The 57,671-nt window shown below is 67.8% G+C and carries 38 protein-coding genes, 6 rRNA genes and 12 pseudogenes (2 of these 56 only partly in view); 16 read left to right on the forward strand and 40 right to left on the reverse strand.

Features of this window, described 5'->3' with window-relative positions; all coding sequences use genetic code 11:
* On the reverse strand, positions 1–694 hold the 5' portion of the coding sequence (locus DEJ15_RS16340) for a sporulation delaying protein family toxin (RefSeq protein WP_146232893.1). It extends 14 nt beyond the left edge of the window; the window shows 694 of its 708 coding nt (coding positions 1–694); it begins with the start codon at positions 692–694; its stop codon lies off the left edge, out of view.
* Between the two features lie 124 nt (positions 695–818).
* On the opposite strand from DEJ15_RS16340, the gene DEJ15_RS16345 reads away from it, so the two are divergent.
* Positions 819–1,190 (forward strand): hypothetical protein, encoded by a 372-nt coding sequence (locus DEJ15_RS16345; protein WP_110825860.1) that lies wholly within the window; start codon positions 819–821, stop codon positions 1,188–1,190.
* A gap of 741 nt (positions 1,191–1,931) precedes the next feature.
* Positions 1,932–2,675 carry a DUF4166 domain-containing protein gene (locus DEJ15_RS16350; RefSeq protein ID WP_284175291.1) on the forward strand — a complete coding sequence of 248 codons (744 nt, stop codon included), beginning with the start codon at positions 1,932–1,934 and terminating at the stop codon, positions 2,673–2,675.
* On the opposite strand, the gene DEJ15_RS16355 is transcribed toward DEJ15_RS16350, so the two are convergent.
* A complete protein-coding gene (locus DEJ15_RS16355; protein WP_110825858.1) occupies positions 2,651–3,592 on the reverse strand; it encodes a LysR family transcriptional regulator in 942 nt (313 codons plus the stop codon). The genes DEJ15_RS16350 and DEJ15_RS16355 overlap by 25 nt on opposite strands.
* A gap of 119 nt (positions 3,593–3,711) precedes the next feature.
* Here DEJ15_RS16355 and DEJ15_RS16360 point away from each other — a divergent pair.
* A pseudogene (locus tag DEJ15_RS16360) lies at positions 3,712–4,699 on the forward strand (putative oxygenase MesX).
* A gap of 67 nt (positions 4,700–4,766) precedes the next feature.
* Positions 4,767–5,817 (forward strand): annotated as a pseudogene (locus tag DEJ15_RS16365) (methionine synthase).
* Positions 5,818–5,973: 156 nt separating this feature from the next.
* On the opposite strand, the gene DEJ15_RS16370 reads toward DEJ15_RS16365, so the two are convergent.
* The 5 genes from DEJ15_RS16370 to DEJ15_RS16385 form a co-directional block, all read right to left on the reverse strand.
* The gene (locus DEJ15_RS16370) at positions 5,974–6,876 is read right to left on the reverse strand and encodes a CPBP family intramembrane glutamic endopeptidase (RefSeq protein ID WP_284175292.1); all 903 of its coding nucleotides are present in this window, start codon (positions 6,874–6,876) and stop codon (positions 5,974–5,976) included.
* 22 nt (positions 6,877–6,898) lie between these two features.
* On the reverse strand, positions 6,899–7,234 hold the full coding sequence (locus tag DEJ15_RS16375) for an SdpI family protein (protein WP_110825854.1): 336 nt from the start codon (positions 7,232–7,234) through the stop codon (positions 6,899–6,901).
* 3 nt (positions 7,235–7,237) lie between these two features.
* Positions 7,238–7,660 carry an HTTM domain-containing protein gene (locus tag DEJ15_RS16380; protein ID WP_284175293.1) on the reverse strand — a complete coding sequence of 141 codons (423 nt, stop codon included), beginning with the start codon at positions 7,658–7,660 and terminating at the stop codon, positions 7,238–7,240.
* Between the two features lie 477 nt (positions 7,661–8,137).
* Positions 8,138–8,659 (reverse strand): hypothetical protein, encoded by a 522-nt coding sequence (locus DEJ15_RS19090; protein ID WP_181419613.1) that lies wholly within the window; start codon positions 8,657–8,659, stop codon positions 8,138–8,140.
* On the reverse strand, positions 8,656–9,249 hold the full coding sequence (locus DEJ15_RS16385; protein ID WP_110825852.1) for a sporulation delaying protein family toxin: 594 nt from the start codon (positions 9,247–9,249) through the stop codon (positions 8,656–8,658). The genes DEJ15_RS19090 and DEJ15_RS16385 overlap by 4 nt, the downstream gene beginning before the upstream one ends.
* 92 nt (positions 9,250–9,341) lie before the next feature.
* On the opposite strand from DEJ15_RS16385, the gene DEJ15_RS16390 reads away from it, so the two are divergent.
* A complete protein-coding gene (locus DEJ15_RS16390) occupies positions 9,342–9,638 on the forward strand; it encodes a hypothetical protein (protein WP_146232891.1) in 297 nt (98 codons plus the stop codon).
* A gap of 1,618 nt (positions 9,639–11,256) precedes the next feature.
* Here the strand turns inward: DEJ15_RS16390 and nrdF are convergent.
* From nrdF to nrdH, 4 genes are all read right to left on the reverse strand, one after another.
* Positions 11,257–12,231 carry a class 1b ribonucleoside-diphosphate reductase subunit beta gene (gene nrdF / locus DEJ15_RS16395; RefSeq protein ID WP_110825849.1) on the reverse strand — a complete coding sequence of 325 codons (975 nt, stop codon included), beginning with the start codon at positions 12,229–12,231 and terminating at the stop codon, positions 11,257–11,259.
* A 111-nt stretch (positions 12,232–12,342) separates the two neighbouring features.
* Positions 12,343–14,448: a class 1b ribonucleoside-diphosphate reductase subunit alpha gene (gene nrdE, locus DEJ15_RS16400; protein ID WP_110825848.1), complete on the reverse strand. Its 2,106-nt coding sequence runs from the start codon at positions 14,446–14,448 to the stop codon at positions 12,343–12,345.
* Positions 14,449–14,465: 17 nt separating this feature from the next.
* Positions 14,466–14,882 carry a class Ib ribonucleoside-diphosphate reductase assembly flavoprotein NrdI gene (gene nrdI, locus DEJ15_RS16405; RefSeq protein WP_110825847.1) on the reverse strand — a complete coding sequence of 139 codons (417 nt, stop codon included), beginning with the start codon at positions 14,880–14,882 and terminating at the stop codon, positions 14,466–14,468.
* A gap of 117 nt (positions 14,883–14,999) precedes the next feature.
* Complete coding sequence (gene nrdH / locus DEJ15_RS16410) at positions 15,000–15,233, reverse strand: glutaredoxin-like protein NrdH (RefSeq protein WP_058769310.1); 234 nt, start codon at positions 15,231–15,233, stop codon at positions 15,000–15,002.
* 379 nt (positions 15,234–15,612) lie between these two features.
* On the opposite strand from nrdH, the pseudogene DEJ15_RS16415 reads away from it, so the two are divergent.
* A pseudogene (locus DEJ15_RS16415) lies at positions 15,613–16,820 on the forward strand (MFS transporter).
* 66 nt (positions 16,821–16,886) lie between these two features.
* Positions 16,887–17,716 (forward strand): annotated as a pseudogene (locus DEJ15_RS19790) (aldo/keto reductase).
* Between the two features lie 55 nt (positions 17,717–17,771).
* Here the strand turns inward: DEJ15_RS19790 and DEJ15_RS16425 are convergent.
* The gene (locus tag DEJ15_RS16425) at positions 17,772–18,101 is read right to left on the reverse strand and encodes a hypothetical protein (RefSeq protein WP_110825844.1); all 330 of its coding nucleotides are present in this window, start codon (positions 18,099–18,101) and stop codon (positions 17,772–17,774) included.
* Positions 18,102–18,212: 111 nt separating this feature from the next.
* Between DEJ15_RS16425 and DEJ15_RS16430 the strand changes: the two genes are divergently transcribed.
* Positions 18,213–18,776 carry a hypothetical protein gene (locus tag DEJ15_RS16430; RefSeq protein WP_146232890.1) on the forward strand — a complete coding sequence of 188 codons (564 nt, stop codon included), beginning with the start codon at positions 18,213–18,215 and terminating at the stop codon, positions 18,774–18,776.
* A 225-nt stretch (positions 18,777–19,001) separates the two neighbouring features.
* Entirely contained in the window at positions 19,002–19,523 is a 522-nt protein-coding gene (locus DEJ15_RS16435; RefSeq protein WP_110825842.1) for a ribonuclease H family protein, read from the forward strand.
* An 86-nt stretch (positions 19,524–19,609) separates the two neighbouring features.
* Here the strand turns inward: DEJ15_RS16435 and DEJ15_RS16440 are convergent, their stop codons facing one another.
* A complete protein-coding gene (locus DEJ15_RS16440; RefSeq protein ID WP_110825841.1) occupies positions 19,610–19,861 on the reverse strand; it encodes a DUF6458 family protein in 252 nt (83 codons plus the stop codon).
* A 104-nt stretch (positions 19,862–19,965) separates the two neighbouring features.
* A pseudogene (locus DEJ15_RS16445) lies at positions 19,966–22,524 on the reverse strand (DEAD/DEAH box helicase).
* A 144-nt stretch (positions 22,525–22,668) separates the two neighbouring features.
* Between DEJ15_RS16445 and DEJ15_RS16450 the strand changes: the two are divergent.
* Complete coding sequence (locus DEJ15_RS16450) at positions 22,669–23,643, forward strand: LLM class flavin-dependent oxidoreductase (protein WP_284175294.1); 975 nt, start codon at positions 22,669–22,671, stop codon at positions 23,641–23,643.
* 361 nt (positions 23,644–24,004) lie between these two features.
* Here the strand turns inward: DEJ15_RS16450 and DEJ15_RS16455 are convergent, their stop codons facing one another.
* The 3 genes and pseudogenes from DEJ15_RS16455 to DEJ15_RS16465 all read right to left on the reverse strand — a co-directional run.
* On the reverse strand, positions 24,005–25,060 hold the full coding sequence (locus DEJ15_RS16455) for a glycoside hydrolase family 3 C-terminal domain-containing protein (protein ID WP_284176246.1): 1,056 nt from the start codon (positions 25,058–25,060) through the stop codon (positions 24,005–24,007).
* Positions 25,061–25,223: 163 nt separating this feature from the next.
* Positions 25,224–25,748, reverse strand: coding sequence for a glycoside hydrolase family 3 C-terminal domain-containing protein (locus DEJ15_RS19105; RefSeq protein WP_349814908.1), 525 nt, complete (start codon positions 25,746–25,748; stop codon positions 25,224–25,226).
* Positions 25,673–26,473, reverse strand: a pseudogene (locus DEJ15_RS16465) (glycoside hydrolase family 3 protein); the annotation flags it as partial. The gene DEJ15_RS19105 and the pseudogene DEJ15_RS16465, both read right to left, overlap by 76 nt.
* A 183-nt stretch (positions 26,474–26,656) precedes the next feature.
* Between DEJ15_RS16465 and DEJ15_RS16470 the strand changes: the two are divergent.
* Together DEJ15_RS16470 and DEJ15_RS16475 are read left to right on the forward strand one after the other, a co-directional pair.
* Positions 26,657–27,247 carry a TetR/AcrR family transcriptional regulator gene (locus DEJ15_RS16470; protein WP_110825838.1) on the forward strand — a complete coding sequence of 197 codons (591 nt, stop codon included), beginning with the start codon at positions 26,657–26,659 and terminating at the stop codon, positions 27,245–27,247.
* 127 nt (positions 27,248–27,374) lie between these two features.
* A complete protein-coding gene (locus tag DEJ15_RS16475) occupies positions 27,375–28,229 on the forward strand; it encodes an NAD-dependent epimerase/dehydratase family protein (RefSeq protein WP_181419612.1) in 855 nt (284 codons plus the stop codon).
* Positions 28,230–28,238: 9 nt separating this feature from the next.
* Here DEJ15_RS16475 and DEJ15_RS16480 read toward each other — a convergent pair whose 3' ends face one another.
* Both DEJ15_RS16480 and DEJ15_RS16485 read right to left on the reverse strand, forming a co-directional pair.
* Positions 28,239–28,622: a DUF7782 domain-containing protein gene (locus DEJ15_RS16480; protein ID WP_284175295.1), complete on the reverse strand. Its 384-nt coding sequence runs from the start codon at positions 28,620–28,622 to the stop codon at positions 28,239–28,241.
* A gap of 383 nt (positions 28,623–29,005) precedes the next feature.
* Entirely contained in the window at positions 29,006–29,752 is a 747-nt protein-coding gene (locus tag DEJ15_RS16485) for a DUF7059 domain-containing protein (RefSeq protein WP_284175296.1), read from the reverse strand.
* Between the two features lie 674 nt (positions 29,753–30,426).
* On the opposite strand from DEJ15_RS16485, the gene DEJ15_RS16490 reads away from it, so the two are divergent.
* On the forward strand, positions 30,427–31,542 hold the full coding sequence (locus DEJ15_RS16490) for an MFS transporter (RefSeq protein ID WP_284175297.1): 1,116 nt from the start codon (positions 30,427–30,429) through the stop codon (positions 31,540–31,542).
* A 27-nt stretch (positions 31,543–31,569) separates the two neighbouring features.
* Here DEJ15_RS16490 and DEJ15_RS16495 read toward each other — a convergent pair whose 3' ends face one another.
* From DEJ15_RS16495 to DEJ15_RS16505, 3 genes are all read right to left on the reverse strand, one after another.
* The gene (locus tag DEJ15_RS16495) at positions 31,570–32,022 is read right to left on the reverse strand and encodes a TIGR02611 family protein (RefSeq protein ID WP_284175298.1); all 453 of its coding nucleotides are present in this window, start codon (positions 32,020–32,022) and stop codon (positions 31,570–31,572) included.
* A 163-nt stretch (positions 32,023–32,185) separates the two neighbouring features.
* A complete protein-coding gene (locus tag DEJ15_RS16500) occupies positions 32,186–32,344 on the reverse strand; it encodes a TraR/DksA family transcriptional regulator (RefSeq protein WP_284175299.1) in 159 nt (52 codons plus the stop codon).
* Positions 32,337–32,522: a hypothetical protein gene (locus DEJ15_RS16505; protein ID WP_284175300.1), complete on the reverse strand. Its 186-nt coding sequence runs from the start codon at positions 32,520–32,522 to the stop codon at positions 32,337–32,339. Before DEJ15_RS16505 ends, DEJ15_RS16500 begins: the two co-directional genes overlap by 8 nt.
* A 49-nt stretch (positions 32,523–32,571) precedes the next feature.
* On the opposite strand from DEJ15_RS16505, the pseudogene DEJ15_RS16510 reads away from it, so the two are divergent.
* The 3 genes and pseudogenes from DEJ15_RS16510 to DEJ15_RS16515 all read left to right on the forward strand — a co-directional run bounded on the left by DEJ15_RS16510 (position 32,572) and on the right by DEJ15_RS16515 (position 34,173).
* Positions 32,572–33,610, forward strand: a pseudogene (locus DEJ15_RS16510) (LLM class flavin-dependent oxidoreductase).
* 109 nt (positions 33,611–33,719) lie between these two features.
* A pseudogene (locus tag DEJ15_RS19110) lies at positions 33,720–33,818 on the forward strand (DUF2510 domain-containing protein); the annotation flags it as partial.
* Between the two features lie 40 nt (positions 33,819–33,858).
* Entirely contained in the window at positions 33,859–34,173 is a 315-nt protein-coding gene (locus tag DEJ15_RS16515) for a hypothetical protein (RefSeq protein WP_284175301.1), read from the forward strand.
* 25 nt (positions 34,174–34,198) lie between these two features.
* On the opposite strand, the gene arfB is transcribed toward DEJ15_RS16515, so the two are convergent.
* The 18 genes and pseudogenes from arfB to DEJ15_RS16600 all read right to left on the reverse strand — a co-directional run.
* A complete protein-coding gene (arfB, locus tag DEJ15_RS16520; RefSeq protein ID WP_110825830.1) occupies positions 34,199–34,621 on the reverse strand; it encodes an alternative ribosome rescue aminoacyl-tRNA hydrolase ArfB in 423 nt (140 codons plus the stop codon).
* Positions 34,622–34,664: 43 nt separating this feature from the next.
* Positions 34,665–35,658 (reverse strand): annotated as a pseudogene (locus tag DEJ15_RS16525) (site-specific tyrosine recombinase XerD).
* A gap of 43 nt (positions 35,659–35,701) precedes the next feature.
* On the reverse strand, positions 35,702–36,301 hold the full coding sequence (locus DEJ15_RS16530) for a DoxX family protein (protein ID WP_110825828.1): 600 nt from the start codon (positions 36,299–36,301) through the stop codon (positions 35,702–35,704).
* Positions 36,302–36,377: 76 nt separating this feature from the next.
* Complete coding sequence (locus DEJ15_RS16535) at positions 36,378–36,956, reverse strand: NUDIX domain-containing protein (RefSeq protein WP_110825827.1); 579 nt, start codon at positions 36,954–36,956, stop codon at positions 36,378–36,380.
* 185 nt (positions 36,957–37,141) lie between these two features.
* A complete protein-coding gene (gene pyrG / locus DEJ15_RS16540) occupies positions 37,142–38,869 on the reverse strand; it encodes a CTP synthase (RefSeq protein ID WP_375232127.1) in 1,728 nt (575 codons plus the stop codon).
* Positions 38,870–38,972: 103 nt separating this feature from the next.
* Positions 38,973–40,665, reverse strand: a pseudogene (recN, locus tag DEJ15_RS16545) (DNA repair protein RecN).
* A gap of 124 nt (positions 40,666–40,789) precedes the next feature.
* Positions 40,790–41,717: pseudogene (locus tag DEJ15_RS16550) on the reverse strand (NAD kinase).
* A 129-nt stretch (positions 41,718–41,846) separates the two neighbouring features.
* A pseudogene (locus tag DEJ15_RS19795) lies at positions 41,847–42,149 on the reverse strand (SAM-dependent methyltransferase); the annotation flags it as partial.
* Positions 42,049–42,660 carry an SAM-dependent methyltransferase gene (locus DEJ15_RS19800; protein WP_502866127.1) on the reverse strand — a complete coding sequence of 204 codons (612 nt, stop codon included), beginning with the start codon at positions 42,658–42,660 and terminating at the stop codon, positions 42,049–42,051. The gene DEJ15_RS19800 and the pseudogene DEJ15_RS19795, both read right to left, overlap by 101 nt.
* A gap of 74 nt (positions 42,661–42,734) precedes the next feature.
* Positions 42,735–42,974 (reverse strand): hypothetical protein, encoded by a 240-nt coding sequence (locus DEJ15_RS16560; protein WP_146232889.1) that lies wholly within the window; start codon positions 42,972–42,974, stop codon positions 42,735–42,737.
* A gap of 221 nt (positions 42,975–43,195) precedes the next feature.
* Positions 43,196–44,170 carry an HAD-IIA family hydrolase gene (locus DEJ15_RS16565; protein ID WP_258368279.1) on the reverse strand — a complete coding sequence of 325 codons (975 nt, stop codon included), beginning with the start codon at positions 44,168–44,170 and terminating at the stop codon, positions 43,196–43,198.
* Between the two features lie 31 nt (positions 44,171–44,201).
* Positions 44,202–45,782, reverse strand: coding sequence for a tetratricopeptide repeat protein (locus DEJ15_RS16570; RefSeq protein ID WP_284175302.1), 1,581 nt, complete (start codon positions 45,780–45,782; stop codon positions 44,202–44,204).
* Between the two features lie 522 nt (positions 45,783–46,304).
* Positions 46,305–46,422 (reverse strand): 5S ribosomal RNA (gene rrf / locus DEJ15_RS16575).
* 140 nt (positions 46,423–46,562) lie between these two features.
* A 23S ribosomal RNA gene (locus tag DEJ15_RS16580) occupies positions 46,563–49,694 on the reverse strand.
* A gap of 475 nt (positions 49,695–50,169) precedes the next feature.
* Positions 50,170–51,692: ribosomal RNA gene (locus tag DEJ15_RS16585) — 16S ribosomal RNA — on the reverse strand.
* A gap of 1,917 nt (positions 51,693–53,609) precedes the next feature.
* Positions 53,610–53,727: ribosomal RNA gene (gene rrf / locus DEJ15_RS16590) — 5S ribosomal RNA — on the reverse strand.
* A 141-nt stretch (positions 53,728–53,868) separates the two neighbouring features.
* Positions 53,869–57,000: ribosomal RNA gene (locus tag DEJ15_RS16595) — 23S ribosomal RNA — on the reverse strand.
* Positions 57,001–57,475: 475 nt separating this feature from the next.
* A 16S ribosomal RNA gene (locus DEJ15_RS16600) occupies positions 57,476–57,671 on the reverse strand (it continues 1,328 nt past the right edge of the window).
* Together the 16S, 23S and 5S rRNA genes form the textbook arrangement of a ribosomal RNA operon.

Here is a 57,671-nt window from a genome sequence, read left to right on the forward strand (position 1 = left end):
AGATGTCGATCGCCTTGGCGGTCAGCAGGTCTTCGAGAGCCTGGCCGGTCGCACCTGTGGCTCGTCGGATCGCGTTCTCGCCGGCGACCTTGGTCGAGCCCACTGCCACAGTGGACGCGAGCGCCAGGACGCCGACCCCCACCGCCGCGACGGTGACCACGAGCACGGCGCCAGCGACCACCCAGACCAGCACGCCGCAATCCGTCCCGATCTCGCCGGGTACGTACGTCGACGAGGCGGCCGGAGCATGACCCGTCAGACCCTGCAAGGTGGGCATGCTCGGGAGTTCGGCTCCGAGCTCGGACATGGCCGTCTGAACTGCGATGGGATCGCTGGCTTGTAAAGCCTTCATCAGGGCTGCCGTCTGTTCAGGCACCCGTTGCTCCAACTCCGACACGACAGAACGAGCGATCGCGGCGGCTCTGGGCTCGGCCAGTGCCTTCTCGAGGGCAGAGGACTGCTCAGCCGAGAGCGGCCCGAGCGCCCCAGTGCGAAGCAGCTCTTCGCCGAAGCTGCCCTGCATGAAGAGCAGCCCCTCGAGGACCTCCGTCATCGACCAGGCTGTTGCACGAGACGGAGCGAGAGTGGAAGTGGCGTGAGCAGAGGGCGCCTCGGGCGCCGTCACGCCCGCGCTGAGCGCACCGATGACGACAGCAGCAGCGCCGACATGAGCAAGCCCGGAGTGCAGTTTCATGCCGCTAACATACTGGTATTCAGATACCTGTCAAGAACCGTCCATGCGGCCCGTTCCGTCCGAGGACACCGCGCCTTCTTCCCGACCCGCCGCGTCCTGGACAGCGCCGTCACCACCCGGGAGCATGAACGCCGTGGACCACCTCGTCGACCTCGATGCGCTCGCCCTGCTGCTACGCCCGCACCTGGACGACTGGGCGCGATCCGCCGCCGTCGGTCCTCTGACGTGGCGCGACGAGGACGCCGCGTGGCCACAGCCCATCGAGCGCCACCGCTCCCGTGTGTCGTCGCCGGAGTCGCTGGGTCTCCGGCTGTGGCGGGGCTCCGACGAACTCGAGCTCGTCGTGTGGACCGGTGGCTGGGCCGACGCGGACCGCTTCGTCGACGGCCGGCTGGAGGCGACCGCTCCCGACTTCACGGACGCGGACTCGGCGTACGCCGCGGTCGTCGACCTCGTGGCGGAGTTCCTCCACGCTGCCGGAGTCGATCCGGCCTGACGCCGGTGGCCCACCGGACGCGTTGCCCCCTCAGGAGCCACAGGGCAGCCTGCCTGAACGCACGCGAACGGGGCCTCCCCTGGGCCGACGCCGCCGCGGTACGCTCCGGCACGTGGGGAGTCGGGGGGGATCTACGTCGAGACGGTCATCGACGCGCCACTCGAACGCATCTGGGACGCCACGCAGGACCCGGAGCAGCACGTCCGGTGGGACGTCCGCTTCTCGGAGATCATGCCCGAGCCCGCCGATGACGACGGCGTGACGCGGTTCACCTACGTCCGCCGGTCCCTCGTCCACGACGTCCACGGCACCGGCGTCAGCCTCGGCGAGCGCCGCCGTCCGGACGGCTCGCGTACGTCTGCCCTCCGCTTCGCGACCGCCGACCGCCTTTCCCCCCATCCGCGCCGGCCGCGGATACTGGCGGTACGTCCCCACCGCGGACGGCCGGACCCGCTTCCTCACCGGGTACGACTACGACTCCGGCTGGGGCGTCCTCGACGTCCTCGTTCGGCCGCTCCTCGGCTGGGCGACCGCCTGGAGCTTCGACCGCCTCCGCATCTGGCTCGAGGGCGGACCCGAACCGGAGGCCTGGCCGCTCACGAGCGCCCTGCAGGTCTGGCGGCCGGACCGGCCACGGGCCTCCAGGACGCTCCGCGCGCCCGTCGGCGGCAGCCGACGCGACGACCACCTGCAGGATGCGCCAGCCACCGTGGCGGCCCTGCCCGAGCCAGGAGGCCCGGCATGACGTCCGTCTTCGAGGAAGCGCTGGGTGCCGACTTCCGTCGCCTGCACCCGATGATGCAGCGCCGCTTCGGCGTCGGCCTCGACGCCGCGGAGGCCTGCGTGGGCCAGGGCAGGATGACCATCCGCCGCGGGCCGTGGTGGACCGTGCCGTTCCTGCAGATCGGGCGGCTGCGGAACATCCTCGTGCCCGACGTCGGCACCGACGTGCCGTTCACGATCGAGAACTACCCCTACCGGGACGCCCTCGGGCGGGAGACGGTGACGTTCGTCCGCACCTACGCCACCCGCCCCGGCCGACCGGCACGGTTCGACGCGACGATGGTCCTGTCGGAGGGTCGGGTCCTCGACTACCTCGGGACGCACCAGCACCTCGCGGTCGACCTCGACCTGCGGGTGGACGAGCGCGGCGGGCTCGTGCTGACCTCCGACGAGCAACGCTTCCACGAGGGGCCGATCTCGTTCCGCTTCCCGATGCTGTTCAGCGGCCGCGCGACCCTGAACGAATGGTGGTCGGACGACGACGGCGCCTTCCACGTCGACCTCGCGGTGCGCAACCGCGTGTTCGGCTTCCTGTTCGGCTACCGCGGTACGTTCACGTGCGAGTGGGTGCCGGCGACCGATGCCCCCCGAGCGGTTGAAGCCGCGGCGCACGGAAGCGCGGACCTGACGCCTGGGCCGATCCGGCGGGTGGTCAGGCGGGTGGTCCGGCGGTCTGCCTACCCGAGCGGCTCGACGCCGTAGCTGGTGACCACGGCCCGCAGCTCCTGCAGGTACGTCTGCGCCTGCACGGTGAGCGGGACCGAGGCGTGCGCGATCCACCCGATCTCGATGCGTTCGTCGACGTCGAGGGGGATGGCGACGATCTCGGGGTCGAGGTCGTCGCTGATGAGTCCCGTCGAGATCGTGTACCCGCCGAGGCCGATCATGAGGTTGAAGATCGTCGCACGGTCCGAGACGCGGATCTCCCGCTTGCTCGACATCGTCGACAGGATCTCCTCCGCCAGGTAGAAGGAGTTGTTCGCGCCCTGGTCGAACGTGAGCCGAGGGAGCTCCGCGAGGTCGGCGAGGGTCGCCCGCTCCTGGGACGCCAACGGGTTCCGCCGGGCGACGAAGATGTGCGGCTGCGCGACGAACAGCGGCGTGAACACGACCCCGGCGTCCCGCATCAGCTTGCCGAGGACCTGCCGGTTGAAGTCGTTGCGGTAGAGGATGCCCACTTCACTCCGCAGCGTGCGGACGTCCTCGATGATGTCCCACGTGCGGGTCTCCCGGAGCGAGAACTCGTACTCCTCCGCGTCGGCTCCCTCGACCATCCGGACGAAGGCCTCGACCGCGAACGAGTAGTGCTGCGCCGACACCCCGAGCAGTCGGCGTGACGCCTGCCGCCCGACGTAGCGCTGCTCGAGGAGGGAGACCTGCTCGACGACCTGTCGCGCGTACCCGAGGAACTCGACGCCGTCGACGGTGAGCACGACACCGCGCGCGGATCGGGTGAACAGCGGTCGGCCGATCCGTGTCTCCAGGTCCTTCATCGCGGCCGACATCGTCGGCTGCGAGACGTAGAGCAGGTCGGCCGCCGCACTGATCGATCCCTCGGACGCGACCTCGATGAAGTACCGGAGTTGCTGCAGGGTGATGTCGTTCGAGACGCGCGCCATAGCCGCAGGCTATACCGGCGCATAGTGATTCCGGATTACCTGATGACCCGTGCGCCGCGTCATGATCGAGCAACACCTCCCACAGTGCCTCCGGGCGCTCGACGTACGGACTGCCGACCATGGCGAACGACCTCACCTTCAGCATCACCAGGACCCGCTTCGACGAGGACTACTCCCCCCGCGGAGAGCTCCCGGCTGACCACGAACTTCGCCAACCTGGCACGCGGCGAGCGCCGCCAGCAGAACCTCCGCAACGCGCTCGCCATGATCAACGCGCGCTGCAACGACCTCGCGGGCGAAGCGGGCAACGCCGACGGCGGTCGGTACCGCCTCGAGCTCGACATCGTCTCGGTCACGCTGCACTTCGAGGACGGCGGTCGCGCCGAGCAGTTCCCGCTGATCGAGGTGCTCGACGTCGCGATCCTCGATCAGCACACCGGGGAACGGCACCAGGGGATCCTGGGCAACAACTTCTCCTCGTACCTCCGGGACTACGACTTCGCGGTCCTGCTGCCGTCCCTGGACAAGAGCGCCGGCGTCCCCGACGACTTCGGCCAGCTCCACGGGGCGCTGTTCCAGCGATTCCTGGAGTCGGACGCGTACCGCGACCACTTCGCCGCCGAGCCCGTCGTCTGCATCAGCGTCTCCACGAGCCAGACGTACCGGCAGACGGGGTACGGCCACCCCGTGCTCGGCGCCGAGTACGAGCACGAGCACTCCTCGCTCACGGACGACTACTTCGGCCGGATGGGCATGCAGGTGCGCTACTTCATGCCGCCGGGTGCGAAGGCACCGCTCGCGTTCTACACGCGCGGTGACCTCACCGGCGACTACTCGGACCTCCAGCTCATCGGCACGATCAGCACCATGGAGACGTTCCAGAAGATCTACCGACCGGAGATCTACAACGCGAACACGGTCGCCCCGAGCACGTACCGCCCGACCCTCGAACACACGGACTTCTCGACGCCTCCCGTCACGTACGACCGGGAGGAGCGCAGCCGCCTCGGAGTCACACAGGGGCGGTACACGGAGGAGCACCTCGTGCAGCCGCACCGAGCACTCCTCGAGCGCTGGGCCTTCAGCCACACCGCTCTGACGCACTGACCTTCCGGCCCGCTGGACCCTGCCCCGCCGCCCGCCTTCCCCACCGACCGACAGGAACCACCCGCGCATGACCACCCTCCTGCCCACCGCGATCGTCGGCAGCCTGCCGAAACCGTCCTGGCTCGCCGAGCCCGAGCGGCTGTGGTCCCCCCTGGCAGTTGGAGGGCGCAGCGCTGACCGAGGGCAAGCAGGACGCACTCCGGTCCGCCGTCCACGAGCAGGAGCGCCGCGGCATCGACATCGTCAGCGACGGTGAGCAGACCCGGCAGCACTTCGTGACGACGTTCATCGAGCACCTCGACGGCATCGACCAGGAGCGCAAGGAGACCGTCCGCATCCGGGACCGGTACGACGCCGCGGTCCCCACGGTCGTCGGCGCCGTGAGCCGTGCCGCCCCGGTGTTCATCGACGACGCGAAGTTCCTCCGGGCCCAGACCGACCGCCCGATCAAGTGGGCGCTCCCCGGTCCGATGACGATGATCGACACGCTCTCCGACCAGCACTACAAGAGCCGCGAGAAGCTGGCGTGGGAGTTCGCCACGATCCTCAACCAGGAGGCTCGGGAGCTGCAGGACGCCGGCGTCGACGTCATCCAGTTCGACGAGCCCGCCTTCACCGTCTTCCACGACGAGGTGCAGGACTGGGGCGTCGCCGCACTCGAGCGCGCTGCCGAGGGCCTGCACGCCGAGACCGCCGTGCACATCTGTTACGGCTACGGCATCGAGGCGAACAACAAGTGGAAGGAGACGCTCGGGGCGGAATGGCGGCAGTACGAGCAGTCGTTCCCGCTCCTGCAGCAGTCGTCGATCGACATCGTCTCGCTCGAGTGCATCCACTCCCACGTGCCGCTCGAACTCGTCGAACTCATCCGCGGGAAGAAGGTCATGCTTGGCGCCATCGACGTCGCGACCGAGACCGTAGAGACGCCCGAGGAGGTCGCGGAGGTGCTCCGTCGCGCGCTCGAGTTCGTCGACGCCGACAAGCTCATCCCGAGCACCAACTGCGGGATGGCGCCGCTGGCGCGGGGTGCCGCGCTCGACAAGCTCGGGGCGCTGGCAGCGGGAGCGGACATCGTCCGCAACGAGCTCGTCGGCACCGCCGTCGGGTCGGGAAGCTAGTCGCTACCACTTACAGGATTGCGCCCTCCGGAAGAAAGCCGCCCTGTTCGTTGCGTCGGCCAGGTGCTTGGCTCTCCATCCGGCCTGGAGGCGCGGCTGCCGTTCGACCGACAGGTCCCGTTGGTATTGGCGTCACCCCTCACCGCACCCGCAGACCTAATCGCCGTCCGAGCGGTTACTGAATCGACGCGAGCAAGCGACGACGATCGTCCCGAAAACTGCCGCGGCGATCCAGGTCCCAACGCCGAGCGGGCCCGCCAGGGCGAGGTCCGGCGGATGTTTCGCAGATGAGAACAGCAGCACCAGACCGCCGGCTGCGTTGAACGCGCCGTGCCCGAAAACGGCAGGCCAGACGGAATCGCTCCAGATCCGGAGCCAGCCAAGGAACGTCCCAACGGCGGTGGCTCCGACGATCATCAGGACGACCCCGGACAGGTCTGGACGATCGAAGTTGTAGCCCAGCAAGATGATCGGGCTGTGCCAGACGCCCCACACGATGCCGGTGATCAGCACAGCGGGCCAGTCGCCGACAGGCCGTAGGGCAGGGAGCAGAAAACCACGCCACCCGACTTCCTCTCCGAATGCGAGTACCCCGTTCAGAGGGGCGGCGATCGGGATCGAGATGACCTGCACGAGGACGAGTGCGCCTATCGGCAGAAGATCCCTCGCTTCCTCGGGAAGTAGCGCGGCAAATCCGCTGAACGTCAGGAGGTCGAGGCGGACGAGATGCAGGAGCGCGGCGACTGCGATGCCTGCGATGACGACAAGTGGAAGCACGACGATGCCGCCCAGTGAGAAGCGAAGGAGCTTTCCGAGCGGTCGGAGCGGGACGATTCCGAGCTGCCGGACAGCCTGCCGCACTGGAACGCGTTGCTGCAGCAGTACAACGATCGCTGCTGCAGTGCAGGGTGTGAACATCATGATCGGCAGGACCCACAGCGCGTGCGCCGACGCCAAGCCCACCGGATCGATCCACAGCGGCAGGCTGGCGAACCATCCGAAGCCCCAGGCCAGGACCGTGAAGATCAGGATCGGCTTCCAGCGGACCTCCGCTGCCACTGGCTCGGGAACGACAGGGCCATCAACGCGAAGCATCAGGTGCCTTCCGGACTGCTCGTTGCGCAGCGGCGACGCTCCACAACCCCCCGGCAAGCAGCACAGCAGCGCAGAGGATCACCGCGGACACGTCGTTCGGGCGCCCCGTCACCGCTGCGCTCATCCCGAGAACGATCACGCCACCGGCAGCAACGCTGGTCGGGAGCACGGCAGCCTGGTGTCCTCGGCGCCAGGCTGCCGCATCTCGCATCGTCGCTCGCGTACGAACACCGACGAATGAGTTCCGGCCGATGACGCCGACTGCGGGCAACACGACGAAGACCACGGTCACCACCGCCGCAACCATTTCGACGAAGATCACCTTCTACCCCTCTCCCAGAACGACGGAGCGCGCGCCTGGCCGTTGAACGTTGATGCTCATCACCGCAGCGTTCTGCAACGCGCGGCAGATGAGGAGCGCTCCGGCCATGGTGATGCCGAAGGACCAGAGCCCCAAAACGATGGCGATGCCGGCGTGGAAGGCGATGCCGGCGCCGAGCACGAGCCGTGACCACCGCCCGCGCGTCCAGATCGCTCCGACGAGGCTGAGCTCGAACACGAGGACCGCGTACGTGGCCGTCACCATGATGAGCGGATGTTCGAGAACCGGAGCGAACGCAGCGAACATGTCTGGTGGGAGCCCGAACGTGGGCATCTGGAGCCAGTACCAGAACGCTGTCCCGTCGGACCATTGCGGCACAGCGAACTTCGCAATGGCAGCGATCGCGTAGACGATCGACAGCTGCAACCTGATCAACTCAGCGGCCCCGTACGCGAATGCGTTCTCGCGAAGCAAGTCGAAGTAGGGCGTCTGCGGGGAGTACGCACTTCCCCCTCGGCGCACTCAGTAGCCACGGGATCAGAAGCATCGTCATGGCCGCATTGACCTGATCTCCACCCTCGACGAGCACGATGTTCTGCGACACGCTCCACGCCACGTAGAAGTGCGGGACGGCAAGGAGTCTGGGGGGCGAAGCCGCTGATGACCCCGAGAAGCACTAACACTGCCGCGATCGTCGCCAGCTTCAGGCCGTTGGTAGTCACCTCGGAGACGCAGAACAGCCCGAACCGTCCGGCACCGACGCAACGTGATGCAGCCGCGTTCGGCAGGAACGTGAGGAACAACGACCGCTCATCGCTCAGCAACAGGGTCGAAAGACTCCCGACAGCCAGCACCGACCGCGAAACGCCGATCGGGTTCGCGCGTCGAAGACCAGCGGTCAGGTCATGCAGGGCATTGCGCATCGACGATCACCACCTTGGATGGCATCGCACTCACGCGCGTCCCGTACGCGAAGGGGATCGGCTCCCTCTTCCGGATGAGGACTGGTTCACAAACCGGCGGGGCAGCGAGCTCGAACTGATGTTGCACTCGTGGCGCCGCAAGCGCGCACCGCTGCACATCAGCATTCGCGGCGCAGGACGACGAGGCGTCCCCGGCTGCTTGCGAAAGGGCAGCTACTTCAGCATCAATCGCGCGGGCTCGCCTCGACAAACCCATTGCATCGGCGGTGGGGAGCGCGTCGACAACCGGCACCCACCTCCCGCCACGTTTGAGGTAGGCCAGATCAGCTGCCTCCGTAGGGTCCTTCGTGAAGAACGCCCAGCCCTGCGGGGATGACACTGCGACTGCCTTAACAGCTCGTGTCAGCCCGGCCGGGAAGTACCGTGCAGACGGAAGCGAGGAGAGCGCGACCGCGGTCACCAACAGCCCGAACACCGCAGCCGCGCTCTTCCCGTGCTTCATTCGCGACCGAGATCCGCAAGACGCGCCGAGATCAACTGCGCATCAGCATCGTTTTCGACCTGACGAGTGACCACCCACGTCACGAAGGCGACCGTCACCGCGACACCAACGTTGATCGCGACGGCGAGGTTACCGGCCAGCACGAGATTCACCGTCGCGCATAGCGCGCCGTTCTCGACGCGCGGCGTTCCCTTGACGTACGTCTCCTGGAACGTGCGCTGGAGGGTCTTGACGGCCTCGTGGACGCGGACCGGATCCCCGGACCGGAACGCAGCAAGCGCGGTGTCGGTCACCTCAGCGCGGTCGGATCGGAATACACGAACCACCTCCGTGGCAAGCTCGTCGAAGTTGTCCGGCAGCGGCGTCTCGTCGCCAATGTGAACGCCGAGCGCCGAGGCAACAGGACCGGCCCCGAACAACACGGCGGTCAGCACTTGATTATCGGAGTACTTGTACCTGGCCGGGAGCGCCACGGTCGCACCCGCGGCCGTGATCTGCTCGGCTGACGCCGCACCCGCTGACGTGATCACCCCGCTCGTCATGATCAGCGCCCCGCCAGTGAGGAGCGCGGCCGTCTTCATCGTCAACATGGATCCTCCTCAATCGCGACGCTTGTTGCGCCAACTGATCTTTCACCGGTCGGATATTGCATGTCAAGGGTGGCCGGTGCAAGCTACTCTCCATGAAGAGGTGGATCCGTATCCCTGCCGTCGTCATCGGCGCTGCAGCCACGGCCTACGGGTGCCTGTACCTGAGCCCGCTCCTGACCGGCTGGATCGGAGCAGCCACACTCTGGATGGCGACGACGCGCTGGAGCTCCGGCGAGCCGATCGAGTTTCCCGTCGGCACAGAGGTCGATCCCACGGACGTCCGGAGGTACCGCGAAGACCATCCCGGAGTCTCGATCGAGCGAGCAGCCGCTGCCGTCGCCAAAGCGTCAGCGGCTCAACCGAACGGGCACGATGAGACGCATCATTGAACAGCGAACGCCCAGCGGGCCGAAGCCCGCGGGGCGTCACGACGATTCGATCAGCATCATCCAGGCACGCAGAACAACACCATCACCGCGAACGTGCAGCGATGGCTTTTGCGCGGGCCGGGCACGCGAGGAAGACCTCGGGTTGACCCTCCCGTTCGACGGATGTGTCGGCAGCGCAATCCACCCGGAGCAACCCACTTGAGTTCGCTCGGGTGTGCGGAAGGGCTGCTGCGAACGGACACGACGTCATCGCGCCCTCGCATCACCAGCAGGTGCGCGTCACCCGCTTCACGCAGCGTCGTTACAGGTCTCGACGCGGTGCTCGTCATCCCGGGTTGTCGCGGCTCATCTTGTCGAAGTCGCCCGCTATGCACTGCGAGCTGCCGTCGATCGTGTACCCCCCCGAGGATCTGCTCGGAAGCCGGAAGAACTCACCGGACCACCCCTACCCCGGACTCCGAGGGTCGGGTCTACACCGCCGGTCTGGTACCGCTCGGTCGTGACCCCGAGCCCCGGACCGTCTCGGACCTCCCAATCGTAACCAACGACGTCGGCGGACCCCTCGACGAACGTGACGATGGACTGTTCCGCCTGCTCCGGGCTCTTCCCGAGCCCTGCGCTGCAGCCGGTGAGAACGACGACGGTGAACAGCGCCGCTCCTGTCGCCCGGAGGACGATCACGGCCTTCCGCCGATCGGGCTTCATGCGAGAGCTCCTTCCAGACCGCTGCGCTTCAGCAACGACTCCACGGTCATGTCGTGAAGCACTCGGGCCCTTCTCACGATCACTGACACAAGCGGGTCAGGCGTGGGGCGTTGACTACGCCAATGATCACCAAGAGCAAGATCCACGAGGTCGAGAACGCGACCGTCAGAGACCGCGACGGCGTATTGGCCGGCAAGGTCGCGCAGGTGTTCCCCCTCCGACGAGGACGGCAGCGCTGCGTTCGTCAGCGTCTCGACAGGACTGCTCGGGGGGTCACACCGTGCTTGTCCCGGTCGAGGACGCCACGTTCGACGGCTCGGACCTCCACGTTGGGTACGCGAAGAGTGCGATGAAGGGTGCGCCCTCCCCCCGGAGCTGGAAACACCTTGTCCGCCGGAGAAGCGAACGCTGTCCGAAAGCACTACGGACTGTCCCCCATCGGCAGAGCGACCGGCGACATGGGCGATCCGCACGAGAATCTCGACCAGGCCGGTACCGGTCCTGCGGGCGCAGACGACACCGAGGGCGCGGGTACGACGCCACCGGCGTGAGCTGAGCCGAGCAGTCGTCGATCGACATCGTCTCTCTGGAGGCACGGCGCCGGTCCGCCCCTCGCTGCGCTTGCGGCGCTGCTCGCGATCACCTCCAGCCGGCCAATGGCATCATCGGCCGTCTTCATGCTCGGCAGCCCAGTCGTCGTGATCGGCGCCAGCCTCGGTGCCGAGTTCGTCGTCGAGAAACGGCGGGGCCGACGCACGCGCCGGCGATGACGTGAGACCGAGATGAAACACGGGTGCGGCAGCACGCGGCCGTGCAGCGATGCTCCACAGTGTCCGCACCGACGGTGTGCACCGGAAACGGGAATGCCCCACTGGCAGAAGCCAGCGGGGCATTCCCGTGAGACAGACCAGGATCAGAAGTCCCAGTCCTCGTCCTCCGTGTTCACGGCCTTCCCGATGACGTACGACGACCCCGATCCCGAGAAGAAGTCGTGGTTCTCATCCGCGTTCGGCGACAGCGCCGACAGGATCGCCGGGTTCACATCAGTGATGTTCTTCGGGAACATCGCCTCGTAGCCCAGGTTCATCAGCGCCTTGTTGGCGTTGTAGTGCAGGAACTTCTTGACGTCCTCGGTCAGCCCGACCTCGTCGTAGAGGTCCTGCGTGTACTGCGCCTCGTTGTCGTAGAGCTCGTAGAGCAGCGAGAACGTGTAGTCCTTGAGCTCGTCGCGCTCCTGCTGCGTGACGCGCTCCAGGCCCTTCTGGAACTTGTAGCCGATGTAGTACCCGTGCACGGCTTCATCGCGGATGATGAGTCGGATCAGGTCGGCGGTGTTCGTGAGCTTCGCGCGGCTGGACCAGTGCATCGGCAGGTAGAAGCCGGAGTAGAACAGGAACGACTCGAGCAGCGTCGACGCGATCTTGCGCTTCAGCGGGTTGTCGCCCTGGTAGTAGTCCATCACGATGGACGCCTTCTTCTGCAGGTTGGGGTTCTCCTCGGACCAGCGGAAGGCCTCGTCGATCTCCGGCGTCGACGCGAGGGTCGAGAAGATCGACGAGTACGACTTCGCGTGCACCGACTCCATGAACGCGATGTTCGTGTAGACGGCTTCCTCGTGCGGGGTGATCGCGTCGGGGATGAGCGAGACGGCGCCGACGGTGCCCTGGATGGTGTCCAGGAGCGTCAGACCGGTGAACACACGCATGGTCAGCTTCTGCTCGGCCGGCGTGAGCGTGTTCCACGACTGGACGTCGTTCGACAGCGGCACCTTCTCGGGCAGCCAGAAGTTGTTGACGAGACGGTTCCAGACCTCGACGTCCTTGTCGTCCTGGATTCGGTTCCAGTTGATTGCCTGGACCCGATCGATGAGCTTGAGCTTCTCGACCAACGTGTGTTCCTCGTTCAGCAGTAGATGGTGACCAGTGATGCGGACTGGAAGCGCGGTGCGGGATGGCACCGCGCCTCCAGTCCGGTGGGCAGTCGCGTCAGCGACCGGCCGCTACAGCATGCAGCTGACGCAGCCCTCGACCTCGGTGCCCTCGAGCGCGAGCTGGCGGAGACGGATGTAGTAGATCGTCTTGATGCCCTTGCGCCATGCGTAGATCTGCGCCTTGTTGATGTCGCGCGTGGTGGCGGTGTCCTTGAAGAACAGCGTCAGCGACAGGCCCTGGTCGACGTGCTGGGTGGCAGCGGCGTACGTGTCGATGATCTTCTCCGGGCCGATCTCGTACGCGTCCTGGTAGTAGTCCAGGTTGTCGTTCGTCATGAACGGCGCCGGGTAGTAGACGCGGCCGAGCTTGCCTTCCTTGCGGATCTCGATCTTCGACGCGATCGGGTGAATCGACGACGTCGAGTGGTTGATGTACGAGATCGAACCGGTCGGCGGGACGGCCTGCAGGTTCTGGTTGTAGATGCCGTGCTGCTGGATGGACGCCTTCAGCGCCTTCCAGTCGTCCTGCGTCGGGATGGTGATGTTCGCGTTGTCGAACAGCGACGCGACGCGCGGAGTGGCCGGCGTCCAGACCTGGTCGGTGTACTTGTCGAAGAACTCACCCGACGCGTACTTCGAGTCGCGGAAGCCGTCGAAGGTCTCCCCGGTCTCGATCGCGATGTTGTTCGAGGCACGCAGGGCGTGGAACAGCACCGTGTAGAAGTAGATGTTCGTGAAGTCGATGCCCTCTTCGGAGCCGTAGTACACGCGCTCACGAGCGAGGTAGCCGTGCAGGTTCATCTGGCCGAGGCCGATGGCGTGCGACTTGTCGTTGCCGTCCTCGACCGAGCGGACCGACGAGATGTGCGACATCTGCGACACCGAGGTCAGGCCGCGGATCGCGGTCTCGATGGTCTTGCCGAAGTCCGGCGAGTCCATCGTCAGCGCGATGTTCAGCGACCCGAGGTTGCAGGAGATGTCCTTACCGATCTCCTTGTAGGACAGGTCCTCGTTGAAGGTGGTCGGGGTGTTGACCTGCAGGATCTCCGAGCACAGGTTGGACATGTTGATCCGACCCTTGATCGGGTTGGCCTTGTTCACCGTGTCCTCGAACACGATGTACGGGTAGCCCGACTCGAACTGGATCTCGGCGATGGTCGTGAAGAAGTCACGCGCCTTGATCTTCGTCTTCTTGATGCGCGAGTCGTCGACCATCGCGCGGTAGTTCTCGGAGATCGGGACGTCACCGAACGGAACGCCGTAGACCTTCTCGACGTCGTACGGCGAGAACAGGTACATGTCCTCGTTGTTCTTCGCGAGCTCGAACGTGATGTCCGGCACGACGACACCGAGCGACAGCGTCTTGATGCGGATCTTCTCGTCCGCGTTCTCGCGCTTGGTGTCGAGGAACTTCATGATGTCCGGGTGGTGCGCCGACAGGTACACGGCACCGGCACCCTGACGCGCGCCGAGCTGGTTCGCGTAGGAGAACGAGTCTTCCAGCAGCTTCATCACGGGGATGATGCCCGAGGACTGGTTCTCGATCTGCTTGATCGGGGCGCCGGCCTCGCGGATGTTCGACAGGAGCAGGGCCACGCCGCCGCCGCGCTTCGAGAGCTGGAGCGAGGAGTTGATGCCGCGCGAGATCGACTCCATGTTGTCCTCGATGCGGAGGAGGAAGCAGGAGACGAGCTCGCCGCGCTGGGCCTTCGCGGTGTTGAGGAACGTCGGGGTGGCGGGCTGGAAGCGGCCGGCGATGATCTCCTCGACGAGGTCGATCGCGAGCTGCTCATTGCCCTGCGCCAGGCCGAGCGCGGTCATCACGACACGGTCCTCAAAGCGCTCGAGGTAGCGCTTGCCGTCGAACGTCTTGAGCGTGTAGCTCGTGTAGTACTTGAACGCGCCGAGGAACGTCTGGAACCGGAACTTCTTCGAGTACGCCAGGTCGTTGAGCTTCTGGATGAACTCGAGCGAGTACTGGTCGATCGTCGCCTGCTCGTAGTACTCGTTCTCGACCAGGTAGTCCAGCCGCTCCTTCAGGTTGTGGAAGAAGACGGTGTTCTGGTTGACGTGCTGCAGGAAGAACTGCTTGGCCGCCTCACGATCCTTGTCGAACTGGATGTTCCCGTCCGCGTCGTAGAGGTTGAGCATCGCGTTGAGGGAGTGGTAGTCCATCCCCGTCTGCGGCGACGTCAGATCGACGTCTGCAACTGCTGCGTCCAAAATGCTTCCAATCCTGAGTTGACCGCCGACACGTCGTCAGGGGTCCCGAAGAGTTCGAATCTGTAGAGAACGGGCACGTGGCACTTCTGTGCGATCACGTCGCCCGCGAGACCGTAGGCCTCGCCGAAGTTCGTGTTGCCGGCGGCGATCACGCCCCGGATCAGTGCCCGGTTGTGTTCGTCGTTGAGGAACTTGATGACCTGCTTGGGGACCGCTCCGTGGCCGTTGCCGCCGCCGTAGGTGGGCAGGACGAGCACGTACGGGCCGTCCGCGTGGAGGAACGGCTCGCTCGGGAGGAGCGGGATCCGGTCGGCGTCCTGGCCGAGCTTCTCCACGAACCGAGCGGTGTTGCCCGAGACACTCGAGAAGTAGACGAGGCGGCTCATGGTGCGCTCCCTGGCGAGGTGCGGACTGCGGACCGGAGGGGTGTGGCGGGGGGCGGGACGAGCCTCCAGGCTGTCTGCCCGCCACCGGGCGACGCGGGCCGGACGGCCCGCGCGGCGTCAGGCCAGTTCGGCGCTGAGGGTGGCGATCTTGTCGGGGCGGAAGCCCGACCAGTGGTCGTCGTCGGTCACGACGACGGGGGCCTGCATGTAGCCGAGGCTCTTGACGTGCTCGAGTGCGGCTTCGTCCGTGGAGACGTCGTGCACCTCGTACTGGATGCCCTTGTTGTCGAGGGCGCGGTACGTCGCAGTGCACTGGACGCAGGACGGCTTGGTGTACACGGTGACGGCCATGATCTCCCCTGGTTCTGGGCCCGGTGGGGGGCCCGACGTTCTGGTGCTGTGTTGTGGACGACGCTACTACATGTAGTGCCCGATGGCCGGTTGGACCACTAGAGGAAGTGTTACACCCCTGTAGTTCTCCACAACGCCCTCCACAGACTGTGGATTCCCGCGAGGCCCGGTTTTCCGCCACTCTCGCACCCGCCACCGACACTTCCCACACCCCGTTGAGGGGCCCTCTCCACGGGTGTGGAAACCGTCGGACGCACCTGCCGCTCGGCGTGTCTGAGAACGCTGCGCGGACAGCCACCGATCGTCCTTCCCCCCGGACAGGGGACACGGTCCTCCACAGCCCCTGCGGGGCGGTCCGTCCGGTCCGTACACTCGTCACGTGAGCGCGTACGGGTCCCTGTTGAAGACGCCCGGTGTCGGCCGGGTCATCGCCGCGCAGCTGACCGCTCGCTTCCCGTTCGGCATGCTGTCGCTGGCCTACCTGCTGCACGTCGAGCACATCTTCCACTCCTACGGAGCCGCCGGACTCGTGCTCGCGACCACCAGCGTCGGACAGGCCCTCGCCGGGCCGCTGACGAGCCGGTGGATGGGCAGCTGGGGCATGCGCCCCGTCCTGGTCCTCACGAGCATCGTGGCGTTCGTCACCATGGGCGTCATCGCCTTCTTCGTGATGCCGCTCTGGGCCTACGTGGTCATCGGGTTCGTCGGCGGCCTGGCCGTCCCGCCCGTGCAGCCCGCGGTGCGCACCATCTACCCGAAGATGGTGACGTCGAAGCAGCTCACGCCGCTCTTCTCCCTCGACGCCAGCGCGCAGGAGCTCATCTGGGTCGCCGGCCCGGTCATCACGACGTTCGTCGCGACGCAGATCGGCACGGTCGAGGCGATCGTCGTCGCGATGGCGTTCCTGCTCGTCGGCGGCGCGTGGTTCATCGCCTCCCCCCGAGCTCGGCCGCGTCCGGATCCCCCCGCTCGAAGCGCGCCTTCGGTGTCGTCATGAAGCGTCCGTCGGTCGTCGTGGCGACCCTGACCGGTCTGCTCCTGATCGGGGCGTGCGCCGCGGTCGAGGCCAGCGTCACGAGCGTCTTCGGCGAGGGCAGCCCGAACGCCGGCATCGTCCTCGCGGTCTTCGCCATCGGGTCGCTCATCGGCGGCCTCGCGCTCGGCCACCGCCCGATCTCGAAGAACACGCTCTGGCTGCGGATGACGATCGTCTTCGTCGGCCTGGTCCTCGCCGTGGGCAACCCGACGTTCTGGTGGCTCTGCATCGCCCTCGTCATCGCCGGCGCCGGCATCGCGCCGGCCCTCGCGGTCATGTTCGGGTCGGTGTCGGCGACGGTCAAGTTCTCGGACACGGCCGAGGCGTACGGCTGGATGGGCACCGGTCAGCTCATCGGTGCCGCCGGTGGGTCCGCGGTCGCGGGCTTCCTCATCGACAGCAACGGCCCGAGCGGCGGGCTCATGGTCGGTGCGGTGATGGCCGCGGCCGGCGTCGTGCTGCCGCTGGCGATGCGGAGCTGGCTGCCCGACCTCCGCGGTCGCGACGTCAGCCCCATCCCGGACACCGAGCCGGTCACGATCCCCAGCTGACCTCGGTGGCGGTGCCTCTGCACAGCGCCGCTCGAGATGCCGGCCCGGGAGGCCCGGGGCGGCAGGATGGGGGCATGGTCACCACGATCCCCCCTCCGCGACGGCCGGAGCATCCCCGCCGTCGGCTTCGGCGTCTACAAGGTCGACGACGCGGAGGCCGAGACGGCCGTCGGCCTGGCGCTCGACGCCGGGTACCGCCACGTCGACACCGCCGAGATGTACGGGAACGAGCGCGGCGTCGGGAAGGCGATCGGGGCCTCCCGGCTCGACCGCGACGACGTGTTCGTGACCACCAAGGTCTGGAACGACCACCAGGGGCGCGACGCGACCCTGCGCGCCTTCGACGCCAGCCTCGACCGACTGGGACTCGACGCCGTCGACCTGTACCTCATCCACTGGCCCGCCGCGGCGAACGACCGCTACGTCGAGACCTGGCGCACACTCGTCGAACTGCGCGAGTCCGGCCGGGCGCGGAGCGTGGGGGGTGTCGAACTTCCAGGTCCCCCCACCTCGAGCGGGTCATCGCCGAGACCGGCGAGGTGCCGGCACTCAACCAGGTCGAGCGGCACCCGTGGTTGCCACAGCGCGAGCTCATCGCCTTCCACGCGCAGCACGGCATCGTCACCGGGGCGTGGTCGCCTCTCGGCCGTGGACGCCTCATCGAGGACCCGGTCCTCACCGGGATCGCCGCCGCGCACGGGGTGAGCGTCGCCCAGGTGCTCGTGCGGTGGAACGTGCAGCAGGGCGTCGTCGTCCTGCCGAAGTCGGTCACGCCGGCGCGCATCCGGTCGAACCTCGACGTCGACGGGTTCGTGCTGGGCGACGACGAACTCGCCGCGATCGCCGGCCTCGAGTCCGGGCAGCGGACGGGCTCCCACCCGGACTCGGTGTCCTGAGGGACGGACCCGGGTCCTGACGGGCCGGCTCACATCCTGACGGACCGGCCGATGGTCAGCCCTGGCGGTCCTCCTCGGACTGCCACGGCAGGTTGAGGTCGCCCGGCTCCGGCTCGACGTCACCGGCGTCGTCGGCGCCACCGGTCCCCGGAGCAGCGACGACCCGCGAGGGGTCGATGCCGTCCTCGCGCAGGTCGTCGTCGTCACGCTGCTCGGTCTGGGACGCGTCCATCTCCCGCTCACTCGAGGGGCTGTACGAGGTGTCGGCGGCCCGCTGCTCGCTGCCGCTGACACCGTCGACGTCGTCGCTGTGCGCGGCCGAGGTCAGGGCGTCCGAGCGGTCCCGGTCGTCGGAGTGCTCGGGGCCTGCGATGTCGTTGCTCATGGTGGTTCCTCCCGTTTCCCCGAACGGTAGGCGGCGGAGGGTGGCCGACTCCCAGGGCGTCGGCCCGATCGGGGCACAACGGCGCCGTGCCCGCGTCGGTACCGTCGAAGGGTGATCGATCCTCGTGCCCTTGCTTCCGACGAGCTCCACCCCGGCGAGCGCCTGCTGTGGGTGGGGCAGAGCGACCCTGCCCGCCTGTTCGGCGGGCGCGACGCCTTCCTCGTGCCGTTCAGCCTCCTGTGGGGTGGCTTCGCGATCTCCTGGGAGGTCGGCGTCCTGATCAGTGGAGCGCCGTGGTTCTTCGCCCTGTTCGGCAGCGTCTTCGTCCTCATCGGGCTGCATCTGATCGTGGGCCGGTTCTTCGTGAAGCGCCACCGGAAGCGCACGGAGGCCTTCGCCGTGACGGACAGGCGGGCCTTCATCACGAACGGCCGGAGCAGTCGCGAGACCGATGTCCGACGGATGGACCGGAGCATCACCTGGACGCGCGGTCGTACCCACTGCTCCGTCGAATGGGGCGGATCGGGCGGCGGCCTGTTCTCCGGTGGCGGCGTGCAGCACGTGTACGCGAACACCGGGATGGACGGCTTGTTCGGCCCCCGTCCGATGGCGTTCTTCGACGTCGCCGACGGCACGGCCATGGTGCAGGCGCTCGATGACGCAGCAGGGCGCTGAGGGCGGAAGCGACGCCCTCGTCGCCGCACTCCGCCAGGTGAGCGGCCGCTGACCCGCGGTCCGGTCGCGCCCCGCCGCGGACGACCCGCCCCGTCGCGACAGGGCGCGATGAGCGCAGCTGGGCGCGACCCCGGCACCGTCCCCCGCCGACGGCCGGGAGGCACACCCCGCCCGACAGGTCCGTTACGCTCGTCGGGCACTCGCCACCACTAGAGAGGTCCCACCGTGACGATCGTCGCCGCCGCAGACGGCTCAGCCCTCGGCAACCCCGGCCCGGCCGGCTGGGCCTGGTACGTGGACGACGACCGGTGGGCAGCCGGCGGATGGCCCCGCGGGACGAACAACCAGGGCGAACTGACCGCGGTCCTGCAGCTGCTCCGTGCGACCAAGGACACCGGCGAACCCCTGCACATCCTCTGCGACAGCCAGTACGCCATCAAGGCCTGCACCGAGTGGCTCGCCGGGTGGAAGCGGAAGGGCTGGCGGAAGGCCGACGGCAAGCCCGTGCTGAACGTCGAGATCATCAAGGAGCTCGACGCCGAGCTCCAGGGCCGCAAGGTCACCTTCGAGTGGGTCCGCGGACACATGGGCCACGAGATGAACGAGGCCGCCGACGTCCGGGCCCGGGGAGCCGCGACCGCGTACCAGAACCGCACCGAGGTGCCGACGGGGCCGGGCTGGCCGGGCGTCGACGTCCCGGAGCCGGAAGCGCTGCCCGAGGCCGTCCCGCCCGCGACGCTCTTCTGAGCCGAGCACGCAGCCGCACACACCACCCGGGCACACGACGAGGGCGGGACCGATCGGTCCCGCCCTCGTCGTTCGCGCTTGCGGTGTCAGTAGGTGCCGTCGCGGCGGTCCTGCCGCGTGATCTGCTCACCGGAGGTCGGGTCGACCCCGGAACGGGTCGTGGTGGTGGTCCGACGCCCGCCGAAGCCGACCGCCAGGCTGATGATGAGCAGGATGATCCCCGCTGCGATGAGGATGTAGCCGATGAGCTTCAGGTCGATGCCCGCGACCTGGAAGTCGACCGCGAACGCGACGATTGCGCCGATCACGATCAGGGCGATGCTGGAGCCGATACGCATGGGCGTTCCTTCCGTGGGAACCCCGACCGTACCGGACGGTGTCCGCTCGTGTTCCGCCCTCGGTCGATCCGCACTCGGTCGATCCGCCCTCGGTCGATCCCCCCTCAGTCGACGTCGACCTCGGCCCACCCGTCGAACCGGCCGATCTCGGTGACCCGGACGACGGCCTCCCCCGCCTCGTCGGACGCGTCGAGGTCGATCGTGGCGGAGAAGCCGAAGTCCTTGTCGCCCTCCGGGTCGGCGAAGATCTGCCGTGCGCGCCAGGTCCGGCCTTCCTCGGCGAGGACGAGGTACTGCATGGACCGGGCCTCGGCGTCGATGCCGACGGTGTCGTGCTCGTCGTAGTACTCCTCGAGCACGGTGTCCCACGCGGACCGGTCGAACCCCTGCTGCGCGTCGAGTTCACCGAGCCCGTCGATGTCGTCGCGAGCGGCGAGCAGCACCCGCTGGAACAGGGCGTTGCGCACGAGGACGCGGAAGGCGCGGACGTTGCCGGTGAGGCGGGCGGGCTGCGGCGGGGCGATCTCCTCGTGTTCGGCCTCGGCGAGCGCGATGTCCCCGTTCAGCAGGGCCTCCCACTCGTCGACGAGCGAGGAGTCGACCTGGCGCACGAGTTCGCCGAGCCACTCGATGACGTCGTCGAGCTCCTGCGTCCGGTGCTCGTCGGCGATGGTCTGCCGCATGGTCCGGTACGCGTCCGACAGGTACCGGAGGACGAGCCCTTCGGACCGGGTGAGCTGGTAGTACCGCACGTAGTCACCGAAGGTCATCGCCCGCTCGTACATGTCACGGACCACGGACTTCGGCGAGAGGGTGAAGTCGAGCACCCAGGGCTGCTCGTCCGCGTAGCTCTCGTACGCGGCAGTGAGGAGTTCGTCGAGCGGCTTCGGCCAGGTCACTTCTTCGAGCAGCTCCATGCGCTCCTCGTACTCGATGCCCTCCTGCTTCATCCGGGCGACCGCTTCCCCGCGCTCCTTGAACTGCTGCTGCGACAGGATCGCGCGCGGGTCGTCGAGGGTCGCCTCGACGATGGAGACCATGTCGAGCGCGAAGGTCGGGGGAGTCGGGGTCGAGCAGCTCGAAGGCGGCGAGTGCGAAGGGCGACAGCGGCTGGTTCAGCGCGAAGTTCGCCTGCAGGTCGACGGTGAGGCGGTAGCGCCCGTCGACCTTCTCGATCACCCGCGCGTTGATCAGGGTCCGGGCGATGGTGAGCGCCCGCCTGGCCATCGCGAGCTGACGCGCTCGGGGTTCGTGGTTGTCGAACACCAGGGAGCGGACGTCCTGGAACGCGTCTCCCCCCGCGCGCGACGACGGAGAGCACCATGGCGTGTGTGATGCGCATACGCGACACCATCGGCTCGGGCTCGGCGGCGATCAGGCGCTCGAAGGACGCCTGGCCCCAGGACACGAAGCCCTCGGGCGCCTTCTTCCGCTTGATCTTGTTCTTCTTCTTCGGGTCGTCCCCGGCCTTGGCGACGGCCCGCGCGTTCTCGATGTCGTGCTCGGGGGGCCTCCGCCACGACGTCGCCCTCGGTGTCGTAGCCGGCGCGACCGGCACGGCCGGCGATCTGGTGGAACTCGCGCGCGGAGAGCTGCCGCATCTTCGTGCCGTCGAACTTCGTCAGCCCGGTGAAGAGCACCGCTCGGATGGGGACGTTGATGCCGACGCCCAGGGTGTCGGTCCCGCAGATCACGGGCAGGAGCCCGCGTTGCGCGAGCTGTTCGACGAGCCGCCGGTACTTCGGCAGCATGCCAGCGTGGTGCACCCCGATGCCGGCACGGATGAGCCGGGACAGCGTCTGCCCGAACCCGGCGCTGAAGCGGAAGCCGGCGATGGCCTCCGCGATCTCGTCGCGGCGCTCCCGGCTGGCGACCTTGGCGGACATGAGCGACTGCGCCCGTTCGAGCGCCGCTGCCTGGGCGAAGTGGACGATGTAGACCGGCGCCTTGCGCTCTTCGAGCAGGCGCTCCACCGTCTCCTGCACCGGCGTCATGACGTACTCGTACGCGAGCGGGACTGGCCGCGAGACGCCGGTCACCCGCGCGGTGGCGCGGCCGGTCCGTCGGGAGAGGTCGTCCGCGATCGTGGTGACGTCGCCGAGGGTCGCCGACATGAGCAGGAACTGCGCCCGCTCGAGCACGAGCAGCGGCACCTGCCACGCCCACCCGCGGTCGGCGTCGCCGTAGAAGTGGAACTCGTCCATCACGACGACGTCGACGTCGGCGTCGGGGCCCTGGCGGAGCGCGAGGTTCGCGAGGATCTCTGCGGTGCAGCAGACGATCGGGGCGTCCGCGTTGACGGCCGAGTCGCCCGTGACCATGCCGACGTTCTGCGCGCCGAACAGGTCGACGAGCTGGAAGAACTTCTCCGAGACGAGCGCCTTGATCGGTGCCGTGTAGTAGCTCCGCTTGCCCTCGGCGAGCGCGGCGAAGTGCGCGCCGGCCGCGACGAGCGACTTGCCGGTGCCGGTCGGGGTGCTCAGGACGACGTTGGCGCCGGAGACGAGTTCGATGAGCGCTTCGTCCTGCGCCGGGTAGAGCGGGCGACCGCCGGAAGCGGCCCACTCCGCGAAGGCCAGGTAGACGGCGTCGGGATCGACGACACCGCCCTCTGCCGCCGGCAGTGCGGCGACGAGCGGAGGGACGGTGGTGACATCGGTCATGTCCCCATCCTCCCAGCACCACGCGTCACCGGTCCCGGGAGGCCCGGATCCGTGGACAGGTCCCGCACCTTCCACAGATCCATACGCCCGCATAGACTGCCTCCGTGCGCGAACTCGGCTTCCTCTCCTTCGTCCCGAACCACGGTGGCACCCCCCGGCGCCGCGAGCGCGCTCGAGGACGGCCTCCGGCTGTTCGAGGCCGCCGAGGCGCTCGGCTACGGCACCGGATGGGTGCGCGGCCGCCACTTCGAGCCCTTCCTGACGAGCCCGATGACCTTCTTCGCCGCCGCCGCCCAGCGGACGAGCACGATCGGCTTCGGCACCGCCGTCCTCGGGATGCGGTACGAGGACCCGGTCCGGCTCGCCGAGGACGCCAGCACGGTCGACCTGCTCAGCGGCGGTCGGGTGCAACTCGGCATCAGCACCGGGATCGCCGGCTACGGCCCGATCCTCGACCCCGTGTTCGGCACCTCCGAGCGCTCGTTCCGCGACGAGGCCGAGGCCCGTGCCGCCCGCCTGCTCGAGGTCCTGCGCGGCGACGCCCTCGGTTCCGCCGGAACGGGCTACGAGTCCATCCCCGCCGGCGCCGAACTCACCCTGCAGCCGCAGAGCCCCGACCTGCTCGACCGGGTCTGGTGGGGCGGCGGCAGCATGGGCACCGCGGTGAAGACGGCCGAGAAGGGCCTGCTGCTGCACTGCTCGACGCTGAACACCGAGGACACCGGCGCCCCGTTCGCCGAGGCCCAGGCCGACCAGATCGCCGCGTACCGCTCCCGGTTCGCGGAACTGCACCCCGAGCGCACGCCGAAGGTCGCCGTCGGGCGGATCATCGTCCCGCTCCTCGACGACTCCGACCGCGCTGTGCACGAGGAGTTCCTCACCGGGTACGCGTCCGGCATGGACGACGAGGGCCGGCCGCTCTCCGGCCCGCCGTTCCGCTTCAGCCGCGTGCTCTCCGGCGAACCGGCCGCCATCGTCGACGCGCTGCTCGCGGACCCGGCGGTGGCGGCGACCGACGAACTCGTCGTGACCCTCCCGGCCAACGGGGACCGCGCCTCCCACGAGCGGATCCTGCGGATCGTCGCCGAGGAGATCGCACCGGCGGTGCGCACGGTCTGAACCGGCGGAGCGGACAGACGTCCGGCGGGGCCCACGGTGTGGTGAGTACCGAGGGTCCTCCCGCCGCACGACCATCCCGTCCCTGATCCACACGGGATGGTGTACCCATCGTTCCACCACCTGGGTGGTTTGTCACACAGGTCGCCACACGAGGATGCGCCCCCGCACGGGGTGCGGGGGCGCATCGGGACGCATCCGGCCCGGCGGGGCGCCGACGACCGGATCAGGAGGCCGTGGCGCACGCTCGACGGACCGTCGGTGATGCGCGCGTCGCCGGTAACCAGCCGGCTGACGCATCACCGATCGTACTTGCCCGCCGTTGCCCGGTGCGGAAACCGGACGGGTCGAGCGGGCAACGTGTTCACGCCAGTTCGACCGACACCCGTCCGGCCTCGTCGACCACGGACGCGCCGACGTGCAGGGTGAACCACCCGTGCTCGTACGCCCAGTTCCCGTCGCGCCCGCCGTCCCAGTGCGCGAACGCGCGGGCCGGGACCTCGATCGCGACCTCGGTCGACGCACCCGCGTCGAGCCGCACCGGGGCGAAGCCGACGAGCCACCGCACCGGCCGGTCCACCGAGGACCCCGCACGCGACGCGTAGACCTGCACGACGTGTTTGCCCGCGCGGTCCCCGGTGTTCGCGACGGTCGCGGTCACGATGACGGCGTCGCCCTCGGTGACCGTCGGGGTCGCCGCGACGCCGCCGATCGACCACGTGGTGTAGCCGAGCCCGTGCCCGAACGGGTAGGCCGGCTCGGTGCCGGCACGGAGCCATGCGCGGTACCCGATGTGCACGCCCTCGTCGTAGGAGACCGCGCCGTCGACCGGGGTGACGTCGAGCACCGGGACGTCGGACATCACGGCCGGCCACGTGGTCGGGAGCCGGCCGCCCGGCTCCCGCGCACCGGTGAGCACGTCGGCGAGCGCGTTCCCGTACTCCTGGCCGCCGAACCAGCTGAGCAGGACCGCGGCGACCTCGTCCCGCCACGGCATCTCGACGGGCGAGCCGGCGTTCACGACGACGACCGTGGCCGGGTTGGCCGCGGCGACCGCACGGACCAGGTCGTCCTGGTGCCCGGGCAGTGCGAGGGACGTCCGGTCGTGGCCCTCCGACTCGACCCGGCTGTTCGTCCCGACGACCACGACGGCGACGTCGGCCCGCGACGCGGCGGACACGGCCGCGGCGACCAGGTCGGCCGGGTCGTCGTCCGAGGGCTCGGTGCCGAACTGGTAGGCGAGGACCCCGCCGAGCGTCTCGTCCTGCACGACGTCGTGTTCGATGCGGATCGCGAGCCGCTGCCCGGCCGTCACCGGGACGGGCACCGAGCGCGCCGGCGGGTCGAGGAACGCGGCGCCGAGCTGGTCGCCCGCGAACGGCACGTCCTCGTCGAGCAGGAGGGCGCCGTCGACCCACATCCGGGATGGTCCCGCGGCACCGATCCCGATCCGCACGGTGCCGTCCTGCTGCGCCGTGTAGGTGGTCGTGATGTCCAGCCGGTCGGCCTCGCGGGTGGGAGCGTCCCCGCCGAACCAGAACAGCGCGGTGGCGCGACGGTCCTCCGTGTACAGCTCCGCCCCGTCACGCACGAAGGCGACCCGCGCACCGGGCTCCCCGGTGACCGGGTTCGTGATGGTGTCGAGGGGGGAACTCGGCGATGCCCTCCTGGACGACGGCACCGATCGCGTACTCGACCGACGCGGCCGGGAACGCGGCACGGATGCCGTCGAGCGGGGAGACGACCGACTCCGGCACGACCGTGGCGGAACCGCCGCCCTGCGTCCGGGCCTGGTCGGCGTTGTGCCCGATGACCGCGATGCGGGACACCGCGGCGGGGTCCAGGGGCAGGACCCCGGTGTTGCGGGCGAGGACCGTGCCCTCGGCCTCGGCCTCGCGCGCGAAGGCGACGCCGTCCTCGACCGAGGGAACCCGTGCCGGCGCGGCGCCAGCGGCAGCAGCACCGGCCGCCCCCCGCGGCGTCCACCCCGGACAGCGCCCCCCACCCGGGCGGCGAGCAGCAGGATCCGGCGCACCTTCCGGTCGATCGCCGCCATCGGCACCGCCCCGGACTCGACCGCGGCCAGCAGCGGCCCCTCGCTCCACCACGGGTTCGGCCCGGGCATGGCGAGGTCCTGCGACGCCGTCGCCGCCTGGACGGAGCGGACCCCGGTCCAGTCGGACACGACGACGCCGTCGAAGCCCCACTCGGCGTTGAGCGGCGTCTCGAGGAGGTCGTTCTCCGATGCGGTCACGCCGTTGACGGCGTTGTAGGACGACATGACGGCCCACGCGTGTGCGTCGGTCACGGCCTTCTCGAACGCCAGCAGGTACAGCTCGCGCAGGGCACGCTCGGACACCTCGGTGGACGCGGTGAAGCGGTCGGTCTCGTAGTCGTTCGCGATGTAGTGCTTCGGGGTCGCCGCGACGCCGTGCTCCTGCACGCCGGCGACGTAGGAGGCCGCCAGGTCGCCGGTGAGCACCGGGTCCTCGCTGAACGCCTCGAAGTGGCGACCGCCGAGCGGTGAGCGGTGCAGGTTGATCGTCGGACCGAGGACGACGTCGACGCCCTTGCGACGGGCCTCCACGGCGGCCGCGCCACCGTAGCGCTGCGCGATCGCACGGTCCCACGACGCGCTCAGCGCGGTCGCGGACGGCAGGTTGAGCGACGGCTCCCGCTCGTCCCAGACCTCACCGCGCACGCCGGACGGCCCGTCGGACATGAGCACGCGACGGAGCCCGATCTCCTCGATCGGCCAGGTGGTCCAGAAGTCCCGGCCGGTGAGCAGCTGCACCTTCTGCTCGGTGGAGAGCCGGTCGAGGAGCGCGTCCATGTGCTCGCCGAGCGGATCGGTGTCCGCGGGGGGTCGGGGCTGCGGGGGGTCGCGGTCACGGGGGGTCGTTCCTTCCGTCGGAGACGTACCGCCGAGCGCCGTCGTCGGCAGTGTCCTCACGCTAGCACCAATCCCTACCTCTATTCGGTTTCTGCTCGGGCCAGCGGGCGGTACTCTCTCGCCATGGCACGACGGGGTTCGTACGCGAAGGGCATCGCCAAGCGCGAGGAGATCCTGTCCGTCGCGCTCGAGCTCGTCGCCACGCAGGGGTTCCGACGCACGAGCATCAAGGACATCGCCGACGCCGTGGGCCTCACGCAGGCCGGGCTCCTGCACTACTTCGACTCGAAGGACGAGCTCTGGGTCGCGATCCTCCGCCGCCGTGACGACCTGGACAACGCCGCACAGTGGGACGCCCCGGACTTCGCCGCACTCCTCGCCGCGGTCGTCCGGCACAACGCCGAGGTCCCGGGCCTCGTGCAGATGTTCGTCAACCTGTCGGCAGCGGCGGCGACCGACCCGGACCACCCCGCGCACGCCTACTTCCGCGAGCGCTACGAGACCACGCGCGCCCGCATGACGGACGACTTCCGCCGGATGCAGCAGGACGGCCGGCTCCGCACCGACCTCGACCCGGAGGAACTGGCCAGCGTCCTGCTCGCCACCTCGGACGGCATGCAGATCCAGTGGTTGTACGACCCGACCCGGGACATGGCCGAGCACGTCGAGCTCGTCACCCGCCTCGCGATGGCGCAGGTCACGACCGGCTCCTGACGTCCGGCCAGGAGGCCCGCCCCGCGCCCCGGCACAGGCACCGCCCGTCCCTGGTCGCGTCCACCACCCGCGGTGCAGGATGGACGCGACCCGACCCGGGGTCTCGACGACGAGGTGGAGTGACGCGATGACGCGTGTAGTGGTGACCGGTGGCAGCGGCAAGCTCGGACGGGCGGTCGTCCGCGACCTCGACGAACACGGCTACGACGTCGTGCTGATCGACCGGGTGCCCTCGCCGGACAAGCCCGAGCGCGTGCAGTTCGTCCGCACCGACCTGACCGACTACGGCCAGGTCCTCAACACCCTGATCGGCGTCGACGACCGCTACGACTCGGTCGACGCCGTCGTGCACCTCGGTGCGGTGCCGGCGCCGGGCCAGGTGCCGGACGTCGCACTCATCACGAACAACGTGACCGCGTCCATCAACGTGTTCCACGCTGCCCGCGCAGCCCGCATCCGCAACGTCGTGTGGGCCTCCAGTGAGACGCTCCTGGGGATCCCGATGGGCGAGCACCACCCGCCCTACCTGCCGGTCGACGAGGAGTTCGCGGTGCGGCCGCAGTCCTCGTACTCGCTCGGCAAGGCCGTCGAGGAGGAAATGGCGCGTCACTTCACCCGCTGGGACCCGCAGCTGAAGATGATCGGGCTGCGCTTCTCGAACGTGATGGACGAGACGGACTACCCGGCGTTCCCGTGGGACGCGACCCCGGAGGCGAAGACCTTCAACCTGTGGTCGTACATCGACTCCCGTGACGGCGCCCAGGCGGTGCGCAAGGCCGTCGAGAGTGAGCTGACCGGCTTCGAGGCGTTCATCATCGCCAGCCCGGACACGGTCATGGACACCCCGACGCTCGAGCTCGTCGAGCAGTACCTGCCGGACATCGAGCGCCGGGCGGACATCGACGGCGTCAGCTCACTGTTGTCCTCCGACAAGGCCCGCGAGCTCCTCGGCTACGCCCCGGAGCACACCTGGCGCCGCTGACCGCCGGGGTCAGGCGGGGAGCAGCAGGCCGTCGAGCACCAGGTCCCGGAGGCGCGGCACGAGGTCGGCGCTGAGCGCCGCCTCGTCCACGCCGGTGAGCTGGGCGATCGCCCCGACGATCTGGCCGACGGCCAGCTCCCCGTCGGCCGCACCGACGAACGCGGCCAGGGCGGTGTCGGCGTCGACCCGGCGGCCGAACCCGCCGCCCTGCACGAGCGCCATCACCGTGGGGTCGTCGTTGCCCGGCCAGTAGTGACGCTCCTCGGTGACGTCCCCGGCGACACGGAGGTGTGCGTCCGCGAAGGCCCGGTCGTCGTGGGCGGCGAGCCAGCTGACGGCGTCGAGGGCCCGTGCCACGGTCGCGCCGAGGCCCGCCGGGTTCGAGCCGAGCACCTGCGGGAGTCGTTCGAAGCGCCGGAGCGGTGCCGGGCTGCTCCCCCCGGGGACCGGACGGCGAGCGGACCACGACGTAGCCGAAACCGACCCCGGTGACGTGCCGGTCGCGGAAGTCGTCGAGCCAGGCGTTCACCAGGTCGTCGAACTCCGGCGAGCCGGGCTTCGTGCCGCCGTCGCGGATCCAGGTCTCGGCGTAGGCGGGCGGGTCCTCGCGCTCGCGTTCGACCACCCACACGTCCAGGTCGGTGTCCGCGAACCAGGACGCGACGCGGTCGAGGCCGTCCGTGCCCCAGCGGTGCTCCCAGTTGCCGAGCAACTGCGCCGTCCCGCCGGGCTCGAGGTGGTCTGCGAGACCCCGGAGCACGGTCTCGACCAGGGCGTCACCGACCATCCCGCCGTCGCGGTACTCGTAGGCGGGGACGCCCTCGCGGCGGGGCGTGATGACGAACGGCGGGTTCGAGACGATCCGGTCGAACCGCTCCCCCCGCGACCGGCTCGAACAGGGAGCCGAGGCGGAAGTCGATGCCGTCGACGCCGTTGAGGAGGGCGTTGAACCGGGCGATGGCGAGCGCCCGTGACGAGATGTCGGTGGCGACGACCTCGTCCGCGAAGCGGCGGGCGTGCATGGCCTGGACGCCGCACCCGGTGCCGAGGTCGAGCACGCGGCGGACGGGCACGGGCAGCTGCAGGCCGCTCAGCGTCGTGGTGGCCCCGCCGATGCCGAGGACGTGCTCCTCGCTGATCGCGTGCCCGAGAGCGAGTTCGCCGAGGTCGGACGCGATCCACCAGCTGCCGGCGCCGAGGTCGTCCACGAAGGCGTACGGCCGGAGGTCCAGGGCGGGCGCGACACGGTCCGCATCGGTCCGGAGCACCCCGGCGCTCACGAGCGTGTCCACGCCGGTGGTCGGGAACCCGCGGTCGGCGTCGGCGCGCGACACCGGCAGTCCGAGCACGAACAGCGTCGCGACGGTCGACAGCGGGGTGGTCGGACGCGCCGCGAGTGCGCGGAGGGCCGCGACCCGGGTGCCGCGGTGCAGCGCTGCAGCGGCTTCGGTCCCCCAGAGCGCGTCGACGCCCTCCACCGTGTAGCCGGCCGCGGTCAGGTCCGCGGCGAGCGCCGACGTCACGCGGGGGGTCGGCGACGACGGCGGGCAGCCGGTGCTGGGCGGTCCCCTCGCTCACGCGGCGGCCTCGGCGCGCACGAGCCCGGCCGGGACCTGCCAGTCGAGCACGAGGTCGAGCAGGCCGGGGAAGCGCTGCTGGACGTCTTCGGTACGGACGCGGCTGACGCGGGTCAGGCCCTCGAGGTGCTGCTCGAGGAGCCCGGCTTCGCGGAGGACCCGGAAGTGGTGCGTCAGGGTGGACTTCGGGCGGTCGATGCCGACCCATCCGCAGGAGCGCTCCCCCGCCGGCCGCGTCGACGAGGTACCGGTGCAGGATCGACAGCCGGATCGGGTCGGACAGGGCGTCCATCACCACGGGCAGGTCCATCTCGGCCGGCGACGGCTGGGGCAGCCGTTCGGGGGGCATCGTCGCGCTCGGGCATGGACGGGACGCTACCACCGTTCCCCTCCCTGTACGACTTGCGTCGTACAGCCACGATGCGGTACCAATGCGGTACCACCCGGTACGACTCCGTCCGTACTGGTCCATCACGACGGGAGGGACACCATGCAGTCCACACGCTCGGTCGCCGGGTTCTGGATCATCGCCGCCATGCTGCTCGTGGCGTTGGCGTCGTCGGCGGTCCCCTCCCCCGATCTACCCCGTCTACGCGGCCGAGTGGCACCTGACGCCGCTCATGCTCACCGCCGTGTTCGCCGTCTACGTCGCCGGGCTGCTGGTGAGCCTGCTCGTCGCCGGCCGGCTGTCCGACCACGTCGGCCGGAAGCCCGTGCTCGTCGCCGGCGGGATCGGCCTCACCGTCTCGCTCGGGCTCTTCGTGGTCGCCGACGGCTTCGGTGCCCTCGTCCTCGACCGCGTCGTGCAGGGCGTGTCCGTCGGCCTGCTCATCGGTGCCCTCGGTGCCGCGCTCATCGACAACTCCCTCGAGCGGCACCCCGCCCTCGCCGGTGTGCTGAACGGGGCCGTCCCGCCGATCGCGCTCGCCACCGGCGCCCTGTCGAGCGGCGCCCTGGTCGAGTGGGGTCCGGCACCCGAGCAGTTCGTCTACCTGCTCTTCGGCGCGCTCCTCGTGCTCATGCTCGTCGCGCTGGCCGTCGTCCCCGAGCGGGTCACCCGCCGGCCGGGAGCCCTGCGGTCCCTCCGCCCGACGATCGCCGTACCGCGGTCCTCGCGCCGGCTGTTCCGGGGCGTCGCCGGTTCGCTCATCGCGAGCTGGGCCCTGGGCGGGCTCTTCCTGTCCCTCGTCCCCTCGGCGCTCGGCGCGGTCTTCGGCATCGACAACCACTTCGCCGCCGGAGCCCTCATCGCCGTCGTCACCGGGGTCGGCGCGGCCACCGGCATCACCACGCAGTGGCTCGACGCCCGCGTCGGCGTGCTCATCGGTCTCGTCGCGCTCGTCCTCGGACCCGTCGTCACGATCGGGTTCGTGTTCGCCCAGTCCCTGCCGGGCCTCGTCGTCGGCAGCGCGATCGCCGGCGTCGGCTTCGGAGCCGGCTTCCAGGCGCCGCTGCGGATGCTGCTCGCGACCGCCGCGCCGACCCACCGTGCGGGACTGCTCTCCACCATCTACGTCGTCAGCTACCTGGCGTTCGGCGTGCCCGCCGTCATCGGTGGGCTGCTCGAGCCGACGGTCGGCCTCGTGCCGGTGCTCGCCGGCTACGGCGCGTTCATCGTCGTCGCCGCGGGAATCGCCCTCGTGCTGCAGCTCACGTCGAAGGACACCGTCGCGGTGGAGGAGTCGGCCGCCGAGGCCGTCGAGCGGACGGCGACGGGCACGGTCCGCACGGTCTGACGCGGGCGGCGCGTCGCGACGGGCTCGCTAGAGACCGGGTCGCGCGGTCCGACCGCGGGGGCGCGGGACGCCGACGTTCCGGTGCGCCTCGGCATGGGCCGCGTCGACGTCCGCCTTGCCCTTGTCCGCCGCGTCCCGCATCCGCTTCGACGGGGCGTGGTGCTTCGCCCAGTCCCAGAACCGGTGCAGCTTCGCCCGCAGCCAGGTGATGATCCGGTGGAAGAAGTGGAACTCGCTCGCCAGGACCGTCAGGCCGATGAAGACGACCAGCCACCCGGGACCGGGCAACGGCACCAGGGCGAGCCCGACCACGACGATGAGCCCGCCGACGATCCCGACCAGGACCTTGTAGAAGAGGTGCACGTGCGGCCGGGCGTGGATCCAGGTCCGCAGGTCTCGGAACCACTGGAAGCGCTGACGACCGCCGTCGGCCTGCTCGGTACGGCCGGACGCAGCGCGGTCCGCGTCGGGTCCGCCCACGTCGGGGCCGGCACTCCGGGGGAGGCTCAGTCGGGTCGCCGTGCATGTCCGCACGCTAGGGCGCGCGGCTGGGAAACCGCGGCGCATCGGGTCCGCACCAGGTGGGTGTCGGGAGCCGACGCGGCGGACGTCGTCCGGGCCTCCAGGCCGGCCGGGAGGCCCGTCACGCGTGCGCGACGCAGGTCGCCGCCCACGGGACCGCGGCCAGGCGAGCCTCCGGGATGGGCTCCCCGCCGACCGCGCAGCGCCCGTACGTCCCCGCGTCGAGACGGCCGAGGGCCGCGTCGACCTGCTCGATGCGGCGTCGGGCGTCGTCACGCACCGCGCCGAGGGACCCGCGCTCCCAGGCCAGGGTCGCCCCCCTCCGGGTCGTGCTCGTCGTCGGTGTTCGCGCCGTCCCGGGCGTCGCTGACGTCCCGCATGCTGCGTTCGACGTCGGCGAGGAGCTTCGTCGCCCGGACGCGTTCCCCGTCCAGGGCAGCGCGCGGGTCGAGGTCCATGGGGACGACCGTAGTCCGGCGGAATGGGCCGCGGCACGGATGCGTTCGCATGGGCATGACGAAGATCGGGTTCCTGTCCTTCGGGCACTGGCGCGACGTCCCCGGGTCGAAGGTCCGCAGTGGCCGTGAGGCCCTCGTGCAGGCGATCGACCTCGCCGTGGCCGCCGAGGAGGCCGGCGTCGACGGCGCGTACTTCCGCGTGCACCACTTCGCACCGCAGCAGGCCGCACCATTCCCGCTGCTCTCCGCGATCGCCGCCAAGACCAGCCGGATCGAGATCGGCACCGGCGTGATCGACATGCGCTACGAGAACCCGCTGTACATGGCGGAGGAGGCCGCGGCGACGGACCTCATCTCCGGCGGCCGACTCCAGCTCGGCGTGAGCCGGGGGTCACCCGAGACCGCACTCGCCGGCTACCGCTCGTTCGGCTACGTGCCCGAGTCGGGCGACGAGAACGGCGCCGACCTGGCCCGCGACCACACCGCGGTGTTCCGGCGTGCGATCGCCGGCGAACCGATGGCGAACGCGAACCCGCAGATGACCGGCTCCGTCGGGTCCCTCGCGGTCACGCCGCAGTCCGACAGCCTGTCCGAGCGCATCTGGTGGGGTGCCGGCACCCGGGCCACTGCCGAGTGGACCGCCGAGCAGGGCATGAACCTCATGTCCTCGACCCTGCTCACCGAGGACACCGGCGTGCCGTTCGACGAACTGCAGGCGGAGCAGATCGAGCGCTTCCGGTCGACCTGGGCCGACATGGGCTGGAAGCGCCAGCCCCGGGTGAGCGTCAGCCGGAGCATCATCCCGATCATCGACGACGAGTCGCGCCACTACTTCGGCGTCCGTGCGCAGGTCGAGGGGCAGGACCAGGTCGGGCACCTCGACGGGGGGCCTCGCCCGGTTCGGCCGCTCGTACATCGGCGAGCCGGAACAACTCGTCGCGGAGCTCGCGGCGGACCGTGCCGTCCGCGAGGCAGACACCGTCCTCGTCACCGTCCCGAACCAGCTCGGGGTGGACTTCAACGCGCGGTTGCTCGCCGCCGTGAAGGACGTCTTCACCGAGGTCGACGCGGCGCCGGCAGCGGTCTGACGGGCCGGTCCCCCCCTTCTGCCGACACCCGGTCTGGGGCTGCGGTGCGGGATCGTGGCGGGTAGCGTCGAACCGCACTGACGACACCCCTCAGACCCCAGGAGTTCCCGTGACGCTGCCGGCCGCCGGCTGGTTCCCGGACCCGCGCGACACCGCTCGACTGCGGTGGTGGGACGGGCACGCCTGGGGCGAGACCACCCGGGTGCTCCCCCCGCGTCGTCCCGGAGCCGGCGCTGCAGGCGCTCGCGGTGTCGAGCGGTCCGGCATTCTCGGTCGATGCCTCGGGTCGCCCGGCCGACGTGCAGTCCTGGGCCTACGGCAGCACCGAGCGGCGGTTCTGCGTCTTCGCGGTCCTCGCCGTGCTGTCCGCCGTCGTGTCCCTCGTGCTGAACCCGTGGGGCGTGTGCAGCCTCCTCGCCGTGGTGACCGGCGTCGTCGCACTCGTGCGCCCCGGCGCGACCGGAGCATGGCGGGTCGTCGGGCAGAGCGTCGGTACCTCGGCGCTCGTGCTCGCCGTCGCGACGGGCGTCGTCGCGCTGAACACCCACCTGCACCTGTTCTGACGCCACCGCCGCGCCGCCTCGACGATCAGTCGTCGGACGGACGACGACGGTGCTGCTTCGTCACGGACCGCTGCTGCTTGGTCGCGAGACGCCGGCGCTGGGAGCCGCGCGTCGGCCGGGTCGCCCGCCGCGGTGGGCCGGGCGGGGCGAGTGCTTCCCGCAGGAGCTCGCGGAGTGCGTCGAGGGCGGCCTCGCGGTTGCGCAGCTGGGACCGTCGCTCGGACACCGTGACGGTGATCGTGCCCGCGACCGTCCGCCGGCCGAGCCGCTCGAGGACGCGTGTCCGCTGCTCCTCGGTGAGCGCCGCCGACGCCACGACGTCCCAGGTGAGCTGGACGCGGCTGTCGGAGGTGTTCACGTGCTGGCCCCCGGGGCCGGACGACCGCGAGAACCGCCAGCGCAGTTCGGCCTCGGGGATCGTCAGCCCCGACCCCACCTCGAGGTCCATGCGCCAAGGGTTGCACGATCTCCGCGCGGCCGGCTCGCTCCCGCTACCGCCGCGCCCGCGGGTGCGCCGTCTGGTAGACGTCCCGCAGCATGTCGGCCGTCACCAGCGTGTAGATCTGCGTCGTCGCGACGCTCGCGTGCCCGAGGAGCTCCTGCACGACACGGACGTCCGCCCCACCCTCGAGCAGGTGCGTCGCGAAGGAGTGCCGGAAGGTGTGCGGGGGAGACGTGGTCGGCGAGCCCGGCACGTTCGGCCGCGGCCTGGATGACGAGCCAGGCGCTCTGCCGGGACAGCCGGGCGCCGCGTGCCCCGAGGAACAGCGCCGGGGTGCCGCTCCCGCGAGCGGCGAACACCGGCCGCGCCCGCACCAGGTAGGCGTCGACCGCCGCGCGTGCGTAGCTGCCGAGCGGCACGATCCGCTGCTTGTTCCCCTTGCCGGTGACCCGCACGACCGAGACGTCGGTGTCCTCGTCCGGGACCCCGTCGACACCGGCGAGCGTCGTCACGTCGTCGACGGAGAGCCCGACCGCCTCGGAGACGCGCGCGCCGGTCGCGTACAGCAGTTCCAGGAGGGCTCGGTCGCGGAGCTGTGCCGGTTCGTCACCGACCACCGCGCCGAGCAACCGCTCCATGTCGTGCACGGAGATCGCCTTCGGGAGCCGCATGGGCGCCTTCGGCGGACGCACGGAGGCGCCGGGGTCGAGCGGTAGCCAGCCCTCCGCCGCCGCGAACGCACTGAACGACCGCACCGAACTGAGCATCCGGGCGACCGACCGCGGTGCGAGCGGCCCGTCCGGCCTCGTCGCGAGGTGCTGCACGAACCCGGCCAGGTCCGCGCGCGCGAGCCGCCCGACGTCGTCGAGGACCGCCGCCCCACCGGCCCGGTCGGCACCGGCGGAGTCGACGACCGGCTGCGTGCCGACCCAGTCCCCGAAGGTCGAGAGGTCGCGCCGGTAGGCGGACAGGGTGTGCTGCGACAGGCCCCGCTCGATCGCGATGTGCCGCAGGTAGTCCTGCACGGCACGCTCGAACGGCATCACCCGACGAGGCTACCGGGACGCGGGCTCCGGCCCGGAGGAGCTACTCCGCCGAGGACGCACCGTCGCCGGACGCCGCCGGGGCCGCCGCCTCCGTCGGGGCCGGCGCGTCCGCCGCGTCCGCGGCGTCCGCCGCGAGGGCCTTCCGACGCTGCACGACCTGCACCGCGATCGCGACCGGCACCGCGGCCAGGGCGACGGCGCGGAGCCACGGCCGGTCGAGGGCGTGCCGGGTCGCGTGGTCGAGCGACACCGGGCCCGGGCCGCCGAGGGCGAACATCGCCGCCGAGAAGCCGAGGAACGCCGGCAGCTCCAGGCCGCCGTCCGCGTTGAAGAAGCCGTTCGGCGTGTGCACGCTGGAGGCCACCCCCATGGTCGTGGCGGCACCGGCGCCGGCGATCGGCGTGGCGAGGCCGAGCGCGAGGGCGGCACCGGACCCGGCCTCGCCGATGCCGGCCAGGACGGCGTTGCGGCGGCCGGGCCGGAAGCCCATCGCGTGCATGCCCTGGGCGGTGCCGTCGATGCCGCCGCCGCCGAACGCACCGAAGAGCTTCTGGGCGCCGTGCGAGACGAGCACCGCTCCGAGTGCGATGCGGAGCAGGGTCGTCGCGGTGACGGCTGCGGTGGTGGTGCGCGAGCTCATGGGGGGTCCTCCCGGTCGTCGGTGTCCGGCCACCCGTCGACGCGGGTGAGCACGGTGCCGCCGACGGTACGCCGTGTCAGCCCTGCGAGCGGCGCTCGATGGCGTCGACCGCGAGCGTCGCGACGATGAGCGCCGAGTTGTGCAGCCGACCCGCGAGGATCCCCTCCAGCAGTTCGGCGCGCGGCACCCAGCGGATGACGATGTCGGCTTCCTCGGCCTCGCGCTCGAAGGCGGACTCGGTCGCACGCACGCCGGTCGCGCGGTACACCTCGATGAACTCGTTGCTGCCACCCGACGAGGTGTTGTAGCGCACGAGGTGCTGCCACTCGTCGGCCTCGACGTCGGCCTCCTCCGCGAGCTCGCGCTTCGCGGCGGTGAGGTGGTCCTCGCCCTCCTGGTCGAGCAGCCCGGCGGGCAGCTCCCAGTCGCGCAGCTGGACCGGGTGCCGGTACTGCTGGATGACGAGGACGCGGCCTTCGTCGTCCTCCGCGTACACGGCGACGGCGCCGGTGTGGTCCACGTACTCACGGACCATGTCGGAGCCGTTGTAGTCGATGTGGTCACGGGTGATGTCCCACACCGCGCCCTCGAACACCCGCTCGGAGGCGGTGACGTGGTGGGAGGCGGTCTCGTCGGCGATCGGTGCGTCAGTCACCTCGCCATCCTGCCCCACCCGGCCCGGGCGGGCCCACGGGCTGTGGACAGACGGACGGGAGGCTCCCCACCAGCTGGTGGTGGGCCCACGCCGGCCGGTTCCTGACCGACGCGCCAGCGGCGGTCCGGCCGTGCCCGGTGGGGAGCCTCCCGTTCGTCGTCCGGTCGCGACCGCGACCCGACCCACTAGGCGACCGCTTCGGTCTCCGGGTCGAAGAGCCGCGTCGACTCGTTGCGCTCGATCGCCGCACCGACGAGGCCCGCGAAGAGCGGGTGCGCGCGGTTCGGACGCGACCGGAGCTCCGGGTGCGCCTGGGTGCCGATGTAGAACGGGTGCTCCGCACGGTCCAACTCGACGTACTCGACGAGCGTGCCGTCCGGCGAGGTACCCGAGAAGCGCAGGCCGGCGTCCGCGATCTGCTCGCGGTAGTGGTTGTTCACCTCGTAGCGGTGACGGTGACGCTCCGACGCCTCGGTCGCGCCGTACAGCTCAGCCGCCAGGCTGCCGTCGGTGAAGTGCGCCGGGTACATGCCGAGCCGCATCGTGCCGCCCAGGTCACCGCCCGCGATGATGTCGACCTGCTCCGCCATGGTCGCGATGACCGGCGTCGAGGTCTCGGGGTCGAACTCGGTGCTCGACGCGTCGAGCAGACCGGCCTCGTGGCGGGCGTACTCGATGACCATGCACTGCAGGCCGAGGCACAGCCCGAGCGTGGGGATGTTCTGCTCACGCGCGAACTTCAGCGCGCCGAGCTTGCCCTCGATGCCGCGGATGCCGAACCCACCGGGGATGCAGATGCCGTCGACGTCGCCGAGGTTCTTCGCGGCGCCCTCGGGGGTGATGCACTCGTCGGACGCGACCCACTTCAGCGTGACCTTGGCGGTGTGGGCGAAGCCGCCCGCGCGCAGGGCCTCGGTGACGGACAGGTACGCGTCCGGCAGGTCGATGTACTTGCCGACCAGGGCGATCGTGACGGCCTTCTTGGGCTCGTGCACCGCGGTCAGCACGCCGTTCCAACGCGACCAGTCGACGTCGTGCGCCTCGAGGCGGAGGGCCTCGATGATGACCTGGTCGAGGCCCTGGTCGTGCAGCATCGTCGGGATGTCGTAGATCGAGGGGACGTCCACGGCGTTCACCACGGCGTCCTCGTCGACGTCGCACATCAGGGCGATCTTGCGCTTGTTCGCGTCCGAGACGGGGCGGTCCGAGCGGAGCACGAGGGCGTCGGGCTGGATGCCGATCGAGCGGAGCTGCGCGACCGAGTGCTGCGTCGGCTTCGTCTTCTGCTCGCCGGAGGCGTTCATGAACGGCACGAGCGAGACGTGCACGAAGAAGACGTTGTTCCGGCCGAGCTCGTGGCGCACCTGGCGGGCCGCCTCGATGAACGGCTGCGACTCGATGTCGCCGACCGTGCCGCCGACCTCGGTGATGATGACGTCGGGCTGCGGGTCGTTCTCCGCCTGCTCGCGCATCCGCCGCTTGATCTCGTCGGTGATGTGCGGGATGACCTGCACGGTGTCACCGAGGTACTCGCCGCGACGCTCCTTGGCGATGACCGTCGAGTAGACCTGCCCGGTCGTGACGTTCGCCGACTGGGCGAGGTCGATGTCGAGGAAGCGCTCGTAGTGGCCGATGTCCAGATCGGTCTCGGCGCCGTCGTCGGTCACGAAGACCTCGCCGTGCTGGAACGGGTTCATGGTGCCCGGGTCCACGTTGAGGTACGGGTCGAGCTTCTGCATGACGACCTTGAGGCCGCGTGCCGTGAGGAGGTTGCCGAGGCTGGCCGCCGTCAGGCCCTTGCCGAGAGACGAGACGACCCCGCCGGTCACGAAGATCTGCTTCGTCACCTTCGGGGTCTTGCTGTCGATGCGCGCTGTGCTTGCCTGGGTACCGCTGCTGAGAGTGTCCGCCACGGGATTCCATCGTACGTCAGAAGTGCCGGGAGGCGCGACCCGCGTTCGCCGGGCGCGTTGCGTCCGGAGCGTGGTCGCCGACGCGGGGCGGGCCTCCGGGCCGTCAGGCGGACCGACCGGCGACCTCGAGGAGTTCGCGTGCGTGCTCCATGCCGCTGGCGCTGTCGCCGAGACCGGAGAGCAGCCGTGCCATCTCCTGCAGGCGGTCGTCGCCCTCGAGGCGCCGCACGCTCGACGAGGTGACCGCGCCGCTGGCGTCCTTGACGACGTTGAGGTGGTTGTTCGCGAACGCAGCGACCTGTGCGAGGTGCGTGACCACGATGACCTGCGTGCGCTCGGCGAGCGCCGCCAGGCGTCGGCCGATCTCGATCGCAGCAGCGCCGCCGACACCCGCGTCGACCTCGTCGAACACGAACGTCGGGACCGTGGTGCTCCCGGCCATGACGACCTCGATCGCGAGCATCACGCGGGAGAGCTCACCGCCGGAGGCACCCTTGCCGATCGGTCGGGGGGTCGGTGCCCGAGTGCGGCTGCAGGAGGATCGCCACCTGGTCCCGCCCGTGGCGACGGAACTCGCCCGCGTCGGTGACCTCGACCACGAGGGTCGCGCCGGCCATCGCGAGGCTCTTCAATTCGGCGGTGACCCGCTTCGCGAGGTCCGTCGCCGCCTTGCTCCGCACCTTGGTGAGGGTGGCGGCGGCGGCCTCGAGGGCGACCAGGTCCGCCTCGACGGCCTGCTGGAGTCCGACGATCCGGTCGTCGTCGCCGTCGAGTTCGAGCAGCCGGTCCGAGGCGCGCTGACCGTAGGCGATGACGTCCTCGACGGTGTCCCCGTACTTCCGGGTCAGTCCGGCGAGCAGGGCGCGGCGCTCGTTGACGAGTTCGAGGTCGTGGCCCGCTTCCGGCTCGAGCGAGCCGATGTAGCTCGACAGCGACGCCGAGGCCTCACTCGCCTGGATCCCGAGCTCGGTGAGCTGTTCCAGCACCGGCTGCAGGGCCTGGTCGACGTTCGCCACCCGTTCGATCGCACGCCGTGCGGACTCGACGAGGCCGATGACGTCGGGCCCGTCGAGCGACTCGCTCGAGACGGCCTCGTGCGCGAGCCCTGCGGACAGTCGGAGCTCCTCGAGGTTCCCCAGCCGCTCGGCGCGTTCGGCGAGCTCGGTGTCCTCGCCCGGCTGCGGGTCGGCTGCCTCGATCTCCTCGGACGCCTCGCGGAGCCGCGCGGCCTCGGCGAGCCGTTCGTCCCGGTCCCGCGTGAGCGTCTCGAGGTCCCCGGCGTGCTGCTGCCAGGCGTCGTACACGGCGACGTACTTCGCGAGGGCCTTCTCGATCGCGCCGGCACCGAACCCGTCGAGCGCGGCCCGCTGCGCCGACGCCGAGGTCAGCCGGATCTGGTCGGACTGGCCGTGCACGGTGACGAGCTGGTCGGCCAGTTCGCCGAGCACGGCGACGGGCGCGCTGCGGCCCCCGACCGTGGCGCGGCTGCGACCCTCGGCGGAGACCGTCCTGGTGAGGATGAGCTCGCCGTCCTCGACCGTCCCGCCGGCGTCCTCGACCCGCTCGGCCACGGCGGCGTGGTCCGGCAGGTCCCAGCGTCCCTCGACGACCGCGCTGGACGCCCCGCGACGGACGGACCCGGCGTCCGCCCGGGCGCCGAGGAGCAGGCCGAGCGCGGTGACGATCATCGTCTTGCCGGCTCCGGTCTCACCGGTCACGACGGTGAAGCCCGGGCCGAGCTCGAGCGTGGCGTCGCCGATCACGCCGAGGTCGGAGATGCGGATTTCCTCGATCACTGGATGTGCTCCTGCTGCTGGTTCACGTCGTGGTGCCGGTGGTCGTGCTCGTGTTCGTCGTCCGGGCGGCCGGCTGGGTCGCTGACAGGTCAGGCCGGACCGGCGCGGTGGTCGCACGAGGGCGTCACTGGACGTCCTCGTCGTCGCGCTGCGGGCCGCGCCAGCCCGCGACCGGCAGGCGGAACTTCGCCACCAGCCGGTCGGCGAACGGAGCGTCCTTGAGCCGCGCCACCCGCACCGGATCCGGCGACCGGCGCACCTCGACCCGCGCTCCGGGAGGCAGGTCGTGCGTCCGGCGTCCGTCACACCACAGCACGCCCACGCCGCTCGTGCGCCGCAGGACCTCGACCGCGAGGACGCGGTCCGGACCGACCACGATCGGCCGGGAGAACAGGGCGTGCGCGCTCAGCGGGACCATGAGGATGGCGTCGACGTCGGGCCACACGACGGGGCCGCCCCCCGGAGAAGGAGTAGGCGGTGGACCCGGTCGGCGTGGAGAACACCACGCCGTCGCACCCGAAGGAGGACAGCGGTCGGCCGTCGACCTCGGTCACGACCTCGAGCATGCGCTCGCGCGAGGCCTTCTCGACCGTCGCCTCGTTGAGCGCCCAGCTCGAGTAGACGATCTCGTTGCCGACCACCACGTCGACCTGCAGGGCGACGCGCTCCTCGACCTTGTACTCGCCGGTCAGCGCGCGTTCGACCGTCTCGGCGAGTCCGTCGCGCTCGCTCTCGGCGAGGAAGCCCACGTGGCCGAGGTTGACCCCGACGATCGGTGCGGAGGTGCCTCGGGCCAGTTCGGCAGCGCGGAGGATCGTGCCGTCCCCGCCGAGGACGATCACGATCTCGATCTCGTCCGGGCGCACGTCGACGCCGAGGATGTCGACCTGTCCGACCGACGCTTCCGCTCGGCGGACGTCGGCGTACTCGTCGAAGGGCATCACCGGGGTGAGGCCGGCGGCGTGGAGGATGTCACAGACCTCGACAGCGGCGTCGATCGAGTCGCGCCGCCCGGTGTGCGAGACGAGCAGGATGTGTCGTTCATCGCTCATGGAGCTCCCTCCGCCAGTTCCGTCGCCCGGACGATCCATTCTGTCGGGTTCTCCCCCGCGACCCCGCTGGAGACGCGCGAGGTACTCCTGGTTGCCGTGCGTGCCGACGATCGGCGACGGCGCCAACCCGGCCGTCCCGAAGCCCAGGTCCCACGCTGCCCAGAGGACGTTCATGAGGGCGTCCTGCCGCAGCGACGCGTCGCGGACGATGCCCTCGCGGATCCCGGTGCGGCCCACCTCGAACTGCGGCTTCACGAGGAGGACGAAGTCGTCGGCGGGCACGGCCTCGACCAGTGCCGGCAGGACCATGCGGAGGCTGATGAACGACAGGTCACCGACCACCAGGCTGGTGTCCGCCGCGGCCGGGTCGAGGGCGAGGTAGTCGCTGCTCGTGAGGTTCCGGGCGTTGACCCCCCTCCACCACCGCCACACGGTCGTCCAGGGCGATCTCGGGAGCGAGCTGGCCGTGTCCGACGTCGAGGGCGACCACACGGGCCGCGCCTCGCGACAGCAACACCTGGGTGAACCCGCCCGTGGAGGCGCCGACGTCGAGCACGGTCCGCCCGCTCGGGTCGACGTCGAACGCGTCGAGTGCGGCGACGAGCTTGAGCGCAGCGCGGGAGACCCATTCGTCCTCGGCGTCCACCGTGACGTCGGACGCAGCGGTCACCGGCGTCGACGCCTTCACCACCGGCACACCGTCGACCGTGACACGTCCGGCCTGGATCAGGGCAGCGGCGGCCGTGCGGGAGCGAGCGAGGCCCCTGGCAGCGACGGCCGCGTCGAGGCGCTGCGTGGAGGCGCGGTCGCCCGTCGCTGGCCTGTCACCGGTCGCTGCTGTGTTGCCGGTCTGTGCTGCGTTGCCGGTCTGTGCTGCGTCGCTGGTCTGTGCTGCGTTGCCGGTCTGTGCTGCGTCGCTGGTCTGTGCTGTGTTGTTGGTCACTGCCGTGGCACGCTCTCCGGGGCGGGGCGTCGACGACGTGAGCGGCGCCCCCCTGGTCACGGGCTGTGCCGCGGTCAGGCACGTGCGGCCCCACCCTGCTCGAGCCGGGTCCGGAGGTCGTCGTGCAGGGCTGAGAAGGCGTCCGCACGCTCCGCGAGTGGCATGGCTTCCACGGCCTCGGCACGCCGTCGGAGGGAGCCGCCGAGGTCGCCGCCGAGGTCGCCAGATCCGCCAGCTGCACGCACGGCACCGTCCGCTGCAGGATCGTCGTCGCCGGTCGACGTGCTGCTCGCCGCGCCGTTCTGCGATCCCATCCCCAGCGGCTCGTTGAGCGCCTCCGCGCCCAGCGCGTCCGTGTCCAGCGCCTCCGTGTCCAGCGCCTCCGTGTCGTTCGTCGGGGCGACGGGTCGCGGCGGACCGGGCACTGCACGCGGAGCTACCGGAACGGCCCGCGGGGGGTCCTGGGACGGCCCGTGCAGTCGGGAGGACCGGCTCGGCAACGTCGTCGGTCCGGGCCTGGTCCACGCCCGTCACGCTACTCGCCGCCGTACAGCTTCGGGTCCACGTCCAGCCCGTAGATCGCCAGTCCGGAGTCCCAGATCGCTGTCGCGCCGGCACGCAACAGGTCCATGTCGTCCGGTCCGACTCGTTCGGCGCGGACGACGTGACCTCGCATGCTCACCGTCGACTCGCCGACCGTGACCCGGCGCGTGCCGTCCCGGTCCTCGTGCCGGATGGTCACCGGGTACGGCTCGTGCAGACCCCTGAGGTCTCGGAGCACGTACGTCGGTCGCGACCGCTGGTCCGCTGCGAGCACCTGCTTGGGCTGATCGATGCCGGTGAGCACGAGCACGCTCGGGATGCCGGCGTCGTTCGCGCCCTTGATGTCGGTGTCCAGTCGGTCACCGATGAAGAGCGGGCTCGCACCACCGAACCGAGCGAGGGCGGCGTCGAAGATCGGCCGCTCGGGCTTGCCCGCGACCACCGGCATCCTGCCGACGGCCTGGTGCACGGCCGCCACGAGCGTGCCGTTGCCGGGCGCGATGCCGCGCTCGACGGGGATCGACCAGTCCATGTTGGTGGCCACCCACGGTACGGAGGCGTCCGCCAGCGCGAAGGACGCCTCGGCGAGCTGCTTCCAGCCGAGCTCCGGGGCGAAGCCCTGGATGACGGCAGCCGGGTGGTCCTCCGCGCTGTCGGTGACGACGAAGCCGGCCTGTTCGACGATCGTCGTCAGGCCGAGCCCACCGATCACGAGCACGGTGGAACCCGCCGGAACCAGCGTCGCGAGGAGCCGCGCACCGGCCTGGGAGGACGTCACCACGTCGTCGGCGGTGACCTGCAGACCGTACTGCTCGAGGTGTTCCGCGACGTCCACCGGGCGCCGCGACGCGTTGTTCGTGATGTAGCCGACACGCGCCGTCGAGGCGGCCCGGGTCAGGGCCTCCACGGCGTGCGGAACAGCGTTCCGTCCGCGGTAGACGACGCCGTCGAGGTCGGTGAGGACCACGTCGACGCCGTCCACCGGCGGACGAGGGGTCTCAGCCTGCTGCGGACCCGTCGATGTCCCGCGGGTTGTCCTCGTCGCGCTCTCCGAGGTCGTCCCCGGCGACGCCGTCGGATTCGTCGTTCCCGAGGGTGCTGACGTACCCGTTGCCGGGCTCGGCGTCCCCGAGCTCTGCGTCGTCGAGCTCGCCGTCGTCGAGTCCGGAGTCGTCGGACTCGTCGCGTCCGGGCTCGCTGTCGAACCCGTCGTCTTCGAGCGCTTCCTCGACCACATCCACTGTCTCCCAAGCATCGTCTTCAGCGGCCTCGGCGAGAGCCTCGGCCGCACGGTCGACACGGGCCCACCATTCGTCGGCCTCGTCCTGGCGGCCGAGCTCCTCGAGCGTGGCCGCGTAAGCACTGTAGAGCGCCGGTGACCAGCTGTAGGCCGTGGACGGGTCGAGCTGTGGAATCTCGAGTTCGCCCAGCGCGGCTGTGGGGTTCCCGAGGTCGAGCCGGGCTCCGGACATCGCGATCGCGAGTTCCACCTGCACCGGCGTCTCCAGGGCGGCGCGGTCGACCGACCGACCCAGCTCGAGCGCACGCTCGGGTCGGCCGAGGCCGCGCTCACAGTCGACCATCATCGGCAACTGGTCGTTCCGGCCGGAGATGCGTCGGTACGTCCGGAGTTCCCGGAGCGCCGTCGCGAAGTCACCGAGCCGGTACGCCGTGATCGCAGCCGTCTCGCGGACGACGGCGACGCGGCCGGCACGACGAGCCGCGCTGAGGGCGTGCTGGTTCGCCAGCTCCGGGTCGGTGTCCACGAGCATCGCGGCGGTGACGAGGTGCCGGGCAACCCAGTCAGCGTTGTCCTTGCTCAGCGTCTTCAGCTCGGCACGCGCGGCGGGGTGCAGGTCACGCGCCTGGATCTCCTCGGGGATCTCCGGGTCATCGTGCCGCGGCCGGATCGACCGGGTGCCGTACGGGTCGCGGTCTTCCCAGTCGTCGCGGGCCGCCTCGCCGAACCGCGCGCCGGCCGAGCGCGAGCCGTCTCCGAACCGCTTCCGGTCGGCGCCGTCGCGGCCCGGACGGTCGTCGTCACGGCGCGGACGCCCTCCGTCGCGGAACGGACGATCGCTGTCACGCCGGGGCCGGTCGTCACCGCCGCGGAAGGGACGCGCCGGACCACCGGAACGAACCGGCCGGTCTCCGTCACGGCGCGGACGGTCATCGCCGCCACGGATGGGGCGGTCACCGTCACGACGCGGGCGGTCATCGCCACCACGGAAGGGGCGGTCAGACCCGCCGGAGCGGTAGGGGCGGTCACCATCGCGACGCGGCCGGTCATCGCCACCACGGAACGGGCGGTCAGACCCGCCGGAACGGTAGGGGCGGTCACCGTCACGACGCGGCCGGTCGTCGCCACTCCGGAACGGGCGGTCACCGTCACGACGGGGACGGTCATCGCCACCACGGAACGGACGGTCGCCGTCACGGCGGGGGCGATCGTCACCACCGCGGAACGGACGGTCTCCGTCTCGACGCGGCCGGTCGTCGCCACCGCGGAACGGACGATCCGAGCCCCCCGGAGCGAACCGGGCGGTCACCGTCACGACGGGGTCGGTCGTCTCGACCACGGAAGGGACGGTCACCATCACGACGCGGACGGTCGGACGAAGGGCGGTCCGATCGCCACGAGGGGCGGTCCGAGCGCGCTCCACCCTCACGGAAGTCACGACCAGCCGGCCGCCGATCCGACGACTCGTTGGAGGGACGACCGGCGCCACGACGGTCGTCGCCACGCTGCCCCTCGCGGCGTTCGAAGTCGCGAGGTCCGGACGACCACCCACCGCGGTCACCGCTCCGCTGCGGACCGCCGTCGCGTCGAGGCCGGTCCTGACGGTCGCCGTCGCGCCCGTCTCGTCGCTGTTCGTCGTCGTTCGCCACCGTAGCTCCTCGTTGCGTGCCGAGATCAGATGTCCCGACGGTCGTCCGCTGTGTCGTTGTGTGTGGGCTGTGCAGCTCGCCCTGCGTCAAGTCCATCACGAACCCAGCGCAGAGTCGACCTGTGGAGCACCCTGAGAAAGAGAAATGGCCACCGACCCTCCCGAGAGCTCTCGCTCTCGATGGAGGGCCGATGGCCACATCTGTGAAAAGAAGTCCGGCGGCGTCCTACTCTCCCACAAGGTCCCCCCTTGCAGTACCATCGGCGCTGAGAGGCTTAGCTTCCGGGTTCGGAATGTGACCGGGCGTTTCCCTCTCGCTATGACCACCGGAACAATTTCGACACTCCAACGAGGAAGCTTCGAAACCGTTCCGCGCATGCGCGGTGTTCAGTTTCAGTTGTTCCCGATCGTCTGTCGGGAACCACAAAGTGGACGCGAGCCCCACACCCGCAAGGGTGTGGGTAAAAAGTGTGTGTCAAGTCTTCGGCTTATTAGTACCGGTCAGCTCCACGGGTCGTTAGTCCCCGCTTCCACATCCGGCCTATCAACCCAGTAGTCTGCTGGGAGCCTCTCACACTCAAGGTGCATGGAAATCTCATCTCGAAGACGGCTTCCCGCTTAGATGCTTTCAGCGGTTATCCGGTCCGAACGTAGCTAATCAGCGGTGCCCTTGGCAGAACAACTGACACACCAGAGGTTCGTCCATCCCGGTCCTCTCGTACTAGGGATAGATCTTCTCAAATTTCCAACGCGCGCAGCGGATAGGGACCGAACTGTCTCACGACGTTCTAAACCCAGCTCGCGTACCGCTTTAATGGGCGAACAGCCCAACCCTTGGGACCTACTCCAGCCCCAGGATGCGACGAGCCGACATCGAGGTGCCAAACCATGCCGTCGATATGGACTCTTGGGCAAGATCAGCCTGTTATCCCCGAGGTACCTTTTATCCGTTGAGCGACAGCGCTTCCACAAGCCACTGCCGGATCACTAGTCCCGACTTTCGTCCCTGCTCGACCTGTCAGTCTCACAGTCAAGCTCCCTTGTGCACTTACACTCGCCACCTGATTGCCAACCAGGTTGAGGGAACCTTTGGGCGCCTCCGTTACTCTTTGGGAGGCAACCGCCCCAGTTAAACTACCCATCAGGCACTGTCCATGAACCCGATCAGGGTCCTACGTTAGACATCCAAAGTGACCAGAGTGGTATTTCAACAATGACTCCACGAACACTAGCGTGCCCGCTTCACAGTCTCCCACCTATCCTACACAAGCCACTCCGAACACCAATACCAAACTATAGTAAAGGTCACGGGGTCTTTCCGTCCTGCTGCGCGTAACGAGCATCTTTACTCGTAGTGCAATTTCGCCGAGTTCGCGGTTGAGACAGCTGGGAAGTCGTTACGCCATTCGTGCAGGTCGGAACTTACCCGACAAGGAATTTCGCTACCTTAGGATGGTTATAGTTACCACCGCCGTTTACTGGGGCTTAAATTCAGAGCTTCGCCGTGAGGCTGACCCTTCCTCTTAACCTTCCAGCACCGGGCAGGCGTCAGTCCGTATACATCGTCTTGCGACTTCGCACGGACCTGTGTTTTTAGTAAACAGTCGCTTCCCACTGGTCTCTGCGGCCTTCAACGCTCACGGAGTGAATCCGGTCACGTGTCCGGCCCCCCCTTCTCCCGAAGTTACGGGGGGCATTTTGCCGAGTTCCTTAACCACGATTATCTCGATCTCCTTGGTATTCTCTACCTGACCACCTGAGTCGGTTTCGGGTACGGGCGGCTGCAACCTCGCGTCGATGCTTTTCTCGGCAGCATAGGATCACTGATTTCCCCTTAACGGGTACGCGTCGGATCTCAGGCGTACAGACGACGGATTTGCCTATCGTCAGCCCTACATCCTTACACCAGGTTCACCTTACGGATACCATCGCCTGGCTCAGCTACCTTCCTGCGTCACACCTGTTCATACGCTAACCGCACCAGCATGGGGTCGAGCGTTAGACCGGCCCGTCTCACCCCGAAGGGATCAACAAGTGCCGGGTTAGGACTCTTAGCACCACTGGATTAGCTTGGGCGGTTGTTCGCCGGTACGGGAATATCAACCCGTTGTCCATCGACTACGCCTGTCGGCCTCGCCTTAGGTCCCGACTTACCCAGGGCGGATTAACCTGGCCCTGGAACCCTTGGTCTTTCGGAGGACGGGTTTCTCACCCGTCTTTCGCTACTCATGCCTGCATTCTCACTCGTGTGGCGTCCACGGCTGGATCACTCCGCCGCTTCACTCGCCACACGACGCTCTCCTACCACTCCGCACGACTGAACCACGAAGGCTTGTCTATGTGCGAAATCTACAACTTCGGCGGTGTGCTTGAGCCCCGTTACATTGTCGGCGCGGAATCACTTGACCAGTGAGCTATTACGCACTCTTTCAAGGGTGGCTGCTTCTAAGCCAACCTCCTGGTTGTCTGTGCAACTCCACATCCTTTCCCACTTAGCACACGCTTAGGGGCCTTAGTTGGTAGTCTGGGTTGTTTCCCTCTCGACGATGAAGCTTATCCCCCCACCGTCTCACTGCTGCGCTCTCACTCACCGGCATTCGGAGTTTGGCTGACGTCAGTAACCTGTTGAGGCCCATCGGCCATCCAGTAGCTCTACCTCCGGCGAGAAACACGCAACGCTGCACCTAAATGCATTTCGGAGAGAACCAGCTATCACGAAGTTTGATTGGCCTTTCACCCCTATCCACAGCTCATCCCCTCCATTTTCAACTGAAGTGGGTTCGGTCCTCCACGACGTCTTACCGTCGCTTCAACCTGGCCATGGATAGATCACTTCGCTTCGGGTCTAGGACATGCGACTGAATCGCCCTATTCAGACTCGCTTTCGCTACGGCTACCCCACACGGGTTAACCTCGCCACATATCGCTAACTCGCAGGCTCATTCTTCAAAAGGCACGCCGTCACCCCTACAAAGGAGGCTCCGACGGTTTGTAAGCAAACGGTTTCAGGTACTATTTCACTCCCCTCCCGGGGTACTTTTCACCTTTCCCTCACGGTACTTGTCCGCTATCGGTCATCTGGGAGTATTTAGGCTTATCAGGTGGTCCTGACAGATTCACACGGGATTTCTCGGGCCCCGTGCTACTTGGGATACACATCCGGCCATAACACCATTTCGTCTACGGGGCTGGCACCCACTACGGCCCGGCTTTCAAACCGGTTCGACTATGATGCGCTGTAACCGTCCCAGTCCGGCAGAACTGAGCGACGTGTCCCACAACCCCGACCATGCAACGCCCGCCGGCTATCACACATGATCGGTTTAGCCTCATCCGTTTTCGCTCGCCACTACTCACGGAATCACATGTTGTTTTCTCTTCCTGTGGGTACTGAGATGTTTCACTTCCCCACGTTCCCTCTACCCGCCCTATATATTCAGGCGGGAGTCACCAGGTCGACAAGTCGCCTGGCGGGGTTTCCCCATTCGGAAATCCTCGGCTCACAGCTCGATTATCAGCTCCCCGAGGCTTATCGCAGATTTCTACGTCCTTCTTCGGCTCCAGATGCCAAGGCATCCACCGTTTGCTCTTAGAAACTTGACCACAAAGATTAAAATTGCGATCCAACGCCATGTTTCACGCCAACCCGAAAGCCGACGATCATCGATGACGCGAATCTAAAGATGCTCGCGTCCACTGTGTAGTTCTCAACATACGATCGGCACCACACTCCACCAGACACAACGCCTGACCTCATGCAGCCCACCGAAGGACCTTGCGGCCCAACCCCCCAACCACCGAACCCGCCTCCAAAAGAGACAACCCGACGATCAGGAAGCCTGGTCCCTCAGGACCCAACAACGTGCACCAGCCAACCCGCTTCCCCCCCGACCCGTTCCAACCCAGACACCTCACAAAGAGACACCCGAGCGTACTGAGACCAGAAGACGCGCTCCCGACTGCACTGTCAATGTTCCACCCATGAGCTACCCGTCGGACACGTTCGGTCCGAACCGGGCGCCTGGACCAGCAACCAACCCACCACGACGGTGAGCAGCACTGACCAGATGCTCCTTAGAAAGGAGGTGATCCAGCCGCACCTTCCGGTACGGCTACCTTGTTACGACTTAGTCCTAATCACCGATCCCACCTTCGACGGCTCCTTCCACAAGGGTTAGGCCACCGGCTTCGGGTGTTACCGACTTTCATGACTTGACGGGCGGTGTGTACAAGGCCCGGGAACGTATTCACCGCAGCGTTGCTGATCTGCGATTACTAGCGACTCCGACTTCATGAGGTCGAGTTGCAGACCTCAATCCGAACTGAGACCGGCTTTTTGGGATTCGCTCCACCTTACGGTATCGCAGCCCTTTGTACCGGCCATTGTAGCATGCGTGAAGCCCAAGACATAAGGGGCATGATGATTTGACGTCATCCCCACCTTCCTCCGAGTTGACCCCGGCAGTCTCCTATGAGTCCCCGGCATAACCCGCTGGCAACATAGAACGAGGGTTGCGCTCGTTGCGGGACTTAACCCAACATCTCACGACACGAGCTGACGACAACCATGCACCACCTGTACACCGACCACAAGGGGGGCGACCATCTCTGGCCGTTTCCGGTGTATGTCAAGCCTTGGTAAGGTTCTTCGCGTTGCATCGAATTAATCCGCATGCTCCGCCGCTTGTGCGGGCCCCCGTCAATTCCTTTGAGTTTTAGCCTTGCGGCCGTACTCCCCAGGCGGGGCGCTTAATGCGTTAGCTACGACACAGAAACCGTGGAAAGGTCCCTACATCTAGCGCCCAACGTTTACGGCATGGACTACCAGGGTATCTAATCCTGTTCGCTCCCCATGCTTTCGCTCCTCAGCGTCAGTTACGGCCCAGAGATCTGCCTTCGCCATCGGTGTTCCTCCTGATATCTGCGCATTCCACCGCTACACCAGGAATTCCAATCTCCCCTACCGCACTCTAGTCTGCCCGTACCCACTGCAAGCCCGAGGTTGAGCCTCGGGATTTCACAGCAGACGCGACAAACCGCCTACGAGCTCTTTACGCCCAATAATTCCGGACAACGCTTGCACCCTACGTATTACCGCGGCTGCTGGCACGTAGTTAGCCGGTGCTTTTTCTGCAGGTACCGTCACTTTCGCTTCTTCCCTACTAAAAGAGGTTTACAACCCGAAGGCCGTCATCCCTCACGCGGCGTTGCTGCATCAGGCTTTCGCCCATTGTGCAATATTCCCCACTGCTGCCTCCCGTAGGAGTCTGGGCCGTGTCTCAGTCCCAGTGTGGCCGGTCACCCTCTCAGGCCGGCTACCCGTCGTCGCCTTGGTGAGCCATTACCTCACCAACAAGCTGATAGGCCGCGAGTCCATCCCCAACCAAAAAATCTTTCCACCACCAGGCCATGCGACCAGTAGTCATATCCAGTATTAGACGTCGTTTCCAACGCTTATCCCAGAGTCAGGGGCAGGTTACTCACGTGTTACTCACCCGTTCGCCACTAATCACAGGAGCAAGCTCCTGATCATCGTTCGACTTGCATGTGTTAAGCACGCCGCCAGCGTTCGTCCTGAGCCAGGATCAAACTCTCCGTAAAAAAATTACAACCAACACCGAAGTGCCAGCGAGTTGATCTTGACTGTTGACTGTCTACTGACAATCTTCAATCCAAAAGGAATTGCTTCATGACCCGACCGGTAAAAAACCGACCAGGCACGAGGTCAATAAAATTGGCATTGACAATGTGCACGCTGTTGAGTTCTCAAGGACCAGACGCACTCCCCCGCTCCACACCACCAGGATGCTTCGCCAGAGAGGCTGTCGCTCTCGATCCCACCGATGTCGTCGAACCCGCCAACACAAACCGTGCAGTCAGATCCAGTGGCTCATCCCGAAGGAGAGAACCGGTGGAGTAGTCATCCTAAGCGTCGAAGCGACCCAGCACAAGGCCAGATCTGAACTCCAGTGGAGGATGATCCCGCTTGAGGGCCGACGTGCTCTGGGCTTCCGCTCCAGCCGCTCCGCCGCACCTTTGGGGTGACGAGGGATTACTTTACGCAGCCCCCCACACCCACCACCAACCCACCCCACATCCCGGGCGTGTCGCACCATGCAACACCGGTGCCGCTCGGCGCTCAGCACCCCGCTACCAACCAGCAATCACCCGCCGGATCCGGGCCAGGGCTCACGGCTCACGGCTCACGGCTCACGGCTCACGGCTCACGGCTCACGGCTCACGGCTCACGGCTCACGGCTCACGGCTCACGGCTCACGGCTCACGGCTCACGGCTCACGGCTCACGGCTCACGGCTCACGGCTCACGGCTCACGGCTCACGGCTCACGGCTCACGGCTCACGGCTCACGGCTCACGGCGAGTGTGCATCACCTCGAGCTCGTTCGCATCGACTCCTTTGCGCCTCCGGATCGAGATGGCCCGTTTCCTCGAGGAGACGTCAGGCGCAGGCGATGATCGCCGCGGCTGCCGTCCAAGGGACGTCGACGTTCCGTCGGAACGAACTGCAGCCCCGCGTGGAACCACATCGGCATCCGACCGTCGAGAGCCGGCGCATCCGACGTCTCCTTGGCGACCGACGACAGACGACGGCCGACGGACGACGGACGACGGACGACGGACGACGGACGACGGACAAGATCACCATGGCGACCATTCGGAACCCGTTCCGTCTCGCGCTGCATGCCGACCCGCTCGGTTCGTGGTGCGCGGCTCTGGTGAATCCGTGTTCTGTCCGGCAACTCATCGGCCCAGCACTGCACCGCTGAGCAACTCGGGTGAGCGCTCGACTTGCGGCCCCGATCTTGCTGAGCGGGCAAAGCGCACCCGCGTTCTCGGCCGATGAAACGGGCGCCTGTCTCCCGAACCAAGGACCTTCCTCTCACGGTGAAGGTCTCGAACCTCCGGGACGAGAGCACCGCAATGCACCGGAGACCGGACAACGTCCTTGGAGGCCGATCACGAGGCGGCACTCCACCTCGGCCGAGCGCGCAGCGACCGACAACTTGGCATGGCCGTCGTCCGCGATCGAGATCGCCGGGCCCAGCTCCCGGGCCGCCGGCGCATCACGCATCCGTCCGAGTGTCCGTCGACAGCATGACCGGACAGCCAAGACCGGTGCGATCGATCGCCGCCCTCATCTCCCCCCATGACACCGCACCACCACTGGCCGCGGATCCAAACCGAGGACGCATCGTCGCGCTACTCCGGATCACTCGAGCTGCTGATCACGCCCACAACGCGCCACCCGACCCGGGATGACCGGAGGCGGCAGCAGGACCGCTGAGGAGCAAGGGGTTCCATCGCGACAGCTAACCTCGACCCGCACGGAAGTACTCACTCCGGTAGCGACGAACGCCCTCGGGTAGCCCCACACAGCGAGTGGGGCAAGACGCTCGTCGAAGGCGTGCTGTTCAGCCGGCGTGTGGGGACGCGAAAGAGCCCCTGACCGGGGTGAGCATTTCTGCTCACCCGGTCAGGGGCTCGATCATTGAGAAGAAGTCCGGCGGCGTCCTACTCTCCCACAAGGTCCCCCCTTGCAGTACCATCGGCGCTGAGAGGCTTAGCTTCCGGGTTCGGAATGTGACCGGGCGTTTCCCTCTCGCTATGACCACCGGAACAATTTCGACACTCCAACGAGGAAGCTTCGAAACCATTCCGCGCATGCGCAGTGTTCAGTTTCAGTTGTTCCCGATCGTCTGTCGGGAACCACAAAGTGGACGCGAGCCCCACACCCGTAAAGGGTGTGGGTAAAAAGTGTGTGTCAAGTCTTCGGCTTATTAGTACCGGTCAGCTCCACGGGTCGTTAGTCCCCGCTTCCACATCCGGCCTATCAACCCAGTAGTCTGCTGGGAGCCTCTCACACTCAAGGTGCATGGAAATCTCATCTCGAAGACGGCTTCCCGCTTAGATGCTTTCAGCGGTTATCCGGTCCGAACGTAGCTAATCAGCGGTGCCCTTGGCAGAACAACTGACACACCAGAGGTTCGTCCATCCCGGTCCTCTCGTACTAGGGATAGATCTTCTCAAATTTCCAACGCGCGCAGCGGATAGGGACCGAACTGTCTCACGACGTTCTAAACCCAGCTCGCGTACCGCTTTAATGGGCGAACAGCCCAACCCTTGGGACCTACTCCAGCCCCAGGATGCGACGAGCCGACATCGAGGTGCCAAACCATGCCGTCGATATGGACTCTTGGGCAAGATCAGCCTGTTATCCCCGAGGTACCTTTTATCCGTTGAGCGACAGCGCTTCCACAAGCCACTGCCGGATCACTAGTCCCGACTTTCGTCCCTGCTCGACCTGTCAGTCTCACAGTCAAGCTCCCTTGTGCACTTACACTCGCCACCTGATTGCCAACCAGGTTGAGGGAACCTTTGGGCGCCTCCGTTACTCTTTGGGAGGCAACCGCCCCAGTTAAACTACCCATCAGGCACTGTCCATGAACCCGATCAGGGTCCTACGTTAGACATCCAAAGTGACCAGAGTGGTATTTCAACAATGACTCCACGAACACTAGCGTGCCCGCTTCACAGTCTCCCACCTATCCTACACAAGCCACTCCGAACACCAATACCAAACTATAGTAAAGGTCACGGGGTCTTTCCGTCCTGCTGCGCGTAACGAGCATCTTTACTCGTAGTGCAATTTCGCCGAGTTCGCGGTTGAGACAGCTGGGAAGTCGTTACGCCATTCGTGCAGGTCGGAACTTACCCGACAAGGAATTTCGCTACCTTAGGATGGTTATAGTTACCACCGCCGTTTACTGGGGCTTAAATTCAGAGCTTCGCCGTGAGGCTGACCCTTCCTCTTAACCTTCCAGCACCGGGCAGGCGTCAGTCCGTATACATCGTCTTGCGACTTCGCACGGACCTGTGTTTTTAGTAAACAGTCGCTTCCCACTGGTCTCTGCGGCCTTCAACGCTCACGGAGTGAATCCGGTCACGTGTCCGGCCCCCCCTTCTCCCGAAGTTACGGGGGGCATTTTGCCGAGTTCCTTAACCACGATTATCTCGATCTCCTTGGTATTCTCTACCTGACCACCTGAGTCGGTTTCGGGTACGGGCGGCTGCAACCTCGCGTCGATGCTTTTCTCGGCAGCATAGGATCACTGATTTCCCCTTAACGGGTACGCGTCGGATCTCAGGCGTACAGACGACGGATTTGCCTATCGTCAGCCCTACATCCTTACACCAGGTTCACCTTACGGATACCATCGCCTGGCTCAGCTACCTTCCTGCGTCACACCTGTTCATACGCTAACCGCACCAGCATGGGGTCGAGCGTTAGACCGGCCCGTCTCACCCCGAAGGGATCAACAAGTGCCGGGTTAGGACTCTTAGCACCACTGGATTAGCTTGGGCGGTTGTTCGCCGGTACGGGAATATCAACCCGTTGTCCATCGACTACGCCTGTCGGCCTCGCCTTAGGTCCCGACTTACCCAGGGCGGATTAACCTGGCCCTGGAACCCTTGGTCTTTCGGAGGACGGGTTTCTCACCCGTCTTTCGCTACTCATGCCTGCATTCTCACTCGTGTGGCGTCCACGGCTGGATCACTCCGCCGCTTCACTCGCCACACGACGCTCTCCTACCACTCCGCACGACTGAACCACGAAGGCTTGTCTATGTGCGAAATCTACAACTTCGGCGGTGTGCTTGAGCCCCGTTACATTGTCGGCGCGGAATCACTTGACCAGTGAGCTATTACGCACTCTTTCAAGGGTGGCTGCTTCTAAGCCAACCTCCTGGTTGTCTGTGCAACTCCACATCCTTTCCCACTTAGCACACGCTTAGGGGCCTTAGTTGGTAGTCTGGGTTGTTTCCCTCTCGACGATGAAGCTTATCCCCCCACCGTCTCACTGCTGCGCTCTCACTCACCGGCATTCGGAGTTTGGCTGACGTCAGTAACCTGTTGAGGCCCATCGGCCATCCAGTAGCTCTACCTCCGGCGAGAAACACGCAACGCTGCACCTAAATGCATTTCGGAGAGAACCAGCTATCACGAAGTTTGATTGGCCTTTCACCCCTATCCACAGCTCATCCCCTCCATTTTCAACTGAAGTGGGTTCGGTCCTCCACGACGTCTTACCGTCGCTTCAACCTGGCCATGGATAGATCACTTCGCTTCGGGTCTAGGACATGCGACTGAATCGCCCTATTCAGACTCGCTTTCGCTACGGCTACCCCACACGGGTTAACCTCGCCACATATCGCTAACTCGCAGGCTCATTCTTCAAAAGGCACGCCGTCACCCCTACAAAGGAGGCTCCGACGGTTTGTAAGCAAACGGTTTCAGGTACTATTTCACTCCCCTCCCGGGGTACTTTTCACCTTTCCCTCACGGTACTTGTCCGCTATCGGTCATCTGGGAGTATTTAGGCTTATCAGGTGGTCCTGACAGATTCACACGGGATTTCTCGGGCCCCGTGCTACTTGGGATACACATCCGGCCATAACACCATTTCGTCTACGGGGCTGGCACCCACTACGGCCCGGCTTTCAAACCGGTTCGACTATGATGCGCTGTAACCGTCCCAGTCCGGCAGAACTGAGCGACGTGTCCCACAACCCCGACCATGCAACGCCCGCCGGCTATCACACATGATCGGTTTAGCCTCATCCGTTTTCGCTCGCCACTACTCACGGAATCACATGTTGTTTTCTCTTCCTGTGGGTACTGAGATGTTTCACTTCCCCACGTTCCCTCTACCCGCCCTATATATTCAGGCGGGAGTCACCAGGTCGACAAGTCGCCTGGCGGGGTTTCCCCATTCGGAAATCCTCGGATCGAAGCTCGATTATCAGCTCCCCGAGGCTTATCGCAGATTTCTACGTCCTTCTTCGGCTCCAGATGCCAAGGCATCCACCGTTTGCTCTTAGAAACTTGACCACAAAGATTAAAATTGCGATCCAACGCCATGTTTCACGCCAACCCGAAAGCCGACGATCATCGATGACGCGAATCTAAAGATGCTCGCGTCCACTGTGTAGTTCTCAACATACGATCGGCACCACACTCCACCAGACACAACGCCTGACCTCATGCAGCCCACCGAAGGACCTTGCGGCCCAACCCCCCAACCACCGAACCCGCCTCCAAAAGAGACAACCCGACGATCAGGAAGCCTGGTCCCTCAGGACCCAACAACGTGCACCAGCCAACCCGCTTCCCCCCCGACCCGTTCCAACCCAGACACCTCACAAAGAGACACCCGAGCGTACTGAGACCAGAAGACGCGCTCCCGACTGCACTGTCAATGTTCCACCCATGAGCTACCCGTCGGACACGTTCGGTCCGAACCGGGCGCCTGGACCAGCAACCAACCCACCACGACGGTGAGCAGCACTGACCAGATGCTCCTTAGAAAGGAGGTGATCCAGCCGCACCTTCCGGTACGGCTACCTTGTTACGACTTAGTCCTAATCACCGATCCCACCTTCGACGGCTCCTTCCACAAGGGTTAGGCCACCGGCTTCGGGTGTTACCGACTTTCATGACTTGACGGGCGGTGTGTACAAGGCCCGGGAACGTATTCACCGCAGCGTTGCTGATCTGCGATT

It is taken from the genome of Curtobacterium sp. MCJR17_043, assembly GCF_003224315.2.
Classification (GTDB): Bacteria; Actinomycetota; Actinomycetes; order Actinomycetales; family Microbacteriaceae; genus Curtobacterium.

Bases quoted from the DNA above. Each gene is read 5' to 3' on its own strand.
- DEJ15_RS16390 (WP_146232891.1), top strand. From the start codon at position 9,342: ATGAAGAGGTGGATCCGTATCCCTGCCGTCGTCATCGGCGCTGCAGCC.
- DEJ15_RS16355 (WP_110825858.1), bottom strand. From the start codon at position 3,592: ATGGCGCGCGTCTCGAACGACATCACCCTGCAGCAACTCCGGTACTTC.
- DEJ15_RS16440 (WP_110825841.1), bottom strand. From the start codon at position 19,861: ATGCGTATCGGCTCCAGCATCGCCCTGATCGTGATCGGCGCAATCGTC.
- DEJ15_RS16350 (WP_284175291.1), top strand. From the start codon at position 1,932: ATGACGTCCGTCTTCGAGGAAGCGCTGGGTGCCGACTTCCGTCGCCTG.
- nrdH (WP_058769310.1), bottom strand. From the start codon at position 15,233: ATGGCCGTCACCGTGTACACCAAGCCGTCCTGCGTCCAGTGCACTGCG.
- DEJ15_RS19090 (WP_181419613.1), bottom strand. From the start codon at position 8,659: ATGAAGCACGGGAAGAGCGCGGCTGCGGTGTTCGGGCTGTTGGTGACC.
- DEJ15_RS16425 (WP_110825844.1), bottom strand. From the start codon at position 18,101: ATGAGCAACGACATCGCAGGCCCCGAGCACTCCGACGACCGGGACCGC.
- DEJ15_RS16475 (WP_181419612.1), top strand. From the start codon at position 27,375: ATGACGCGTGTAGTGGTGACCGGTGGCAGCGGCAAGCTCGGACGGGCG.
- arfB (WP_110825830.1), bottom strand. From the start codon at position 34,621: ATGGACCTCGAGGTGGGGTCGGGGCTGACGATCCCCGAGGCCGAACTG.
- DEJ15_RS16505 (WP_284175300.1), bottom strand. From the start codon at position 32,522: ATGGACCTCGACCCGCGCGCTGCCCTGGACGGGGAACGCGTCCGGGCG.
- DEJ15_RS16345 (WP_110825860.1), top strand. From the start codon at position 819: ATGAACGCCGTGGACCACCTCGTCGACCTCGATGCGCTCGCCCTGCTG.
- DEJ15_RS16455 (WP_284176246.1), bottom strand. From the start codon at position 25,060: ATGTGGGTCGACGGCGCCCTCCTGCTCGACGAGGACGTGCCGTTCGCG.
- DEJ15_RS16490 (WP_284175297.1), top strand. From the start codon at position 30,427: ATGCTCACCGCCGTGTTCGCCGTCTACGTCGCCGGGCTGCTGGTGAGC.
- DEJ15_RS16385 (WP_110825852.1), bottom strand. From the start codon at position 9,249: ATGTTGACGATGAAGACGGCCGCGCTCCTCACTGGCGGGGCGCTGATC.
- nrdE (WP_110825848.1), bottom strand. From the start codon at position 14,448: ATGGACTACCACTCCCTCAACGCGATGCTCAACCTCTACGACGCGGAC.
- DEJ15_RS16530 (WP_110825828.1), bottom strand. From the start codon at position 36,301: ATGAGCTCGCGCACCACCACCGCAGCCGTCACCGCGACGACCCTGCTC.
- DEJ15_RS16560 (WP_146232889.1), bottom strand. From the start codon at position 42,974: ATGGGATCGCAGAACGGCGCGGCGAGCAGCACGTCGACCGGCGACGAC.
- nrdI (WP_110825847.1), bottom strand. From the start codon at position 14,882: ATGAGCCGCCTCGTCTACTTCTCGAGTGTCTCGGGCAACACCGCTCGG.
- DEJ15_RS16470 (WP_110825838.1), top strand. From the start codon at position 26,657: ATGGCACGACGGGGTTCGTACGCGAAGGGCATCGCCAAGCGCGAGGAG.